Consider the following 55546-nt stretch of genomic DNA (forward strand, 5'->3'; position numbering starts at 1 on the left):
GTCGGCCGGAGGCACGGCCGACGGTCAGCGGGCCGGGACGACCACGCGACACCCACCCCGTGCGCACGGCCCGCTCGACAGGCGTCGTCACGGACGGTAAGCATGGGCGGGTGGTGAGCCGCCGAGACCAGATCAAACGCGTCGCTGCCGGGCTTTTCGTCGAGCGCGGGGTAGCGGGGACCAGCGTCCGGGATATCGCCGAGGGTGTCGGGATGTTGTCCGGGAGCCTCTACCATCATTTCCCTTCCAAGGATGCGATCGCATTCGCGATCCTCGACGATTTCCTGACCGACCTGAATGCCCGCTACCGATCCGTGCTTCCACACGTGAACGGGATGCGAGAAGAGTTGCGCGCCCTGGTCTATTCCTCGATCGAGATCGCCGAGGCACATCCATACGCGACCGAGATCTACCAGAACGAGAAGGCCTACCACGGACCGGACGCACCCGCGGAGATCGCGCACGCGGTCCGGGAAGCGCATACGTTCTGGATCGACGCCGCGACCCGCGCCAGTACCTGCGGGGAACTGCGCGCCGGGCTCGACCCGGTCGAGTTCGCGCGAATGCTGCGCGAGGGCGTGTGGTGGTCGATTCGCTACCACCGGGAACATCTGTCGCAGCGCCGCGACGAGGTAACCGACACCGTGGTGGCCGCGTTCGTCGACGGCGGCGCCGCGCCGGAGATCCGCGCGCCCGGCGCCCCGGCGGGCGACGCCGCGGCGATCACCGATCGGCTCGACCGTATCGAGCGCCGACTGGACGCCGCCCGGGCCGGTAGTATCGACATTCTCGTCACGTCCGCGGGCATCGTCGGCTCCGCGCCGGTCACCGAGCTCTCCGACACCATGTGGGCCGATATGCTCGCCACCAACCTGACCGGCACCTTCCACTGCCTCCGGGCGGCACTCCCCCATATGACCACCGGCTGGGGCCGGATCGTGGCCATCTCCTCGATGAGCGGCCGGCAGGGCACCCCGAGCCTCGCGCACTATTCGGCGTCGAAATGGGGCGTGATCGGGCTCGTCAAATCCGTGGCCCTCGAATACGCGGAAAGCGGTATCACCGCGAATGTCGTATGCCCCACCAATGTGGACACCCCGATGCTCCACAATCCGGCCCTGTACTCTCTGTTCGCCCCCGATCTCGACAATCCCTCCCGCCACGATGTCGAAGAGCGCTATGCGCGGATGAGCCCCATGCGGATCCCGTGGTGCCCGCCGGAAGCGGTGGCCGACGCCGTCGGCCACCTCGTCGGCGAGACCGGGCGCTACGTCACCGGAACGGTGATCGACGTGGGGTTGGGTGGAACTGCCCGGATGCCGTGAGACCTGCGGGTCCGCGAGGCGCACGCTCGGAAGGGCCTTGTTCCGGCGAAAGCGGAAAAATTCGGCGGACGCCTGTGCGGCGCGCGGGCGAATCCGGGTTGCTTCGGTAGCGTGCTCACCCGTCCGGTATCCGAGACCAATGAGGAGTAGCGGGTGCGAACGAGGAGTCGGTGGGTGGTGCGGAAGCGGCTGCGGAGAGTCGCTGCGGTTGTTGCGTCGATGGTCCTGGCCACCGGGGTGGGCGGGGCAGTGGTCAGTGCGGCCCCGATCGGCACTCCGGTGCTGCGGGCCCCGGCGGGTGGGTACGAGGAACTCTTCGTACCGTCCGGCATGGGACCGATCAAGGTTCAGGTGCAGTGGGCGGCGCGCGGTGGCAGTGCGGCGCTCTACGTTCTCGACGGCCTGCGCGCGCCGGCCGATCACAGTCAGTGGACCAGTGATACCGACGCCCTGCGGCAGTTCGCGGGTGACAATGTCACCCTGGTGTTCCCGGTCGGCGGCCGTTCCAGTTTCTACACCGACTGGTACCGGCCCAGCGGGACCAACGGCCAGGCGGAAACGTACAGGTGGGAGACCTTCCTCACCCGTGAATTGCCCAATTTCCTCGCCGGGTACGGGGTATCGCGGACCAACAAGGCCATTGTCGGCGCCTCCATGGGCGGCGGGGCCGCCCTGACATTGGCCGCGTACCACCGCGACCAGTTCAAGTTCGCCGGATCGTTCTCCGGATTCCTGAACCCGACCTTCCCCATGTGGAACGAGGCGGTTCGGGCCGCGATGTGGGACGAGGGCCGGTTCAATGTGGACGATATGTGGGGCCCGGTCGGTGACCCGGCCTGGAGCCGCAACGATCCGACCGTGCAGGCCGAACTCCTGCGCGGCCTGCCGATGTACATCTCGGCCGGCAACGGCAGCCCCGGGGCTCCCGATGTGCCGTTCGGGGTCGGCAACACGGTGAACGCCATGGGGCTGGAAGCGACCGCCGCGGTGGGCACGCAGATCTTCCGCGACAGGGTGGCGGCGCTGGGTATCCCGGCCCGTATCGATATCGTCGAGGGCACCCACACCTGGCCCTACTGGGGCCGGGCACTCGCCACCGCCCGCCCGATGATCCTGGACGTACTCGGGGCCCACTGACGGTACTCATCAGGCGTCCGCTATTCGGTCGGACGCCTGATGAGGGTCGCACTCCCCCGGCTCGACCACGAGCGGACTCCGACGCCGGCGCAGCACCGGGTCGGCGTCGCCCCGGCACAGCCCCCGCGAATCTCGCCGGGCCGGCGTCCTCCCGCCGAGAAGCGGAGCCGGAATCCGTGAGTAGACTTCGGGACTGCGCACGGTTTCGAGTGGAGTGGATTCCCGCACGGAGTTCGATCATGGAGACGTACACCGGCGATATCGTCGAAGAGCACGCCAGCCTCGAGTTACGTGTCTACGCCGAGCTGAACGACTTTCTACCCCCGCGGTCCCGGTTCTCGGCACTGCGGCGCCCGGTACGTCCCCATCAGACCGTGAAGGACATCGTCGAGGCGGCCGGTATCCCACACACGGAAATCGACCTTCTGCTGGTGAACGGGGAATCGGTGGGCTTCGGGCACCACCCCGGCCCGGGCGATCGGCTCGCCGTCTACCCGGTGTTCGAGAGCCTCGATATCGCCGCACTGACCCGGGTCCGCCCGCACCCGCTGCGTGAACCGCGCCTACTCGTCGACGTCAATCTCGGGGGCGCCGCTCGACTGCTACGACTGATGGGCCTCGACGTCCGCTGTGAATTCGAGGCCGATGACGCGCGACTCGCCGAGATCGCCATGAACGACCACCGCATCCTGCTCACCAGGGACCGCGGTCTGCTCGCCCGCCGTATCGTCACCCACGGCCTCTTCGTACGCGCCGACCTTCCGTTCGATCAGGTGGTGGAGGTGATCGACCGCCTCGACCTGTCCACCTGCCTGGCTCCGCTCACCCGCTGCCTCCGCTGCGGCGCACCTCTGGCCGGCGTAGCGAAGGCCGACGTGATCGACCGGCTACCTCTCCTCACCCGCCGCTATCACGACACCTTCCGCCGGTGCACCGGCTGCGCCCGGGTCTACTGGGCGGGCGCCCACCAGGACCGCCTCGACGAACTCGTCGACCGCATCATGTCGAAGATCCGGCGGACACCTCCACCGGAGGACGCCCGAGTTCCGGGCACCCTTCGGTGATCGACGACTTCCCCGGCCCGCTAGCCCGGCCCATGGCCGGTGTGCACCGGGCACTACCCGAGCGCCTACGCCGGACCCGTTTTCCGGTCGTCGATTCCGCCTTCGGCTCCACCCGGCGCGGCGTTTCGGCGGCACCATCAGAGCGGTCCGCCGACCGCCGCCGCCGGGACGCGGATCAGTCGTCGTCCGGTTCGATGGACAGCACCGTAGCGGTGCTCGGATCGACCGTCACCTCGTAGTCGGCGCCGTCACGGGTTCGGAGGTCGACCTCCAACTCGGGGGCACCGCTGGACAGGTCGACCTCGACGGACTCGACCGTCGCCCCCATCAGCGCCTGCAGCGCCGCCTCCAGCGACTGCTGATCCTCGGGCACGGGCTGCGCGGTCGCCGCGGCGGAACCTCCCCAGACGAGAATCACCGCGAGCGCTGCGCCTGCCCACAACCGGCGCATCCCGCCACTGTGGTGACCGATCGTGTATATCAATGAGTCCTCCTCGATATATCGGTAGCCGGATCCGCGATACTGCGGTTACCGCATATTACGTCGTTTGCGCTGGTAGGACGTGCTGCGCCTGCTGAATTACCCACTCTGGGACTGCCTACGCATCTTCCGCATCTCGGCGTGCAACCCGATCCGGGGGTAGCGGGCGCATGCCGGTGGCCGGTGGCCGAGGATGCGACAGCGGCGGGCGTCGCTTGTCCGAACACCGCTCCGGACCGAGCCGGAACCCGGTCACAGACCGAGCCCGGCATTGCGTTGGCGCCGCCGGCCCGGGGCGGCTTTCGGGGTCGTATCGACAGATGCGCGATATCCCGATATGTGGAGTGTTTGCAGTCGCATAGAGCAACGGTCCTATCATCGCCGAACTCGCCGCCGAAACTTGCCATACGGCAATGTTTCCGCAGAACAACCAGTTCTTATGAACTACTGGACAACGAATTACCCACGTTGGACACTAGAGCAATCGGCTATTGAAGGGGTGATTCAAATGGTCAGAACACACACCGTTGTCCCAGGGGAAACGTTGCCGGCCTTGGCATTGCGCTTCTACGGTGACGCAGGACTACACCGGCTGATCGCCACCGCCGGCGCGATCACCGACCCCGACACCATCGAGGTCGGGCACAAATTGATCATCCCCGACTTCACCAGGTACGAGGTTGCCGCCGGGGATACGTTGGCGGCTCTGGCATTACGGTTCTATGGCGACGCAGGACTACACCGACTGATCGCCGGCGCCAGCGATATCACCGACCCCGACACCATCGAGGCCGGGCAACAGTTGATCGTTCCCGACCTGACGAGATACAAGGTCCTCGCCGGAGACACGGTCTCGGAGTTGGCGTCACGCTTCTACGGCGACGCCTCGTTTTCCCCACTGATCGCCACCGTGAACGGCCTGGCCGATCCCGAGGTCATCGACGCCGGAGACGTCCTGGTGCTATTCGTCGGGCGCAGCGACGGATTCGGACTCACGATCGTGGACCGCAACGAGAGCGACCCGCGTATGTGGTACTACCGGTTCCAGACCAGCGCGATCGGCTGGAACCCCGGGGTCAACGTCCTGCTCCCCGACGATTACCTGACCAGCGGACGCACCTATCCGGTCCTCTACCTCTTGCATGGCGGCAGCGAGGACTTCCGCCAGTTCGACTTCCTGGGCATCCGCGAACTGACCGCCGGAAAGCCGATCATCGTCGTGATGCCCGACGGCGGGCGCGCGGGCTGGTATTCCAACCCGGTCAGCTCGTTCGTCGGCCCGCGCAACTGGGAGACATTCCACATCGCCCAGCTGCTGCCCTGGATCGAGGCGAATTTCCGCACCTATGCCGAGTACGACGGCCGTGCGGTCGCCGGTTTCTCGATGGGTGGCTTCGGCGCGTTGAAGTACACCGCGAAGTACTACGGCCACTTCGCCTCGGTCAGCAGCCATTCCGGCCCGGCGAGTTTACGTCGCGATTTCGGCCTGGTCGTCCATTGGGCGAACCTGTCCTCGGCGACCGTGGAATTGGGCGGCGGCACGGTCTACGGCGCGCCGTTCTGGAACCAGGCCAGGGTCAGCGCCGACAACCCGGTCGAGCGGATCGACAGCTATCGGAACAAGCGGATCTTCCTCGTCGCCGGCACCAGTCCGGACCCGGTCAACTGGTTCGACAGTGTGAACGAGACCCAGGTGCTCGCCGGCCAGCGGGAGTTCCGCGCACGCCTCACCGACGCCGGCATCCCGCACGAATGGCATGAGGTATCCGGCGGACACGTCTTCCGGCCCGAGATGTTCACCCTCGACCTCGACGGCATCCTCGCGCGGCTGCGACCGGCGGCTACCGTGTCATCCTCTAGTGCGATGCCGGGGGCTGCGTGAACAACGGTGTCGCTCGACAGGAGAGGCACCGGTCTCCGAGTATCCGAGGAGAAGGCGGCTGCCGATCCACGAGATGAGCGGGCCGGTAGGACGATGAGGCCGCCCCGCACACCTCAATGGTATGCGGGCGTTCTCCTCGTTCACCGCCCGATACCACCAGGCACCCACTGACGTTGCGCAGTGATTCGGCTCCACCGCTGCGATCGGGACGGCGGACCGTACCCTCGGTCTTCCGGCCAGGACACCGTCCACACTCCGCCTCGCTGCACTACTCACAGCACCGCACAACTGATACAGAGTGGTTCTCGGCCCGAGTGGCGGAACCCTATTGAGACGCCTGATCGTCATCTAACGTTGGGGGCAGGCGAGCGCGAGTGAAGGACGAGCTATGGGGGAACCGGCACGGGAATCGGCCCATCTGGACCTGTTCCGCTACCTGACCGCAGACGAACGCGACGAATACATCGCAATAATGTCCCATTTCACGTCCTCGCTGCTCGCCGACATGTCCGCCGCATCCGCTGCCGAACAGCTCACAGCGGCCGGTATCCCACTCGCGGCCGATACGGCCGAAAGTCGTTGCAAGCAGCTCGTGCGCTGGGGAAATCTGGTGCCTTCATTGCGGGATACCCGAGTCACCACTGTTGCGGACTACCTGCGAGCTCGTTCGCGGTACCAGGTCTCGAGCTTGGGCGGCCGCGTGCACCGCGGGGCGCTCGACATCATGTCGGCTGCCGACGGCGCGCGCGAGGTTGCGCGCGAACTGCTCGGGCAGATCGCCTACGCGCTCGCGGAAATCCCCCAGCTTCTGGACGCCGGTATCGACGATGAAGGCGGGGAACGCCTCGCGGGCATCGTCACGACCGTGTTCAACAATCAGCGGTTGTTCACCGATAGCGTCACCGATTTCTATGCATACCTGGCCGGCGTATTGACCCGGTTCGATCTCGGTGGTGAGGAGTATGCGCAGTTCAAGACGCTGCTGCTGGATTATGTCGATCTCATCAACGCTGATGTGAACAGGCATGCTCCGCTTATCGCCGAGGCGTTGACCCAGGTTCTCGCAGTCCTCGACTGGTTGCTTCCCGTCCTCGACGCGCTTCCGGGCTTGCACTTGGGCGACGATGTGGCGGTCGAACGCTCGGCGGGACGCGCGCGGTCGGATTGGGAGCAGCTGTATCAGTGGTATTCGGGTGAGGAATCGGGGCCAGGACAGCTGCGGGCGGCCGCCGGTCAGGCACTCGGGCAGCTGATCGCCAATGCGAAACGTATTCTCGATTCCTCGCGGACCGGGTATTCGCGCCGGGCGGATCTGCTGCGCCTGGCCGGGCGGCTCGACCGGGCGTCGGACACCGAAGCAAGTCGGCTGTTCGCCGCCGCATTCGGAACCTGGCCCGCCCGGCACCTCGGGTTGGGTCCCGAGGAGCCGGACCCACAGATCACGCCGACGACCTCGTGGACTGTGGCCGACCCCATCGATGTTCCGGTGTCCCTGCGGGAACGCGGCAATCGTGTCGCGAAGGGTCGCTCCTCGCGTGTGCCGGACACCGCCGCCGATCGTAGAATGGTCGAGGCCGCGGCTCGTGCGGAGGCACAGCGCCTCCGCGAAGCCGCGGCCGAACTCGCCGCGTGTGGCGATCTGGATGGGACTCGGCTGTCCCCCGCAGCGCGTGGCGTCCTCCTGGAACAGCTCGGTCGGCTACTGGCGACCGATCACGATACCGACGCCGTCATCGTCGATTACGATCTCGGCCTTGCGCTCGAAGCCACCCAGGGCGGCTGCACCCGGATCGATTCCCATGACGGGACGCTCACCGTCGAGGGCTACACCCTCGGTATTCGCTCGATCGACAGCTCGCTCGCCGCGCTCCCCGATGCCCTATGAGCCGCGACTCCGGACGCCGCTCCTTGGGTACCCGCTCACAGGATGCGGCCGGTCTGCGTGAGGCGGCCAGAGCGCTACTGGCGACACCGGTCATCACCGCAACTCGCCGTCCGGAGACCGTCGCCCTGGTCCGTCGTCATGTGACCGCGCTCCGCACGCTGTTCAGTACCCAACTCGGATACCACCTGATCGTGGAGTCCAGGTTCGCGCGACTCGTCAAACTGCCGCCCGAACCCAGCTCACCCGCCAGGACCCTCGCGCGACGCAGTGGGACTCCGCTCGGCGCACCGACCTACACCCTGGTCGCACTCGCGTGCGCGGCATTGCTGGCGCCAGGGGTCGGTGAGCAGATCCTCATCTCCCAGCTCGTCGCCCAGATCCGTTCCGACGCCGTGGAGCAAGGGATCAGCGTCCCGGACGACCTCCCACAGCGCCGACGGCTGGTAGCGGCGCTGTCCGTACTGATCGATTGGGGAGTGCTCACCGAGACCGACGGTACCGTCGGCCGCTGGGGCGACACCGGCACGGATGAAGCGCTGTTGACGATTTGCCGACCGCTGCTGCCACATCTGCTGGTCCGGTCGATCGGTCCCGGAGCAACCGATGACAGCATCCTGGCACCGGAAGCGGGGGCACCCAGGCGCCGCCTGCGCCGTCGGCTCGCCGAGGACCCGGTTGTACTGCGCCGCGACTTGAGTCCCGAAGAACTGGATGTGCTGTCGAGGGAGCGAACCGAACTCGGCCGGCTTCTCAACGACAATTTCGGGCTTGTCCTGGAGGTCCGTGCCGAGGGCGCTCTGGCCTACGATCCGGCCGAAGCGCTCAGCGATATCGAGTTCCCCGGTGCGGGCAGCGTAAAGCAGGCCGGTCTTCTGCTCGTCGGTGCCCTGGCGGATCGAGCGGTGCAGTCGCAGTCGCCCGAGCCGGAATTCCCCTGGGCAGTGGTTGAAGACCGACTGGGAGACCTGCTGAATCAAAATCGAAGGGTCTGGAAATCCGAATACGGCGACGCCCCCGAACGGCTGCGCGACGATGTCGTCACCCTTCTGGTATCGCTGCGGCTCATCGAAATCAGCGATACCGGGATCCGCTTGCTCGGGCCCGCCTTCCGCTACCGGCCCCGGGCGGTAGCGCAGCCCAGCCAGTTGACCTTGGATTCCTTCGATGAAGAAAGAGGCCGGTCGTGACCGCGGAATCCCTTAAACATTTCGATCAACGCTGGCGGCTGACCCGCGCCGGTGTGGTCAATGTCTGGCACTATCTCGACAACGAATTCATCATCTCCGGTGGCAGGCTGATTCTGCGCGGCGTTAACGGCTCCGGGAAGTCTCGTGCCCTGGAGATGCTGCTGCCCTTCCTGCTGGATGCCGAACGCAGGCGGATGGACGCCACCGGCTCACAGAAGGTGAGCCTCGACGAACTGATGCGCACCGGCGCTCGCGGCCAGACCAACCGAATCGGCTATCTGTGGTTGGAACTCGCCCGTCCCGGCGAACACCTGACGCTCGGCGCCCACATCAAATACAGCGCCTCGGCACACCGGTCCGAAGTCCGGTTCTTCACCACCGGGTTGCGGGTCGGTGACGAGCTACCGTTGCTCGGCGCCAACCGGGATCCGTTGCCCCGGGATCGGCTCACCGAACGAATCGGGCAGCAGAGTCTCACCGATGCCGATCAGCATCGTGAAGTCGTCCGCACCAAAGTGTTCGGGCTACACGGCGAGGCAGGTCGCGACAGGTTCACCGGTCTCGTGCAGCTCCTGCACACGCTGCGCTCTCCGGATGTGGGTAACAGGATCGACGAGGGCAAACTGCCGCAAATCCTGTCGGACGCGCTACCTCCGCTCAGTGAGCACACCCTCGAACAGGCCGGTGACCGTCTCGACGGCCTCACCGAGACCCGCGCGGCACAGGAGAAACTGGTCGAAACGCTCGGCCATGTCCAGCGCTTCCATGCTGTGTACAGCGCGTATGCCGCCGGAATCCTGGTCCAGAGCGCCACGCTGCTGCGAGATGCGGCCGGAGAACTCGAATTAACGCGCGAGGAATGCCGAAGTCTCACCGACCAGCTGAACAGGGCACGTAGCGACCATGCTGCCGCAACCGCCAGGGCAGCCGAGTTGGAGGGTGCCGTCGAGGAGTTGCGCACTTCCATCGATGGTCTGCGTAAGGCGCCATTGTTCAAGAAGGCCGAAGACCTCGCCCAGCAAGCCACTACCGTCGATGCCCTCCGGCGTTCTGCCGAGCAGGCGCTGGAGAACGCCCGCCGGGCCCGCGCCGACGAAACGGACGCCGCCGCGCGCACCGCGAACGTGGTGGCGGAGCTACAGACGACCGTGATCGTGGCTGCCGATCTGCTCGCGCAGGCGGTAGAGCGGCTTGCGGTGGAAGACATTTCCCGTGGCCGGCTACCGATCTCGATCGGGATGCGTATGGAACCGGACGACACCGTCATCGATCCCGTTCAGGATTCACTCGATCAGGCACCGGTCACCATCGAGCGACCTCGTTCGACGGTTGTCGAGATTCTCCCCGAGTCGCTGGACGACACCGCCGCCGCGGCGCACGACTGCGCACGGGCCGCCGAAGAGCGGGAGACGAAAGCCGGTCGACGCGAGGATGAAGCACGGCGGCTCGCCGGGCAACGCGCAGCAGTCGAGTCGCTGGAACGCGAGGCGGACGAAAAGCAGCAAGCCGCAGACGAAGCGGAAACCAGCTCTGCGGAGGCCGCCGGCGACCGTGACGAACTGGGGGTCGTTGTGAACCGGAGCTGGCGCGCCTGGTTGGATTCCGACACCACCGGAACTCTCCTTGGAGAAATCGATCGATCCCATTCCGCGATCGAGGCTCTGGACAGCGATATCGAAATCCTGTGCGGTGACGATCCCGGTACCGATCTTCTACTCGACGACCTCGATCGGCTGGCCGCCCGATTGGCCACGCCGGTCATTGATCGGCTGGCCACCGATATCTCCCGGATCAACCATGAGATCAGGACCGAAAAGGACACTGCCGCCGAATTGACCGCCCGGCAACGCGCGCTGGAGGCCGAACAGGACCCGGAACCTCCGGCCGCACCCTGGCAGGCGCCGACCAGCGGTGTCCCGCTGTGGCGGGTAATCGATTTCCGGCCCGGCGTGCCGGATGCCGACCGGGCCGGTATCGAGGGCGCCCTCCTGGCTTCCGGCCTGTTGACTGCGACGCTGGACGGAAATGGCGACTTGCGCTCCGCGGACGGCGAAGCCCTGCTGCGCGCGGCGGCCGTTTCGGTCGGTTCGCCGTTGTCCGAGGCGCTGGGACCCGATCCTTCCGCAGCAGAACACGCTACAGCGGTCCAGCGCGTATTGGCGAGCATCGGTTGGCAGGATCCGCACGCCACGACCTCGGTCGGCCCCGACGGCACCTGGCGGAACGGCGCACTGCTGGGTCGCCATATGCCGACCTCGGCGCGGCACATCGGCGCGACCGCCCGTGCGGCGGCACGCCGCGAACATCTCGCTACCATCAAGACCCGGTTGGGGCGAATCGCGGAAAGCATCACCGCGCACCAGGATCGTTTGCGGGGTCTCGCTTCGCACCGCACAGCGCTCGACGCCCATCTGCGGACAGCACCGGCCTCACGCGCGCTCGTCGAACGGCGTGTGACCGCCCGCACCCAGCGGAAGCAGGCAGAAAACGCCGCGGCCCGAGCCCTGGATACCGCACGGCGCGCCGAATCCGCACGCTCCGACTGGAGCCGCCACGACAGAGAGCATCGTGATCTCTGCAACGCTATGGCACTTCCGTCGAATGCAGACGATCTCCGTGCGGTGCAGACGCGGTGCGCCCGAGCCCGAGCCGTGTGCCTGGAATTCGAGCAGTCCTGTGGATCGGTGGTCGGCGCGGCGGAACGGGCGAGGGAAGCACGGCAGGATTATCTGAGCAAACTCGAACGCCGCACCGACGACGAAGCCGCCGCCGAAGCCGCCAGACAAGACTGGTACAGGGACGCGACGGAACTCGCCGCTCTACACGAGGCGCTCGACCTGCCACTCCGGGAGCTGACCGAGCAAATCGAGGCCAGCGAAGCCGAGCTGAAGCGCACAATCCGGCAGCGGCAAGAAGCCGATCAAAGGGCACAGAGCAGGAAAACCGAAGCGGAGACGACAAAGGTGCGCCTGGAGACCGTGAACTACAGAGAAAGGTCCGGCACCGAGCACCTACGACAGGCCGGCGACCTCTTCAACAACCGCATGCACGTGCCCGGTCTGCGGGCATCGGCCACTCCGCACCCGCTGAAACCGCTCCAGGACGTCACCGACCCGGCCGCTGCCCGGCGCACCGCCGAGGAGGTGCTCCGTGCGCTGCGCAGCACCAAAACCCACGACGTGAACCGTCTGCTCACCGCGCTCACCAAATTCGGTGCCGACACCTCCGGCCATCTCGAGGTACTGCACCACATCGCACACGGAGTACATCTCATCCGCCTCGAAGGCATCGAAAACCGTCACGACCTTCCCGCGGTTCTCGCCTATCTGGAGAACCGGGTCGAAGTAGGCCGCCACGCACTCACCGAACGGGAGCGGGAGATCTTCACCGAATTCGTCCTCGGAAATGTCACCGACGAACTCCGCCGCCGCGTGCAGCAGGCCCGGCAGCTCGTACAAGCGATGAGTACCAGCCTCGCCGGCACCCGGACCAGCCACGGCATCGGCGTCCGGATCGGCTGGGAGCTCGACAGCGGCGACTCGGAACTCCAACGCCTGATGCAGCTTGTGGGTATTGCCGGCCAGGTTCGTTCCGAGCAGGACAGCGAGGAACTCGTCGGACTGGTCCGTGCACGCGTGGAACGCCTACATACCGCCGACGCGTCCAGCGGATACACCGCTCATCTGCGCGAAGCCCTGGACTACCGTTCGTGGCATTCCGTCGAGGTCACGATCCTCGGTCCGGATCCGGGGCAAGTTCGGCGCATATCGCGGCGCGCCAAAATTTCCCAGGGCGAAACGCGGTTCGTCTCGTACGTGACCCTTTTCGCTGCCGCCGACGGCTACCTCTCCGGTCTCCCTGATGCCGAACGCGCGCTGCGGCTGGTACTGCTCGACGACGCGTTCGCCAAGGTGGACCAACGGGCCATAGGCGAACTCATGGGTCTGCTGGTGCGCTTGGATATCGATTTCGTCATGACCGGCCATGCCCTGTGGGGGACTGTGCCGGAAGTCCCGGCCTTGGACATCTATGAAATCCGCCGTGTCGGCGACAGCAGCGTGGTGCCCACCCGGATCCACTGGGACGGCCGCAACCGCAACTACCTGGTTTCGGTGCCGCCTCGATGACACTGCCCGCGCCTTTGCTGGAGTACCTCTCCGCGCCGAGTCTGCTCGGCGTGTGGGCAACACTGCGGAACCGACTCGAACGCACAGGTCATGCAATCTCGGGAACAGTCCGTGTCGACCTGGATGCCGATGCCGCGGACCGCCTGTCCGGACTGCTGGGTCGCACCGTCTTGGCGGGGACCCGCACCCTATCGGTGAGCGATCTGGATGCCGCGCTGCTGCGCAGTTCCGCAGGCCGGGGCCTGGTCCCCGTCCTGGCCGAACTCACCGGCGGTCCCCTCCGGGACCGCCCCTCGGAACGTCTGGGACGCCGGCAGGTGGTCAGCGCCCTGTGGGCGGACGTCGAACAGACGATCCACGATCGTGGACTCTCGTCGACCCCGTGGGTCCGTCCCTGGATCGAATGGCTGCACAGCACCGGCCTGCTGATCAGGTCCGCGGCGACGGCCCGGCGGGAATTCGACACAGCCGCCCACGCGCTCGCCCTCGCCCTGCTGTCCGACTCACCCCACCGCATCCTCGGCGAACTGGCGACCGCGGTCGCCGGCAACGCCCACGCACTGGACAAGGACACTCTCGCGGGTCGCCTGGCCCTCCGGGCGCTATGTTTCGCATTCGACCACCCGGAACCCACCACCGCACGCGACCGGATCAACCTGTGGCGGCTCGCCGGTATCACCGTGGACACCATCTCGAGCACGGTCCTCACCTGGGGACTGCGGCCTCCCGGCGCGGACGCCTGGTCGGTCATGATGCGGATGCGGGCGGACCTCGGCCTGGTCACCCACCTGACCCTCGCCGAACTGTTGGCCACCGATGCCTTGCTGACCACGCCCGGCACCACCGTGGCGGCCTGTGAAAATCCCCAGGTCCTCCAACGCGCAGCCGAGGCGGGCGTGTGTCGGTCTCTCATCTGTTTCAGTGGGAACCCGTCATCAGCGGGATCGGTCCTGGCCGAGCGGGTGAATTTGCAGTACCACGGCGACTTCGACTGGCCGGGTATCGGCATCGCGGCCCGCCTGCACGCGACCGGGGCCGGGCTGTGGCGGATGAAGGCGACCGATTACCTCGAAGCAGCGAACTCGGGAACAACACCGCTTCTGCTCACCGGCTCGCCCGTCGCCACACCTTGGGACCCGGAACTGTCGCTCGCGATGAACCGCACAGGTGTCGCGGTCCATGAAGAGTCGGTGATCAACACCCTGATCGACGACTTGCAGTGAGCCGGCCAGCTGCGCGCTCAGTCGAGTTCCGACCATGAGCGCCGGGGCCTCGAGGCGATCCGTACCCGCCTCCCCGATACCGCCCCGTGGGCCGCATGGTCGAACTTCACCTTCACCGCGCAGACCGGGCACGTCCGAGAGGTGGACCTGCACCTCAGCATCCACCTCCAGACCTCCGCGTCGACTACGCCGCCTGCCGCACCGCCGCCCACCGCTTCCTCCACGAATGGCGCACCCACCACCACCCCGACGCCGCCACCATCCTCCCCGGCCACCCCACCGGTCTCCCCCGCCTCCCCAACGAGCGCCTCTATCTACCATGACGCCCAGGCCGCCGACCTCGCCAACTCTGCCGGACCTGTCCGCGATGCCCATTCGTCGAGAGCACCGGCGCGCACGTCTCTCTTCGGTCCCGGATCTCGGAAGATGGCCAATACGTGGCGACCGCCGGAAGTGCCCTTACCGAAAGTTGTTCGGCGGATGGCGCTTCCGCTGCAGGGGCGCGGCGTGTAGCTGATAATCAGAAGGACGCCCGACCCTGCCTCGGGACGGAGCATCAACAGCACTACATGCCAGACCGTCGATGTCCTCGGACAGGCGCACATCCGTCAATGCTCCCAGGGGGGATCTGATGACCGACCTTCCGAGAAGTATCGTTTGCTCCGTCCAGGAGCAGATTGTTCGATACAACCTGATTCCAGAGGACGCGAAGGTCGCCGTCGCCTTCTCGGGAGGTAAGGACTCCCTGCTGCTGTGTCTCGTTCTTCGGGACCTGGGGTTCGCCTTCACCGCGGTATCGGTGGACATGGGATACGAGAGCGGATGGGGAGACCGGGTACGACGGCTCGCTGTTGCGAACGGATTCACCGTTGAACTGCTCACCATGCGATCCGAAGAACGTAGCGGCAGCACCGTTGTACCTCTCGAGATCGGCCGGCGCATCGATCTACTCGACCGGCTCGCAGCAGATCGGACGCCGGAAGCCCCCACCCCGTGCACCCACTGCTACAGCGTCAAAGCGCTGGCACTGCATACGTTCGCGACCGAACGGGGTATCTCCATCGTCGCTTTCGGCCACCATATGACCGATGCATCCGCTTCACTACTCAAAGAGGCGCTGCTTCACATAGATCGGCGGGCTTTGAGGCACGAGAACTTTCGCCGCGCACATTTCGAAGAACTCGTTGAACGCCTCCGTCGTGAGGCATTGGCGTACCGGCCTGGTATCGACTCACCCCTCGTCGAGCGGATCGAGTCACTCGTCCACCACCATGAAGTCGATACCGATGAGCCTCCGATACAGTGCCTGCTGGACAAGGCCGACTGTGCGGTGCAGGTGATCCGCCCGATGCATGCGGTCGCAGAGAACGATATACGCCGCATCGTCTCCGATCTGGGCATTCGGCCAGAAGGGTCCGGATGCGGGCATGGGGCGACAGCGGCCACGCAGACGCCCCGAGAGATGGTGCACTACCGCGTGCTGGATCAGCCCGACATCGGCCCGTTCCTCTATCGCATGCGCGAACTGGTCGGTGTAGGTATCGGTAAAGATGGCCGCCACCTGGTGAACGCCAGAGCGCGGCGTGCAGAGATGCTCGGACCCACGTACAAGCCAACCGGCGGGTACGAAAAACTCTAGTGAGGAAAAGCCTCGTAATGGCAATGGTAACGATATGCGGAAGCGGCAAGCGCCGCGACGAAATTTTCGCTGCAGCTGCCGATCTCCGCAGTAAGGGATTGGTGATCCTTGCACCCCCATTGCACAGAATAAATCAACTCTTCGACGGGCAACCCGATGAAAGCTGGGAGCTCGCCTGGAAAGGCGCCACATTCGCGCATTTGAACCGGATAGAAAAGGCGGACATCGTCTTCATCGTGAATCCCGACGGCTATATGGGGCCGAGTACTACCTTGGAATTGGGATACGCCGTGGCATTGAGAAAGTATATCATTGCGATGCAGCCGGATTCGATGGAGATGGCCAGGACGATTTTGCTCGACGCGGTCATCGGCACCCAGGACATTGCCTCTGCATGCAAATATGTCGCGGACGTGGCCGGAGAAGGCCGGCGCTGGTGAGCTTCTCGGAACCCGACGTAGCGCAGCAGATAGCCGACTCCTGGGCGCGGGCCAGAGGCATAGTCGCACCCCCGGAGGATTTCTGGGCGTGCTGCCAGGTGCTCGCCGACGGCGGCCTACTGATCGGGCAGCAACAGGATCTTGCTGCCATATCTCTCGGACCGTTCAAGCTCGCCACCTCGAAGTTCGCGACACCGGCACGAGAGTTCATCGAGGTGTTGATACCGGGCGTTATCGGCAGCCTGCCCGCCGGCGCGACAGCAGCAGGTGCCGCGGCGGGCCTGCTCACCGCGGCGGCGACCTGCCTGATCAAGCTCCTGAACGAAGGTGTCATCTTCCGCAGTACGCCCGCTGACGTACTGCGCTGGACTGTTCTCGTGTTCATCAAGAACTGTAACGACAACGGAGTGGAACCCACTCGCGCCGAGGTACTCGCATATTTCCGCTCATCGGGTTCACCGGCCGGCCGGGTCCATGAAGAGGTCGATACGGCTGTGACATGGTTGCTCGACGGTGACTTTCGAGCCGGCCTCGGATCGGCCCCGCCACCGTTGGTCCGCGAAGTCGGCGGACGCCTGCGGAGCAGAGTGTAGGCAGGTATGTCGGCGAGCCTGGAAGAGGCCACCTATTCGGTACAGGCGCCGGACGGCAGAGTGGTCGGCACGTGTTTCCGAGTTCCGATTCTGGATTCGACGTGTCCCGGTTCCTATCTCTTGTCCGTAGCCCACGCGGTCCGGTTGGGTTCGCGTATCCGGCCACAGTTGTCGATTACGAATTCTTTCGGCAATTCCGACGTGCGGGTGGTGGCGAGCGGCGAATCCGGCGCCACCGATATCAGCTTACTGTACTGCGACTCACATCTGGGCAGCCCGGTCCGGTGCCGGGATTCGGGACCGGCCCCCGAGGTATGGATACGCGGCGCCGCTTCAGGGGTCGACACCTCGCTGGTCACCATGCGTGCGCGGTGTGCCGGTACCGAATATCTCGATACTCGTTCCTATCTCGACCTGATCATCTCCGATCTCGGAATGCTCGAGCATACTTCCGATACACCGAGTCACGAAGTCAGTACCGCCTATCAAGCCCTACGCGGACTTTCCGGTGCGCCGGCGGCGACAGTTACAGAGGGAATGCCATTCGTTTGCGGTATGGTCACCCGGCGGAATACCGCCGGAATAGCAAACCACATATACGCCCTTCGAATCTCGGATATCGCCGCATTCCTACGCAGCAAAGGATATGTTCTCCAGATCAGCCGCAGGCCGGTGGGACCCGATAGTTCACTGACCATGCTCACAGGGAGATTGATATCCAGGCTGTCGTCGGAACCGGGCGGCATAAATCATTTATGGGAAGACACTTCCGAGTTGTTCTACTCGGGCGTAGCAATGGACGAACTGCTGCGAGAGATCCTGGCCCATCCCGGCCGGTACGCACTGACCGATGCGATCCAGCTGGCGGGCGTCCGATATCTTCTCGCCCGCCTCCTCGCCAAACGTGGCGAGAGTTCCGCGGCAACCTCGATGCTGGCGGAAGCACGCCGGACACTCCCTTCATCGACCGGTGACCGCTCCCAACTATCAGCAGCAATAGACCTACGTCTCACTGTCCAGTTATTGTCGGCACACGGACCGGATGCGCGCCACGAGCACCTCGCAGCCGCGGTTGGAGCTTTCGAGAGCGTCGATTCGGTTCCCGAGAACTATCGGGCCTACGAAGTCGCCTCGGTGCTCGGCGGTGAGGCCACGAGGGTCAGTTGTTCGGCACCGTTCCTCGACGGCGACGCTTCCACACGGCGATACTTCACTCGATTGCGCGATCGGCACAGCAGTCTTGTGGCAGACTATCCGCTCGATCTCACCGACAAGCAGGAAGTCGTCGGCATCGGGCTACAAGCTCTCACTCACCTCTTCGATGTCGAAGATGCGGCACAAGGGTCGGCGCGGGCCGATGTACTCGCCGCAGTAGCGACCTCAGGAAAAGTAGCGGCGATACAGCGCGGAAACGGGATCTTCATGGGGCAAATGCGAATATTGGAAGCGATAGCGTTCCGGTACCGCGAGGATGCGGAGAACGCGTACCACCTCATCGCCACGACTGCGATCGCCCTCGCAGGTTCAGATGTCGGTCTGCAGCACGAAGGCATCAGGGCGTACCTGACCTACCTGGACCGGTACGACCCCGCGTCTGCGCGACTGCTCAGAGCAGTACATGGTTTGGGCGTAGAGAACTCACTGGCCGCACTGCGACATGATCGGATCGCCTTTACCACCACCGACCGGGATTCGGCCGAACATGCGCTCCAGCGTCTGCGGCGCGCCGACGCCATGGAGGCGAACCTGCTATCACTCCTCGACGAGATCGGTTGACGATTGCCGCGATCGAGACGCAAATCTGTTGTGAACCACAACTACTCGAGGTCAAGCCGGCACACATTGGCCTAGTGTGCTGCGGAACAGAACACGTGATGCCGAATCATCGGCGAGAACTGGACGAAGGAGCGAAAGTGACCAGGGGTGCATGTGGGGGCCGGGTATATCTCGCGGGTCCGTTTACATCGGCGCTTGCCCAGCCGGCCGAAGCCGTCCACGGGAAGGAGGCCGGCGCGGTCACTCCGACGATCCCGGCCGCATCACCCTGGCGGCGGTCACTACAGCGCGCCGAGGATGTATTGCTGTCGATGGGCTGGCAGGTCTTCCTGCCGCACCGCGACGTGAGCGAGTGGGGCGCTCGGGATGTGCCCTCCGAGGTCGTGGTGCGCGAGTGTCTGGACGCCGTACTCGACTGCGACCTGGTGATCGCGCTACTCGGAGAGAGCTTCGGCACTCATGTGGAAGTAGGGGCAGCACTGGGCCATGGCATCCCCGTCATCGTGGTGACAAGCGCCGATGCACGAGAGTCCTACTTTGCGACCGGTATCGGGCCGTCGCTTTTCGCCGCAAGCCTCCAGATCGAAACAGTCGAAGAGTTGCCTGGAATGCTCAGTGGTCCGGATTTCGCCGCCACCGTCGCCGAGGCACGCTCGCGTGCTGCGTCGGGCACCGGTTCTCTCATCCGGTCGTAAGCGAATCGCTGGTCGTCACAGCAGTCCGCCGCACACCGATGACCGTTCCGGGACCACCTATCTACCTGCTCCTAGAACCGTAGAGCGCAGCGTCTGCCGATCGACACCGTCTCCCGGTCGTCGATGCGGGTACGGTTGCCGAGCCACCACGCTCTCGGAACCGCACACCCCGGGGCGGCTCAGCGCACGAGTGCTGCCCGATCAGGTAATGAGTGCAGCGCAGGCCCAGCAGACGCTGTTGCGGGTCCTTGCCGACGAGACCGGTTCGCGGGCCTCTGCGGAGAACTCGAGTTCGCACCGGCCGATATCAATCGAACGGTATTATGTCGGTCTCGTCCAATGTGACAACTCCGAGTGTTTCACCGTCGGCGGCAACAAATTCGACCTCGTACGACACCTCCCGAGGCTCGGACCCGTAGACGGCCACCACCGCACCGACACTTTGAGCGGGTATTTCCTCGTCACCCGAGTCAGGCCAGAACTCCCGGGTTTCCGGGGACACTGCGTGCACCAGCTTTACCGCATCACCTTCGCTGTACACTTCACTCACCTCGCGTGTGGGAAGTGAACACCCTCGGCTGGTCCGGTCTGCGCCCGCTCCAACAGGAGGCGATCGCACCGATACTCGACGGCGAGGACGCGATCCTGCCGGCGCCCACTGCGGGCGGGAAGACCGAAGCCGCCTGGTTCCCACTGCTCACCGCAATGGCGCACCAGCAGTGGACAGGACTCTCGGTGCTGTACCTGTGCCCGCTGAAAACGCTTCTCAACAGCCTCGTACACAGGCTCGACGGCTATTCCCAGTGGGTCGGCCGGCGCGCGGCCCTCTGGCACGGCGACGTCACGCATTCCCGCCGTGACCGCATCCGGCGCGATCCACCCGATATCCTCCTCACCACCCCGAATCACTCGAAGCAATGCTCATCGGCACGAAAACCGAGCACGACCATATGCTCGGCACCGCCCGTTCGGTCGTCGTCGACGAGGTACACGCATTCGCCGGGGATGATCGCGGATGGCATCTGCTGGCGGTACCGGAACGGCTGCAACACCTCACCGGGCGGCCCATCCAGCGAGTCGGGCTGTCGGCCACTGTCGGTAACCCCCAGGAGTTGCTCACGTGGTTGCAGGGCTCCGGGAAGAGCGTCCGGCCCGGACGGGTCGTCGCGCCCGGCCTTCCACCCGCCGCACCGGAGCCACCCGCAACTGCCTGTTCCTCGCCACCACAGAGGACGCGCTACTCCAGGCCGCGGGTCTGCTGCTGTTGTGGGGGCGCGGCTGGGTCGAGCCGATCACCGCCCCTGCACAACCCCGCCATCTCGTCGCACAGCAACTCTCGCGGTGACACTGCAATACGGCACCCTCGGTGACCAGACCTGGATCGGGGAATGGAACGGGCTCTCCCCGTTCGACCGATCCGCTGCCCCCATCTTGCGTCACCTCACCACCGAGGGTTACCTCGACGAAGACGGTGGACTACTGCATATCGGGCCCGCTGCCGAGAAACGCTTCGGCACCCGCCACTTCCTCGAGCTCACCGCCGCGTTCACCGCACCACCCCAGTTCACGTGCGCTTCCTCGAGCGGTGATCTCGCACGCGTGATCTGCACGATCGTGCCGGTGGCTGCGACGATCGGTCCGCCGGCGGGGGCGAAGGCGCCACCGGCCCACCCGCCGATTGCCGGAGTCGAGCGCCGCGGAAGGGGTTCTGGCACGATCGAATCCATCGCCGCCCTGGTGCCGAGCCAGGGCGGCAGCACCATCACGACGAGAGGACCGGCCCGGAATCGTGGGTATGGGCAACGAGTTCAGCGAGCACACCGCGCACGACCGCAAGGCCGAGATCGTCGACGTCTTCACCGACGCCTTCGGCGAGATGATCGCCGCCGACCCGGACGCGTTCCGTAAGAAATTCCGCAAGATGGCGGATAACCCGTTCGCCTTCTACCGCGGGTCCGCCTGCCTGTTCTACAACGATATGGCCGCCACCGAGGATCGATGGGCCGATGAACGCACCGGCCGGATCTGGATCCAGGCCGATCTGCATGCGGAGAATTTCGGCACCTATATGGATTCCGCCGGACAATTCGTCTTCGACGTCAACGATTTCGACGAAGCGTATCTCGGCGCGTTCACCTGGGATATCAAACGTTTCTGCGCCAGCGTCGCGCTGCTGGCCCGCCGCAAGGCCGTCTCCGATGCCGATATCGAGGCATTGACAGCGACGTATGTGCGCTCCTATGTGCGCATGGTGCGCGCCTTTCACGACGGCACCCAGAACGAGCAGGATTTCAAGCTGCATCTGCGGAACACCACGGGCCCCGTGCACGATGTGTTGCTCGACGCCCGGATGAACACCCGCACTGCCCTCTTGGCGAGCACCACGATGGTCGAGAACTACGAACGCCGATTCCGGCCGGGCAAGGATGTCCGCTGTGTGGAGGAGGAGGAACGCACCCTGGTGCTGGATGCCTTCACCCGATACCTCGAGACGATCCCGGAGCACAAGCGGTTCCGGAGCATCACCTACCAGGTGAAAGATATCGTCGGCCGCAAAGGATTCGGGATCGGGTCGGCGGGGCTGCCCGCGTACAACATCCTTGTGGAGGGGCAGACCGAGGCGCTGGAGAACGATGTGATCCTGTCCATGAAACAGGGGAATATCGCCGCGCCCAGCCGGATCGTGCAAGACGAGCGGATCCGGGACTATTTCCGGCACCACGGACACCGCACCGCCGTGTCCCAGCGCGCCCTCCAGGCCCACGCCGACCCCTGGCTCGGCTACACCGAGATCGGCGGGGACGGTTATATCGTCTCCGAACTCTCCCCTTACGTGAGCGATCTCGACTGGTCCGATCTCACCGAGCCGGAGGAAATGCAGCCGGTCATCGAATATCTCGGCCAGGCGACCGCGGGTATGCACTGCGTCTCCGACGCCGACTCCGATCAGACATTGGTCGATTTCCAGAGCGAGGAGGCGATCATGGCGGCCATCGGCTCCGACGAGGACGAATTCGTGCGCGATATGGTGGATTTCGGCCAGTCCTACGCTCTTCGTACGCGTACCGACCACGAGCTTTTCGTCGATGCATTCCGTAACGGCGAGATCCCCGGGCTGGAGCGATCGACACCGATCCTCTGACAACCGCCGCGGTGACGAGTGTGGGACCGGCCTGTCCACCGCCTGCCAACCTTCGGACATCACCGCGAATATTCGGTCTTCGCCCACCTCGGCCCCGCGTACATCCGGTACAGATCGAACCTTTCTGCACCTACTCACCTGGTGGACGAAACAACGCCACAGTCAGAACGACCAGGCCGATCGACAACAACGTCAGGGCCAGATCAGCGCCGGTCACCGCAGGCTTCCGAAGTCGTTCAGCGGCCAGCGGTACCCGCGCGGGTAGACGCACATGGGAGTGATGAGCGCAGCCAGATCAGTGATCACGTGCCGCACCGAATCGGCGTGTTCGAACCCGGGGACGATCACTGCGGAGGCATTGTGCTCGTAGACGTGCTGCGCGATCACCAGTGCCGAAACCAGCGGCCCGGCCACGCGCTGTTCCTGGAGGCGTGCCGGGACGCAGGCGTCGAACTGCGCACCGAGCAACGCGTCGTCGCGTACGCCCAGGGCGATGGAAAGGCCCGTGCGACAACTCGAGCCGGTACGGTCCACGAGGCCGATATCGTGATCGCGGCCGACGGGTTGCATTCCGTCGCGCGGACCCTGTTCACCGACGATCGGCCGGTGTCCTCGGCCTATGTCGCCTACCGCGGGACCGTGCCGATCGCGGAAGTGGACCGGCCGGGGGACCTCGCCGAAGTGGTCGTCTATGTCGGTCCGCGCTGCCATTTCGTCCACTACGGGCTGCGGGGCGGCGATCTGCTCAATCAGGTGGCGGTGTTCGAATCCCCGAAGGCCGTGGCCGGGCTCGACGACTGGGGCACTCCCGACGAACTCGACACCGCCTTCGCCGCGACCTGCGATTTCGTCCAGGATCGGCTACCGCATATGTGGCGGGACAAGTGGTGGCGGATGTACGACCGCGACCCGATCGACACCTGGGTCGACGGACGGATCGCGCTACTCGGCGACGCCGCCCACCCGCCGCTGCAGTACATGGCGCAGGGCGCGATCATGGCGATCGAGGACGGGTGGGTGCTCGCCGAACACGTCCGGCGCCTGCGGGACGCCGCCGGGGTCGTCGACTGGGCGGGGGCGCTCGCGGCGTACGAGGCGGTCCGGCCGGAACACTGCCGCCGGGTGGTGCTGACGGCCCGGGCGTGGGGGGAACTCTGGCATCTCGACGGGATCCGGCGCGCGCAGCGCAATACGCTGCTGCGGGAGCGCGCGGTCGGCGACTACTCGTTCACCGACTGGGTCTACGGTCCGACCGCACTGTTCCCCGCGGACGAGCCCCCGATGTTCGAGCCGATACCACTCGCCTCGGCCGACCACCTCGGCGCCGGTTCGGCGGACTCGATTTCACGGTAGCCCGCCGAGCCACCTTCGGACCTGAAATAAGCACCCCTACTGCTCTGCGAACCCGGACGGTCACGAGCCGGCACCTCGGTCGCCGCGTCGGGCGCTGGACTGCCTACGGCAGAAGCACTTCCGCATACGCCATCCCGTCTCCAAAAGATGTTATTTTGCCACCGATCTGGCGTGACTTTCCGATGCGGGGGGGAATGGACAGTAAAGGGCCGGCGGCCTTTCGCGAGCTCACCGAGCGCCTGGCCGAGGATCTGAGGCGCTGGGCTGCACGCCGACGACAGATCGGCCACCATTTCGCCGAATCACCATTAAAAGCGTCGGTAAGTCTGCAGGAGGCCGGCCGGGAGGGCGAGAAGCTACTCAACAACGTTGTAACGAAGGCGACGCGACCTGACCGGGTCGGCTCGAATACCACGGGGACCGATCCCCGGCTCGCCTTCCGCAGGATCGACCGGAAGCTACTCGCCGAATACAACGACCTGTATGATCTCGGGCGCGCAGGGGGCAGTGACCCCTCGCTCCAACCTGAGGTCGTCCGGCGCAACCACGAGTTCTTCGCGCGACACCCCGAAGCCGGCACGCCGGGTGGTGTACGCCACCAACTCGGCCATTACAACGCGCTCCATCGCATAATGCAGACACTGGCGGGCGAATACGGCATCGGCGTCCCGGAACTGCGAAGAGGGATGAAGGCCGAACTGACCGACCTGTTCGACGGCAGATCGGTGGGGATTCGCATCACCCCCGAATCACTCGAGGATCTGCTCCGGCATGGGCGCTATCTGCCGAATCCGGAGCGCACCGCGGGACGGAAACGCAACGAAGACTCCTGGTTCGGGTACCCGGAAGATCTGCCGCCGGACCAGCGTCCGGTATACGGCTACGTCATGATCGATGGTGAACGGGCTGCCGGCCCGCCGGAAACCGATATGCTCTCGAACTACGGGCGGTGCGAGATCGTCCTGAATGCTGAAGTGCGGGGGCGTACCACGGCCTGTATCGGCGATTCCGACTATTACTCGTCGGGATCATGGGGCGGCGGTCCCCGAACCGCTCCCTCGCCCCTCACCGACCCGGAACCGGAGTCCTTCGGTCTGGTCGAGTTGTCCGATAAAAACACGCAGAACGAACCATTACGTGGCCTCGACCGAGACTACAGTGGCGAATCGTTCCGGCAGCGGCAATTCGCCGAAGCCCAAGTCCACGGCGGGGTGACGCTGGCCGATATCGATCACGTCAATCTCCCGGAACCTCCCGACCATACGTTACGGGAGGCCTTCGATCTCGCGGGAATACCGTGGCGCGTGGTCGACACCCGAACCGACGGGCTCATATGACCTCCGTCGCCCCGCTGCAGTCAGCACGCCGGCATCTCATACCCGGCCGATCGCGCCGGTATCAATTCACCTGGCGGCCGCGGCCGCTCCAGTATGGTGCGCGCAGTTTGAACTTCTGGAGTTTTCCGGTCGCGGTCCGGGCCAGCTCGCGCCGGAACTCGACCGAGGTCGGCGCCTTGTAGCCGGCCAGCCGCTGTTTGCACCAGGCGATCAATTCCGCTTCGGTCGCGTTGCTCGCTTCGGCGTCCGGGGTCAGTACGACCAGCGCTTTGATGGTCTCCCCCCATTTCTCGCTCGGTACCGCGATCACCGCCACCTCCGCCACGGCGGGATGGGAGAACAGGCAGTCCTCGACTTCGATCGAGGACACGTTCTCGCCGCCGGTGATGATCACGTCCTTCTTGCGGTCGGCGATGGTCAGGTAGCCGTCGTCGCCGAGAGCGCCGCCGTCGCCGGTGTGGAACCATCCGCCGGCCAGCGCCGCCGCGCTCTCCTCGGGGCGATCCCAGTAGCCTTCCATCACCACATTGGACCGGGCCAGCACCTCTCCCGAACCCTCCTCGGGCTCCTCGGCCCGCAACCGGACGCCCAGGGCCGGGGCCCCGGCGCGGGTCAGCTTCGCGGCCCTGGTCTCGGGGTCGAGGTCGTCCCATTCCGCCCGCGCGCGGTTGACGGTCAGCAGCGGTGAGGTTTCGGTCAACCCGTAGATCTGGATGAACTCCCAGCCGAGTTCCTCTTCGACGCGGGCGACGATTTTGGTCGGCGGCGGCGCCCCGGCCATGATGATCCGCACCCGGTCGCGTCCGGGGATCTCACCCGCCCAGGTCTGGGCGGCGTCGAGCACCGCGGCGGCGACCGCGGGCGCCGCGCACATCACCGTGACGCCGTGGTCGCGCACCCGGCGCAGGATCTCGGCGCCGTCGATCTTGCGCAGGACGATGTGCCGGGCGCCGACTCCGGTCATCGCGAACGGCATGCCCCAGCCGTTCGCGTGGAACATCGGCAGGGTGTGCAGATATACGTCGCGGTCGCTGATCGTGGCGTGCAGGCCGAAGGTGACAGCATTGACCCAGATACTGCGATGGGTGATCTGCACGCCCTTCGGGCGGGCGGTGGTGCCGGAGGTGTAGTTGATGGTGGCGGTGGCGGATTCATCGGGTTCCCACGGCCGCGGTACCGCCCCCGGCGCGGCGTAGAGGTCGGTATCGGCGCCCAGTACGAACTTGTGCTCGCAGTCGACCTCGCCGAGCGAGTCCGCGAGTTCCGGGTCCACGTACAGGGCGCGGGCCCCGGAATCCTCGAGGATGTAGCGCACCTCGTCCGGGCGCAGGCGGAAGTTGATCGGGACCAGCACCCGGCCCCATCCGCTCACCCCGAAGAACGAGGTCAGCAGCCGGCTCGAATTGTGGCTGACCACCGCGACCCGGTCCCCGGCCCCGATACCCAGTTCGTCGAGGCGGGCCGCCTGCCTGCGGGCGAGGTCGGCAACCTGGGAGTAGGTCGGTGAGCCCTGGCCGGGCGCGGGCTGGGCGGGTTCGTCGACGATACCGATCCGGTCGCCGTACACGGTTTCGGCGCGATCGAGGAAATCGGAGACACTGAACGGGACGAACATGGTCCTCCTACGGATCCTGCGTGCGCCGGGAGGCGATTCTGCGGTCCTTCCGGCGTTCCGACGATTGTCTCGCTGAACCGGTCGCGGCGGGCCGGAATTCTTACGGCGGTCCATTCGCAGGACGGCACTGCGCCGGTTTCCTTACCCGCAACCGTCCGGGCACACCTGTCCGGCAGGTCCGGCGCCGGGGTCGACCACCGCCGGCGGGGCACTCGCGACCAGGAAGTACCGACCGACGAATTCCGCGGTGGAACTCAGTGGTCTCGTCGCGCGAGTGCGTGGCGCGCCTCCTCGTGGAGCACATCGAGCAGGTCCTGCTCCAGCGCGACGAACTCCGGTGTCGTGATCATCGACAGCTCGCGTGGCCGCGGCAGATCGACGCGCACATCTCGGCGTACGGTGGCCGGGCGCGCCGACAGGACGATCACGCGATCGGACAGGTACACCGCTTCCCGGATGTCGTGGGTGATCATCAGGACCATCCACCGGTACCGCTGCCAGACATCCTGGAGCCACGACTGCATCTCGGTGCGGGTCAGCGAGTCCAGTGCGCCGAACGGCTCGTCCAGCAGCAGTAGTTCGCGCTCCTGGACCACGGTCCGCAGCAGTGCCGCCCGCTGCCGCATTCCGCCGGAGAGCTGGAACGGCCGGGCGTCCTCGAATCCGGACAACCCGAAGACCGGGAACAGTTCGCGGGCCCGGCGCCGGGCCTCCGGTTTCGGGACGCCGTGCACCTGGAGGCCCAGGACGGTGTTGTCCAGGACTGTGCGCCACGGAAACAGCAGATCCTTCTGCGGCATATAGGCGCAGTGCGGTGCCGTCGGTTCCCCGTCGCTCGTGCCGAAACGGATACTGCCCGAGTCGGGGGTCTCCAGGCCGGCCAGCATATTGAACACGGTGCTCTTACCGCAGCCGCTCGGGCCGATGACGGAGACGAACTCACCCGGTTGCGCGGTGAACGACACACCGCCGAGGACCTGCCGGTCGGGGCGGCCCCGGCCGGGCTGCGGAAACGATTTGGTGAGGCCCTCGACGACGATCCGGTGCCCGCGCGCGTCAGTCATGCCGACTCCTGTTCTCCGCGCGGGACCACGGTGCGACAAGCCGTTCGATCACGAAGGTCAGTAGGTACAGCGCGATACTGAGCAGCGCGGTCACGAGTACCGCCGCCAGCACCAGGTCGGTGCGGAAGGAGTTCTTCTGCAGGCTCATATAGATGCCGAGGCCCTCGCTGGCGCCCACGTATTCGGCGAAGACCGCGCCGACGACCGCATAGGTGATCCCGATCCGCAAGGCGGTGAAGAATCGCGGCACCGCGGACGGCAACCGCACGTAACGGAACACCTGCACACGGGACGCCCCCATACTGCGCAGCAACGCGCCCGCCTCGCGGTCGGCCGCGGCGAATCCCTCGATCAACCCGATCGCCATCGGGAAGAAGGTGACGAGTGCGACGACGAGCACTTTCGGGAGCAACCCGAAACCGAACCAGATGATCATCAACGGTGCTATCGCGATGATCGGCAGCGTCTGGGAGGCGACGAACAACGGCACGAACGCGCGCCGCAGCCAGGGCGAGAAGTCGACCACCACGGCCAGCAGCCAGGCCAGGCACAGCGATACCGCGAAGCCGGCCAGTGTCACCTGGAGGGTGGCGGCGGCATGGACCCCGATCTCGTCGCGGTGCGCCCACCCCTGCGCCACGACCCGCACCGGGGACGGCAACAGTTGCGGGCGGATACCGCTGACCTCGACATAGACCTGCCACAGCACGACGAGTAGCGCCACCGTCACGACGGACGGGAGTGCCCAGCGGATCCCGGCCGATCGGCCCGGCGCGGTCCGGGCGGCCGGATTCGTCCCGGGCGGGGCCTCTCGCTCGGAGTCGTCAGGGGGCGGCGAGGTAATCATTGGTGAAGTAGGTCGACCAGTCCGGTTCCTCGGTCAGCGGGGCGCCGTCGGGACCGGTCAGCAGACCCTTCTCGTACAGGAAACCGGAATTCGCGGCCCACTGCTCGCGGGTCTGGGCGCCCACCCGGCCGTCGGGGCCCTTCATGAATTGCTCGGCCAGCATCCGCTGACTCTCCAAGACCAGGCCCTCGTCGTTGAATGCGCCGGGGTTGGCGGCGAGAAGGTCCGCGGCGGCGGCGTCCGGGTGGTCCGCGGCGAGCTGGTAACCGCGCTGCAGGGCCTGCACGAATTTTCGCGCGCGGTCGGGGTTTGCGGCCAGCCAGTCCTGGTTGGCGTCGACCACGATGGCGTACGCGTCCGGGAAACCGAAGTCGGTGTAGCGGAAGTACCGCATCGGGGTGCCGTGGTGCTCGGCTTCGATACCCTCCCAGCCGAGGTAGGAGACGGTGAAGTCGGCGCGGCCCGAGTAGACGGCCTCGTAGGCCGAGGTGCCCAGGGTGACGGTCGTGAATTCGCCGCGGCCGCCGTCGTTGCGGATCACCTGCTGGAGCGCTTCCACCTCACCGGGGTCACCGAAACCGGCATAGGTTTTGCCGTCCAGGTCCTTGGGGCGGGTGATATCGGTGCGGTCGGCCTTCACCCCGATCCCGGTCGCCCAGTGTTGCAGCGGTGCGAGCACGGACAGCGCATGCGCCCCCGACGCCCGCGCGAACGTCGACGAATTATGGGTGCTGATACCGAATTCGGCGTTACCGGCGTCGATGACCGTATCGACCGCGGTGTTGTTGTACGGCAGGATCTGCACATCCAGGCCGGCGTCGGCGAAGTAGCCGCGCTGCTGCGCGACGAACAGCCCGGTGTGGTTGGTGTTCGGCGTCCAGTCCAGGGCGAAACGGATGGTCTCGCCGTCGCCGGACCCCGCGGTGCAGGCGGTGAGCGCGGACAGTGCCGCCACGGTGGCGACCGCGACCGCGAGGACGCGGCGCAGGCGGCCGCTCATGCGGCGGGCCAGGGCTGGGGATGCAGGGCGGTGTCCCAGAACATCAGCTCGTATCGGGTGGCCACGGTGAACGCTGTCGCCATCGCCGCACGGTCCCGCTCGCCGGCCGCCGCGGCCGCCGCGTCGACGAACGACCGGGCCGCGGCCGCGGACTCCTGGAACTCCGGGGCGCCGTAGGTGGACACCCACTGGGCGTACGGGTGGCCGGGGTCGGCCGCGAGGACTTCCGCCGCACTCGCGGCCAGGTCACGGCCGACCTCGGCATAGATCCAGAAACACGGCAGCGCGGCTGCCGCGCCCACGGCGTAGGACTCGGTCGCGGCCGTGGCGATGAGGTAGGAGACGTATCCCAGGCAGGCGGTGGACGGTTCCGGCTCGCCCTCCCGCGCGGGGAGCCGGCTGTCCTCGAGCAGGTCGTGGTGCAGTTTCGCCTCGACGGCGACCGCTGTGGCGGCCGAACCCGCCCAGAACTGCGCGGCCTGCGCGTCGGGAGACTTGGCCGAGAGAAGGGCCAGCACCTTCGAATAACCGGCGAGATACAGCGAATCCTGCTCCACGTAGGTGCGGAACACCTCGAGCGGGAGGGTGCCGTCGCCGAGCCGGCGCAGGAATTCGAGCTCATCGATGGCACCGCGCAGATCTTTCGTCCGATCCCAGAGGTGTTCGGTGAATCTGCCGGATTCGGTGGTGCGCGCGCGTGAAGCCAAGACATTCCTTCGTCAGCATTACCTGGACAGGTTCTCGGGTATGTTCTCAGCCCCGCATTCGCGGAGCACCCCGTGTCAGAACGAATTCGACCATAACAGGTGAGCGGCGTGCGGTGGGCGGGAGGTCGTATGAGGTCCGGTCCACGGAAGTGGCCGCTCGACCGGCGGAATCACGCGGACGTGCCCGAACCGGACGGGCCGTGACCCATATGCGTCAGCGACCGTGACATTTCCGCGACCCTTTCGTAATCTAACAGTGATCTTGTCGCCGAGCGTTACGAGTAGCCACCATTATGCCTGGTCAACACCGCAAACCGGCCCGAGCCCGAAAGATCGCTCCGCTGGCCGGAAGCGCGATCGCGGCGACGGCGGTGATCGCACTGTCCGTAACGGCGCGCCCCGGCCCGGATACGCAACCCGCCGCGGCCGCGGTCGAAGCGGCGGCCGTGCCCACCGCCGACCGCGACAAAACTACGGAGACGCCGACGCACGCGGCGGACGCGCCGATACCGGTGGCCGGCATCGGCCGGGCTCCGGAGACGACGCCGGCCCCGCCCGGTACACCGGCACCGGCGGCCCCGAGGAAGCGACCTCCGGAGCCCGCCCGCTACGCGAAACGGCATGCGCCGCCCCCGCCTCCTGCCATCGCGTGCTCGACCGAACTCGCCGGTGCGCGTCCGCAGGTGGCGCAGGTGGGCAACCTGATCGACAAGACGTTCGGCGTCGGCGATATCGGGGGCGCCAACGGCCGCTACGACGGCGATCACGGAGCGGGTCTGGCACTCGACTTCATGACCTACGATCCGGCCCGCGGCGACGCGATCGCCGACTTCGTGCTGGCCAACAAAGAGCGCTTCGGCGTGACCTATGTGATCTGGCAGCAGCGGTACAACGACGGCAGCGGCTGGTCCTATATGGAGGATCGCGGCGATCCCACCGCCAATCACTACGACCACGTACACGTCTCGTTCGACTCGACCGCCGATATCCACGTGACCTGCTGACGCACTTCCGCGTTTCGGGTTAGTGGCGGGCGGGGTGGGTATCGCGCCACCGCACACACCCGACCGTCGAGGCGAAACAAGGAGGACGACGATGGTCGCAACCGACGCGGATCGAGTCCGGGCGGCATTGTCCGCCGCTGATTTTCCGGCCGAGAAACCGGAACTGGTGCACTGCGCGACCCGGGCGCACGCCGATAACGACACGGTGCGCGCGCTGAAGGCGATCCCCCCGGAGACCTACGGCAATCTGCAGGAAGTTCTGCAGTCGGTGAACCTCGAGCCGCGGCGGTCGCCGGCGGACCGGGCCGCCCAACGGCGCACCCACCACCATCCGGGCCTGGCGGAGCAGGAGATAGAGGTCCCGCCCAACCCGATCGTCGAGGAACTCGGATACAACCGCGACAGCTGACCGGATGCCGGCGTGGCATGGCGGCATGATCCGCGGGAACCTGGGTAGCCGCCGCAGATGACCACGACACATCCCCTCGCCCTCGTGACCGGCGCCTCGAGCGGTATCGGCCTGGAACTCGCCACCGTGTTCGCCGACCGCGGCTATGACGTGGTCATGGCCGCGGAGGACGCGGAGATCGAGGCCGCGGCCGACACCGTCCGCCGCCCCGGGATCGAGGTGCGGGCGGTCCAGGCCGATCTGCGCACGCCGGAAGGTGTGGAACAGGTGTATTCCGCGGCGACCCAGGACGAACGGCCGCTCGACGCGGTGGCGCTCAACGCCGGGGTCGGTCGCGGGGGCAACTTCGCCGAGACCGACCTCGACGACGAACTCGACCTCATCGCGCTCAATGTGCGCTCGACCGTGCACCTGGCCAAGCTGACGCTGGGCGATATGGTGCGGCGTGACACCGGTGGACTGCTGTTCACCTCCTCGGTCGCGGCGATGATGCCCGGCGCCGGACAGGCGGTGTATCACGCGTCGAAATCGTTCATCCAGTCCTTCGCCGAGGCGCTGCGCGAGGAAGTGCGTGATACCGGGGTGACCGTGACCGCGCTGATGCCGGGACCGACCGATACGGACTTCTTCCGCCGCGCCGGTCTCCTCGACACCCCCATGGGGCGCGGCCCCAAAGAGGATCCGGCACGGGTGGCGCGACAAGGGGTGGACGCACTGCTCCAGGACAAGCAGAAGGTCGTCGGTGGATCGCTGGGGACCCGTGCGATGGCCACGGTTGCGCATGTCCTGCCGGATTCGGTGAAGGTCACCGCGAGCCGGGTGATGAATGCCGCGCTCCCCCACCGCTCCTGACCTGCTCCCCGGATCGGAGAGGGCCCACGACAAAGTGCTCGATTGTGGCCGGCATCGGTCCCACTGTTCCCGGGGCGATGAGATGGCAGGGTAGCCCGGGCGGACCCCGAGTCCTGCCGCTGAGCGGACGCAAGAGGGGCGAACGCGGCTCACTCGATATTCAGCGACCGGAGACGCCCTGCTCCATCGCGACCGACGCGCCGAGCCCGACGATCAGCGCCCCGCCCGCACCCCCGACTGCTTCCAGCCTCTTCGGCGACCGCGCGAACCAGTTGCGCGCCGCGGAGGCGAGCAACGCCCAGGCGCTGTCGCATATCAGCGCGATCACCAGGAATATCGAGCCCAGCACCAGCAGCTGCAGTGGCAGCGAACCCGAGGCCTGATCGGCGAAATGGGGTAGCACCGCGGCGAAGAATACGATCGCCTTCGGGTTGGTGACGCCGACGACCACGCTCTGCCGGAACACCCGGCGCCCACTCGCCGGCGCCACGGGCGCACCCAGCACCTCGCGCAGCGCCTTCCGCTCCCGGATGGCCTGGACCCCGAGATGGATCAGGTACAGCGCACCCGCCACCTTGACGATCGCCATGGCGGTGGCCGAGGCCGTCAGCACCGTGCCCAATCCCACCGCGACGAACAACAGGGCGATCTGGACACCCAGCGAGTGACCCAGGACCGAGACCAACGCCGCGCGGCGCCCGAGGGTGAGTGCGCGCCCGATGGTGAACAGCACGCCGGGCCCGGGAACCACGACGATGAGGGTGGCGGCGGCCACGAAGGCCAGCAGATTGGCGGCGGGAACCATCAGCGAATTCTATGCGCGGACGGCGGGTTCGGTGCCCCGGAATCGGTGGGCCGGCGCGCGATGACCGGGCAGATCCGTTCCGCTCACCTGCCGGAGGGGTTCTCCGGAAGGAGCGGACCGAGCGGGCCGAGGTCGATATTGAGGTCTTCGGGGGTGAGGCCGAAATGCTCGCGCAGCTCGTCCATTCGCTGCTCGAGCAGCATCAGGGTGGTGCCGATGCGCTCGACCTGCTCCTCGCTCAGATCGCCGGCATCGACCCGCCGCAGGGCCTGCCGTTCCATCAACTGACGCAGCAGTTCCACCAGGGTGAGCACGAGCGTGACCAGGCCGCGTTCCACCGATTCGGGATCGGTGTCGATACGTGGTGAGATACCGTCGAATTCGGTCATCAGGGTGGCTCCTGCGTGGGCCCGTACAGTGTGCTGACCGAAGAGATCAGCGCCCGCAACGAGATCTGGACCAGGTCGACATCGGCGATGGCGAGCTTGATATCGCCGGTGACGACGACCCCACCCGCCAGCACCCGGTCCAGCAGGTCGACCAGTGCGATGCGGCGCTCGCTGTCGACGCTGTTCACCGCGGCTCGCGTTCCACACCCGCGAACGAATACGGAGGCCACGGGCCGGTGAGTTCGAGCCGGATACCGGGGAATTCGGCAGCGAGCGCGTCGACGGCCGCGGCGAAATCCCCGGCGCGTTCGTCGTCGACCAGGTAGGTCCCGTTGAGCACCATCCAATCACTGCGACCACTCAGCGCGGGATCGGTGGTCGGCTGCCGGCGACCGGCCGCGGCGCGACGGCTCAACCGGATATGGACGGCCTCCGCACGCTGGGCCGCATCATGTTCCACGGTCTCCTGGGCGGACAGCTGAGCGCGGCGACGGGCCAGATAGGCGGCGCCCGCGCCTTTCGCGGTATCTTCGGCGCGGGCCTCGGCCACGGCCGCGGTCAGTGCGGCGCGATCTCCGTAGACCTTCACGCCCCATTCGGTGCGACCGCTGACCAGGACCAGCGCCGCCTCCAGATCCGCCTGCCGGTCCCGGAGCAGCTCCCGCACCCGCTCGTCGTCGAGAAAGACGGTCGCCAGCCGCAACGGCGCCGACGGGGCCCGGCGCACCGCGGCGGAAACCACCACATCGTGGGCGCGGGCGGTGGCGGCCAGCCAGTCCAGATCTTCCAGGTTCCGGCTCAGCGGCTGCGCCCCGAACACGTCGAGCGGTACCGAACCCACCAGCGCGGCGAGCGGCTCGGAGATCACGACCCGGACCGGTTCACCGGCCACTCCGGTGAGCCCGTCGAACCCCGCGGCGGCATCCGCGGCCGCCGTCACCGCATACAGCCAGACACCGGTCCCACCGGTCACGGCGGATCGCTCTCCCGCGATTCGCGCCGCTCTTCGACGGCTTCGCGCCGGTTTCGGCCGGCTTCGAGTTCGGCGATCCGATCCCGTAACTCGCGGTTCTCCAGTTCGAGGTCACGATCCTGCCGCTCCAGCGTGCGAGCCTTGCTGTTGAGCCACGGGTCGGTCTCCCACCAGTCGATACCCACGGCCTTGGCGGTCTCCAGGGACGCGACCACCAGTCGCAGTTTGATGGTGAGCAATTCGATATCGAGCAGGTTCACCTGGATATCGCCCGCGATGACCAGCCCTTTGTCGAGGACCCGTTCGAGAATATCGGCGAGGTTGGTCGATTGGTGCCCGCCACCGTAGGGCTGCGGCTCATAGGACCCACCACTTCCGACCACCGTCATCGCCGGCCTCTTCCGCCGATCTCGGTGCTACCGCGCGCGTAGCGGGCGGTTCTGCGGTAGGCCAGCAGATTCCCGTCGAAGTCGATCTCCACTTCGTAGAGCGCGAGCATATCCGCCGACGAGGGGATGCGATGGTCCTCGAGCACCTCGATCTCCACCAGTCTGCCGTCGTCGAGCGGCTCCATCGAGGTCACTCCCTCCACCGATTTCGACGTCAGCTCCCGCAGGTGTTCGATCGCCGCCGCCGCGGCCTCCCTGGCGGTGAGCGGGTGGTCCGGCTCCGGATCGACATCCGCGGCGTCGTCGGTGGTCGACCTGCGGCTCATAGTGGCTGTCTCCGCTCACCGGCAGGCGGGAGGCCCCCGCCAGGACGCCGGATCCGGGAGAGAACCTCCCGCAACGCCCGGTCCCGCTCGTCCTCGGAGATGTCGCCCGCCGCGGCGGCTTCCTCGATCTCCTCGATATCGCGCCGGACGGCGGCCGGACTGCGCCACTGCTGATCGACCTGCTCCTGGATCACTTCACCCAGCCAGATCACCCCGCGGACCGGAGCCAGCGGCAACAGGACGATCGACGACAGCAGTCCCATTTCGTCACCCCGGGGCTTCGCCGACGGTGACGAAATCATAGGGCGCCATCGGGCCGAGCAGGTTCAGCCGGACCCGTCCGTCCCATTCCTCGCCGAGTTCGGTCAGCGCGTGCAGCAGATCGTCCTCCCGGGACAGGTCGAGCAGCACGGCGAGGTGCACCGCCTCCTCTTCGTGTGTGGGCTGACGTTCCCGCACGGTCGGATCGAGATCGCTCAGGACGGCCGCCACCCGGCGGGTGTCCGCGTCGCGTTTGGCCTCGATCTCTCGATTGATGATCTCGCCCAGCTCGATTCGCGCGTTCCGGGTGGCGTCTTCGGGTTTGTCGCGGATCTCCGCGCGCAATCGTGCCGCGTCGGCGTTCTCGTCCAGGATCTCCTGGAGCACCGTGTTCTCGGTGTAGCGTCCTCGGATCACGTACTGGGCGCGGCCTTCCAGATCGTCCAGCGCGCTGCGGAACTGGTCGTGGTTGGGAGCGAGCAGCTCCTTCTCCACCGCTTCGGTATCGGTGACGACACCGCCGAACTGCAGCGGCAGCACCGGGGCGACAGCGGCCGTCCCGTCCAGCAGGCGCGCGTGCGCGGTGAGATCGTCGGGCATGCCCAGCGGGCGGTCGAGCGTTACCTCACTGACCAGTGCGGCGATATCGCCGTGCCGTACGACGGCGATCTCGGCGGGTGGGTCACCGACACCCTGGGCGTGCGGTTCCGGCTCCACATCGGCGGTCACGATGCCGTAGACGTACACCCCGGTCCGCTGGTCGGGATCGCTTTCGGTGGTGGTGCTCGCGGTGGACATCAGCGCTCCCCTCGTTTGGAGGCCCGGGAGGTCTGGCGCTGGTCCTGCACGTCCCCGAGAAAGTCCTGCACCTTCTTCCCTGCCGCTTCGATGGCGCCTTTCGTCTTGTGCTCGGCCGCGCCTTCGGTGACATCGCCCACCAGGTCGGTGAGTCCCTTGGGCTCGTTACTGGAGATCTCCAGACGGTTGACGGCCTCGGCGAAACGCAGATATGTGTCGACGCTGGCGACCACCACGCGGGCATCGATGGTCACCAGTTCGATACCGACCAGGGAGACCCGGACGAACGCGTCGACGACCAGTCCTTTGTCGAGGATGGTGTCGACGACCTCGGCCAGTCCGGATGAATTCGGACGGGCGACTGCGCCACTACCGCCGCCACCCGCGGGTTCTATGGTCATGTCCTCGCTCCTCGCGGTGTGCGGGAACGGCGCGGTGCGGCGGCACGGCGGTCGGTACGCGCGCGACGCGACGGCCGGGCCTCGCGGTCCTCGTCTTCCGTGCTGTCCTCGGCCTCTTCGTCGTCGGGGCCGCCCTCCTCGTCTCCGCGCTCTTCGTCCTCGTCCGCTTCTTCTTCGTCTTCCTCTTCGTCCTCTTCGTCCTCGTCCGTGGGTTCCTCATCCGCGGCGCCTTCGTCCTCCGCGCCCTCGCCTTCTCCCTCCGTGTCCTCGCCCTCGGCCTCCTCCTGCTCCCGACGTCGCGCGGTCTCGTCGTCCTCGACGACCTCGCCGTCGCGGATCTCCCCGTGCCAGCCCACGATGTCGTCGGGGCGCAACACCGCCTCGGTCATGACGTAGCGCTCGAAATGCTTGAGTTCCAGACGGCAGCGGCGCCCGGCCGCGCGCCAGATATTGGCGGTCTTCTCGAACACGCCCTGCGGATGATATTCCAGAACCACCAGAACCCGGGTGAAGTGCGGGCCCAGTTCATGGAAGGTGACCGCGCCGTCGATATAGCCTTTGGCCCCTTTGGATCGCCAGATGATCCGCTCGAACGGCACCTGTTCGAGAATCGTGGACTCCCAGATCCGCCGCGACCAGAACACGCGCCCGGTCCAGGAGAGTTTCTCATCGGCGACCTGTTCGACCTGTTCGACCTTCTTCATGAACCTCGGGAATTCGGCGAACTGGGTCCACTGGTCGTAGACGAGTTCGACTTCGGCACCGATATCGATGTGCTCGACGATATTGGCCAGTTTGAGTTTCTTCCCCTTGCCGCCCTTGCCGCCTCCGCCGGTGATTGCGTCCTTGGCGGAGGACACTGTGTCCTTGACCGACTTCCCGAGTTTGCTCATTCCCGCGCTCATGACCGCTCGCATCGGGGAAGCGCCCTCGGAGAGCTTCTCGACTCCCGTCAGCGCCGCGAGCAGATTGCCGCCACCCTGGCCTTCGGCATATTCGTTCAGCCGACCGGCCGCACCCGATACTCCGCCGGACAGACCGGACACGGCACGTTGGGCGAGGGTTCCGGCGAGATTCTGCACCGACTGCCGGAGCAGATCGCCGGGACTTCCCTGTTCCGCGGTCGTCCGGGCCGTCGAACCGGCCGATTTCGCCGCCCCGGTCGCCCGGTCGGCGGTACCGGTGGCCGCTTTGCCGACGCCCGAGACGGTATCACGCAGTACTTTTGCCATACCTGATCACCGCCTCGTCCGCCGCACGGGCGCTTTGTCGGTAGCGGCTCCGGCGCGCCGTCCACGCGACGCGGTCGTGCCGCTCTCGCCGGAGTCGGCCGACCGGGTCGACGTGCGAGTACCGGACCGGGAGGACTTGGTCGCGGTCGTCCGGCGGGCACGCGGCCGGGGTGCGGGTTCTTCGGCTTCTTCTTCGTCCGGAGATTCCTCGGGCTCTTCGTCGGCCGTCTCGTCCGCCTCACTCGACTCGGGCTCGCTGTCCTCCTCCGTCGCGGCGGCCCGCCGACGGCCGCCGCCGTCCTCCTCCTCGTCCTCGGTCGGCACGGGTGATTGCAGCCGCTCGTTCAGCGCGTCGAGGCGGTTGCTCGCCGCCGTCACTGCCGCCGACCGCACCGCCCCCAGCAGCTCGCCCCGCACGGTATCGGTGATCTTGGTCAGCTCCTTGGTGCCACCCAGCGTCGATGTGCCGCGTTCGAGTAGCTCACCCGCGAGCCCCGTGGATCGTTTGGACATCGCCGCGCCCGCCAGTCCCATCGCCCAGCGCATTTTGCGGGTACGACCCAGGAAATATCCGATTCCCACCCCTAACGCAATTCTTGCTCCGCCTTTCATGCTCACTCCTCGCCGTCTCGGGTACCGCTACACCTCACGACGGAAGCGGCCGAGACCAGAGACCCCAGAAATGGGACAGACCACGGTTACGGTGGATGATATCCAGCGTATTCCGGGTTACCCGCGTCGTCGATAGGCGTACAGGGCAAGAAACGAACACGGCGGTGAATCGGCGAGACCCCGTAGCGACCCTTTTCGCCGGCGCACGGCTCGGGTGGTCACGCACGACCGGCCCCGAGCCGCAGTACCGTGCGCCACGCCGAGGGGAACGTGTACTCGTGTAGCGCGCGGAGTTGCGGGTCCCGCTCGCGAGTCCTCGGGGAGAATTTCGCTCGAAGCCACGCCGGGCGGCGGACCGCCGGCGGTTCAGTTACGGATCAAGGTGATCGGCAGGCCGTCCTTGGGGAACGGGAGCGAATGGTAGTCCATCGGCGGCACGTAGCCGGGATCGACGGTCCAGTGGTATTCACGCAACAACCTGTGCATGATCGCCTTCACCTCCAGACCTCCGAAATACATTCCGATGCATTTGTGTACACCGCCGCCGAACGGTTCCCACGCGAAACGGTGCGATTTGTCCTCGCGGCGTTCGGGGCCGAACCGGTCGGGGTCGAAGGACAGCGGATCGGTCCAGTAGTCCTCCATGAGATGGGTGAACTGGATACCCACGATGACATCGGTACCGGCAGGGATACGAACGCCTTCGACCACGGTGTCCTTCACCGCGTACCGGACCAGCACCGGGACCGGAGCCCGCAGGCGCAGCGCCTCCCGCATCACCAGATCGATCGAGACCAGCTTGTCCAGCTCGGCCATCGAGGGCGCCGGCCCGAGCGCGAGCGCTTCGGCCCGGCAACGCTCCTGCCAGTCCGGATGCTGCCCGAGATACTGCAGGATGGTGGAAGTGGTGATGGTGGAGGTGTCGTGGGCCGCCATCATCAGGAAGATCATATGGTTGACCACGTCGTCGTCACCGAACCGCTCGCCGTCCTCGTTCTCGACGTGGCAGAGCACCGAGAAGATATCGTCGGTCTGCCGGGCGCGTTTGGCGGGCAGGTAGTGGCGGAGGAAGTCCTCGAGCACTTTACGGCCGCGATAGGCCCGGCCCCACCGGGTGAACGGCGCGTTGATCCGGACGATCCCGGCCGCGGCCTGCACACAGGCGATGAACGCCCTGTTGATCCGGTCCATTTCGGCCTGCCCGGTGTCCTGCACGCCGCCCATGAACAAATCTGCGGCGATATCCAGGGTGAGTTGCTTGAGTTTCCAGTACGACGGGAACTCGGTGCCTTCCTCCCACGCCGCCACACCCTGTTCGATGGCCGGGTGCAGGCGCTGCGTATAGGCCTCGAGGCGGGTTCTCGTGAAGGCCTCCTGCATGATCCGCCGGTGCGCCAGGTGTTCCTCGAAATCGATGAGCATGAGACCGCGGTGGAAGAACGGGCCCACGAGTTCGGACCAGGCCGGCTCATTGGCGAACGCCTTGTCCTTGTTCTGTAGTGCCGCGCCGCAGGCATCGGGCCCGAGCAGCATCACCGCGTTCTTACCGAGCGCGCGGAACGGTGCGACCGGGCCGTAGCGCTCCCAGCGGCCGCGGCACAGCGCGACCGGATCCTTGGCGTACTCCAGCACCTGCCCGAGCAGGGGTAATCCGCGGTCGTCGCGGTGCTGGACCGGGATCGGCCGCGTAGCCGCCGGCCCCGTCGTAGCGGCTTCCTCGCGTGGCTCCAGGGCCTCGGCCTTCATCTACTCACCTCGGTGCTGGTGTGGCGGTGGTCACGCCCAGCCTGATTCAGGAAGGACGTCCTGTCAACCTTGATTTGCCGTTTCCTGTGGCATGCTGAGGACGTGGCCGTGCAGTCGGGGGTCTACCGGGGCGTCAGCGCGGCCGATCGCGCCGCCGAACGCCGCGCCCGGCTACTCGAAGCGGGTCTGACCGTCTGGGCAGACCCGGAGACGCGGACCACGATGACCGCCGTCTGCGCCGCGGCGGGACTGAGCGAGCGCTACTTCTACGAAAGCTTCCGCGGGCTCGACGCCTTGCTCGAAGCGGTGATGGACGGGATCGCGGCGGAGATCGAGGAGATCAGCCGCCGGGCCGCCGAGCACGCCGGCGCGGACCCGGCCGCGCGTGCCCGGGCCTCGATCCGCGCATTCGTCCAACTGCTGCTCGACGATCCACGCAAAGGCCGGGTCGCCATCGTGGAGTCGGTCGCTGTCCCGAAACTGCGCCGGCGCCGCACCGAACTCCTGCGCCACCTCGCCCATCAGTCGGCGCTGGAGGCGCGGGAATTCTTCGGCCCGCGCGACCGCAGCGAGAACGCCGACGAAACCGCCGGCCTGCTCTTCGTCGGCGGTATGGCCGAACTTGTCACCGCCTGGCTCGACGGCACCCTGCGGGCGTCCCCGGATGAGATCGTCGATGCGGCCGCGCGCGCCCTGGTCGGCCTCTACCGCTGAGGTCGGTGCGCACGCCGATTCGCTCGATGTCCGTGCGGCGGGCCTCGTGTGAACGCTCGGGCAGGCGTGTTCCGGCGGCGCAGCGAACCGACGTCGGCGACAGGCTCCCGGCGATCCGGTACGAGCGCCTCAGCCCACCGGGGTCCGGCGGCCGGTCACCTCGGCAGAGCGGCGGCGCGCACCGAGGTACGGCAGGGCGAACTGGTAAAGCCCGGAGAAGAAGAGCAGGGCGAGCGGAATCAGCGGCAGATAGGAGACCCACACGATGGGCTCCGGCAGCGACAGCGCGACGATAGTCGCCAGCACGGTCAGTGTGAAGGCGAAGGCGGACCAGCGGTGCAGTCGCCGGACGCGGTACGCGGCCGACCGGCCCGGCGATCCCGCGTCCGCCCGCCGCGCGAAGTCCGCGGCCGCGCCACCGCGCCGGGCCGCGACAAGAGGTCGCACGAACAGATAGACGCCGGACAGGAACAGGAAGGCCAGTGGCGGAAGCGGTAGATAGGACACCCACTCCGGACCCTGCAAGGCCAGGACGACCACGGTGATCACCAGGGTCGCCGTGAAGATCGGAACCAGCGCGCGGTGCGTCCGCCGGATCGGCCCGTTCCAGCTCATTGTGTCCTCCTCGGAAGAAATTCGCGGTCCGGCGCTCTGCCGTGCGAATGTCGGTGCGGACGACGTTAATGGCGGCGCTATGACCAGCGCTTCTCGATTCCTGATCACTTGCCCCTGCCCGGGCCGGTCAGCGGCGATCGAGTACCACCGCGGCAGACCAGCGCCCGCGCAACGCCTGCTCGACACCGCGACAACCCTGTTCGCCCGGTACGGAATCCGTGCGGTGGGCGCACGATCGCCGCGGAACTCGTACCGCCCGGCTGAGCGGAACGCCTCCCGCGAACCGGACCATCACCGCGGCAGCGAAGGGGGAGGCGATGCCGCGGTAGCAGACCGCCCCGGCCGACCGGGACGCCTCCGAAAAGTCCTGACCGCTACCGCGACAGCAGTGTTCGAGGCGATACCACGGCGGCAGACCGCCGCCCGGCATCGGCATCGCGCGCCCGGCCGAGCCGAGCGGCCCGCGCCGAACGCCGGAACGGCCGGATTCGCGCGCGGACCGTGTGCTTGGCTGTCGGATATGAGGTGGAAATCGGTTCGAGTGGGTATCGCGGCGTCGGCCTGGGCGGCCACCCTCGCGGGAGCCGCCGGGGTGGGTCTGCACTTCAGTCGCTCGAGTTCCCGCCTGCTGGTGCTCGCGGCCTCGGGCGCGCCGTATCTGATGGGTTCCGCGCTCGTCGGGGTGGCGGTCTTCGCCGCCGGGCGGCGCTGGGGCGGTGCGGGGTTGGCCGGGGTGGTCGCCGCCGCCGGAATCTGGACGCAGGCCCCCCTCTACACCGGCGGTCAGGGTGACGACCACGGCCGCACGGTGACCGTGATGCAGGCCAATCTCCTCTTCGACGGCGCGGATCCGCGGGCGCTGGTCGACGAGGTACGCGCCCGGAAGGTCGAGATACTCACCGTCGACGAACTCACCCCCGCGGCGGTCGCGGCACTCGGCCGGGCCGGACTCGACGCGGCATTGCCCCATCGCTACCTCTCCCCCGGCCGGACCGCGGCCGGAACCGGGATCTGGAGCACCCCCCCGCTCTCCGACACCGTCGAGTACGACGGGTTCGTGCTGAACCAGCTCTCGGCGACCGCGGCGATCCCGGAGATCGGGCCGGTGGCGGTGTACGCGTTCCATCCGGTACCGCCGGTGTACGGGACACAGGTGTGGGCGGACGAGTTGTCGCGGCTGCGCGCGATCCTCGGACAGGCGCCCGCGGACCGGCCGGTGGTCGTCGGCGGTGACTTCAACGCGACCTACGACCATGCGCAGTACCGCGCGCTGTCATCCGGCCGGTTCGCCGACGCCGCCGTACAGGCGGGGGCCGGGCACCTGGTCACCTACCCGACCGATAAGCGGTGGCCGCCGCTCGTCGGCATCGACCACATTCTGACCGCGGGCGGACGCGCGGTGGCGGTCGAAACTGTGGGCCTGCCCGGCGCGGATCACCGGGCCCTGGTAGCCCGGATCCAGCTGTCGAGGGGAGACATACCGGCCACCGGCTCCGAGGGTCACCGATGAGCTACCGGCGAACAGTTGCGCCCGCCCATCGCTCGCGAGCAGTTCCGGGCGTCGCCCGGGCTGCTGCCGGCCCGGCGGTTACAACGGCCACGGACTCGTGCTCCCGCGGTGTGCGGCGCCGAGTTCGCTTCGCACAGATTCGAATCATGACAGGACGGTCACGACGCGACGCCGGGATCGCGGCAGCCGGTACCCGCTCGGACCGCTGCTAGCATCCGCTGTGCCATCGCCGACCGATCCGCACCGGTCGCCCGTGGCGGGACAGCCCGTGACGGCAAGCCACAGAGGTGGAGACCATTCGATGACTACTCGTGCCGAAGTGTTCACTACCGCCGCCGAACTGGCGGCGACGCTCGCGTCCGGAACCGAGGTGACGCTGCTGGATGTGCGGTGGCGGCTGGACCGCCCCGACGGGCGCGCCGACTACCGCGCCGGCCACCTGCCCGGCGCCGTCTACGTCGACCTGGACAGCGAACTGTCCGACCACTCGGTGACCGGCCGCGGTCGCCACCCGCTACCCGACGGTGCCGCACTGCAACGGAGTCTGCGGGCCTGGGGCGTCCGCGACGGCATCCCGGTGGTGGTCTACGACGACTGGAATCGCGCCGGTTCGGCGCGCGCCTGGTGGGTGCTCACCGCCGCCGGACTGCCGCAGGTCCGCATCCTCGACGGCGGTCTGCCGGCCTGGCGGGAGTTCGGCGGTGCCCTCGAGAGCGGCCAGGTGATCCCGGCGCCCGGCGACGCCACCGTAAACCGGCCGGACCTCTACACCGGTGCGCGCGATGTCGTGACGGCGGAGGAATTGGCCGATATCGCCGCACAGGGATCGCTCGTCGATGTCCGGGCCCCGGAGCGGTACCGGGGCGAGAACGAACCGGTCGATCCCGTGGCCGGCCATATCCCGGGGGCACGCAATGTTCCCGCGACGGCACTGCTCGACGAGTCCGGCCGTTTTCTCCCGGACGAGGAAATCCTCGCCCGGTATCCGGCCGGCGATCCGGCGCGGCCGCCGGCCGTCTACTGCGGTTCGGGCGTGACAGCCGCGATCGCTGTCGCGGCACTCACCGCTGCTGGGCGGGACGCGAGCCTGTTTCCCGGTTCCTGGTCGCAGTGGAGCGCGGATCCGTCCAATCCCGTAGAGATCGGCGACCCATCGATTCCGGAGGTCTGAGCCCACCGATCGGGGGTCATGGTCGCGGCTCCGGCGCACCGCACCAGCGCTCACGACACCGAGCACCGTCGTGGCGACCTCGGCGCCTCCGCGAAGACGTTGCGCGCCCGGCCGGCCCAGGCGGCAGCGAAGGCCGGCACGAGGCGCGGTCGATGCCCGGCGTGGAAACCGGTGCGTCAACACGAGAGCCGATGAGCGCTCCGGGCCGCCACGGGTCTACCGCACGGATTCGATGCCGGCGGCGGTGAGATGATCCCGGAGCACGGTGGCGCCGGATTCGGCGAGCCAGTCACCGAAGGTACGCAGGCCGGGGTGGATCACGCGGAGAGCTTCGATATCGGCGTGCCAGCGGTGACCGTCGCGCCAGCCCGTGCGCACCGCGGCGATCTCGGTGCCGAGCGCCGCGGCCTCGTCGTCGGTGAGCTGCTCGTACCGCACCGCGATTCCGGTGGCCTCGCTGATCGCGGCGGCGGCCGCGACCGGGGTCGGCTGGTCTCCCGCGAGTTCCAGTGTGCGTCCGGCGAAACGGGCCGGGTCGGTGAAGGCGAGGAGAGCGAATTCGGCGATATCCTCCACCGCGATGATCTGCATCGGCTCGTGGGGCGGGAACAGATGCCGATGCACACCACGGGATATGCCGTCGATACCGGCCACCGCGACTCCGAGATAGTTGGTCATGAATCGGACCGGTCGCAGCACCGTCGGCACGGCGACTCGGTCGAGGAGATACTCCTCGATCGCCCGCTTCCCGGCCCCGCCCGGCCACGGCGCCGAGGTCGAGGTCGAGGCGACCGTGCTGAACACGACCTGCTCGACCCCCGCCGCCACTGCCGCATCGATCAGCGCCCGGCCACGTGCCGCCTCGAGTTCGGTATCGACGCCGGACGGCCCCAACGCGACGGGCGGTATGCCGAATACGCCGGCGACGCCTTCCAGTGCGCGCGCCAGGCCGGACAGGTCGTCGAAATCTCCGCGCACCAGCCGGGCGCCCGCGGCGGTCAGCGCGAGCGCGGCCGGGGCCTCGGTATCACGGACCAGGGCATGCACCGGCCGGCCCGCGGCCAGCAGGCGCCGCGCGGTGGCGCCGCCCTGCCGACCGGTGGCACCGGTGACGAGAATCGGAGAATCGGAATCGGTACGCACGGCGTCCCCTCCCTTGCAGGTGGATACTGACATGATCCGGAATACTTCGCCCGTTTCCCTCTCCCGGACAAGGAATACGTGACATGACGGCACCACCGGCTCCCAATAGTGAACGCGCCGACGCCCGGCGCAATCGAGAGCTCGTCCTGCAGACCGCCGTGCGCGTGTTCACCGAGGACGGGCCGGAGGTGTCGATCGGCCGGATCGCCCAGCGCGCGGGCGTGGGCGCCGGGACGGTGTACCGGCATTTCCCCAGTAAGGAAATTCTGATCGAGGCGGTACTCGCCGAACATGTCGCGAGTCTCGCCCGGGCGGCCGACCGGTGGGCAGAATCGGCCGCGCCCGGCGACGCGCTGTTCGGTTTCCTGCTCGAGGTGATCGAGAAAACCGCGGGCCGCAAACAGGTCTGCGATGCGCTGACCGCTGATCAGAGCTGGCCGCATGCCCTGCTCACCACCGCGGCGCAACAGTTCGACGAGGCGCTGCGACGCCTGTTGCACCACGCGCAACGGGCCGGTGCGGTGGACGCCGAGATACAGGTTGCCGATCTGACCGCGCTGACCGTCGGCGGCGCCGCGATCCGGTCCGCGCACCGCAGCCGGGCGCGCGGCGCCCGGCTCGTCCGGCAATTGCTCGACGTCGTGCGGACCACGATCGTCACGGAAGGAGCCGAGTTCCGTGACAGTACGGTGCCGCGTCGTCACGAAACGGGTCGCGTCCGCCATTGCGCGGAATGCGGTACCCGCTTGCGGGATCGGACCACCGGCCGGCCCGCCCGCTACTGCGGGCCGACCTGTCGGCAGCGCGGATACCGTCGGCGCGCGGGCAATTGAGCCCGCCCGTCCAGACATCGAATCGGCAGCACGGGCGGGCGGCGTGCCACGAAAATCGTCGGTGCGCGTTGCCAGGGCGACACCATGGCCGAAACGCCACTGATCAGGTCGCGCGGACTGTGCACTGTGCTCCCCGAGACCTCCGCCTACCGCACCGTCGCCCCGAAGACACTGGTGGCCCGGCTGGACGAAACCGGTCCCGGGTAGCGGCCGGCGCCCGGGCCACCGCGCCCGGCTGGTGTCGCGTTACAGGCTCAGGCCCGCCACGGTGAGCCGCAGGAGCCGATCTGTCTCCGCGGCCGGGTCGGAAAGCGCGCGGTGGCCAGGGCGATACCGACGACCTGGGGTGATGAGTTCACCGGCGGTGGTGCCGGCAGCCAGCAGATATCCGCCCGCTCGCCGGGGCCTGACCCGCACGCGGACCGGCGACGACGACGCCCCACGCGGCCCGCGTCAGTACGAACGCCAGTTGCGCATCGGCGGCACGTCACCGAATGCCGAAACGTGGTCGGCGACCCAGTCGGCGTAGGTACGCGCCGGCCGGCCGAGGACTTCGCCGATCTCGCCGGTCACCACGGCATTTCCGCCGGCCCGGGCGAAAGCCTGACCGGCCGGCGCCCCGTCCGCGAATTCCGTGGTGGCCCCGGCGGCGAGCATATGTTCCCGGGCGGCACTCTCGGCGATGTCGACCACCTCGACCGGGCGTCCGAGCGCGGCGGCGAGTGTGGCGGCCTGGTCGTGTGTGGTGAGCAGTTCCGGGCCCGTGAGCGTGTAGACACGACCGGTATGAGCGGAGGAGAGCAGCGCTTCGGTGGCAACGGCGGCCACATCGCGCGGGTCTACCACTTCCCTGCGCGCCGGAGCCGGTGAGGTTCGAGACCGGGAGCCCGGCGCGGAGCGCACTCGCCCAGGCGAGGGTGTTCGAGGCGAACGCACTGGGTCGCAGGACGGTCCAGTCCACGCCGCTGTCGCGAACAGCTTCCTCCCCGGGCAGATGCCAGGCCCCGACCCGCCCGAGTTCGGGGTCCCCCGTGCCGATTGCGGACAACTTCACGATACGGCGGGCTCCGGCGTCCCGGGCCGCCCGGATCAGCGCTGCGTTCCCCCGAAGGCAGTATCGAGCACACCGGCGACAACCTCACCGGCGAGGGTGAAGGCGACGACGAGGTGATCCATGTCGATCTGGCGGCCACCCCGCCGACGATCACCAATATCTTCTTTCCCGTGTCCATCCACGACGCCGATGCCCGGCAGCAGTCGTTCGGCCAGGTGCGCAATGCGTTCATCCGGGTGGTGGACCGGGCCAACGGGGCGGAGCTGGCGCGCTACGACCTGTCCGAGGACGCTTCCACCGAAACCGCCATGGTGTTCGGCGAGCTGTACCGCCATGGTGCCGAGTGGAAGTTCCGCGCCATCGGGCAGGGTTACGCCTCCGGACTCGCCGGAATCGCCCGCGACTACGGCGTCAACGTCTGACACCCGCGACACCATTCCACGGTTCACCGGTAACCGTCCCCTGAGCAAAGCGAGTTCATGAAACGCGCGTCGCGCAAGCATCGGCACCCCGGCGCGCGCCGGGGCGAGGAGCCTCCCCGACACCGGACCGGGACGCGCTCATGCTGACCGCACTCGACATCGCCCTCGGCCTCGTCGTCGTCTTGCTCATCACGGCGGTGACAGGCTATTTCGCCGCCCAGGAATTCGCGTTCATGGCCGTGGACCGGTCCCGCTTGAAAGCCGGTGCCGCGGCGGGCGGCCGGGCCGCCGGCCGGGCGCTGCGGGTCACCCGGCGTCCGTCGTTCATGCTCTCGGGCGCCCAGCTCGGGATCACGGTGACGGGGCTGCTGGTCGGCTATGTCGCCGAACCGCTCATCGGCCGGGGGCTCGGGGATCTGCTGGGCGGTGCCGGGGTGCCGGCCGCCGTGGGGATCGGTATCGGGGCGGTGCCGGCCATCGCGTTCGCCACCGTGGTGCAGATGCTGTTCGGGAACTGGTACCGAAGAACCTCGCCATCGCCCGGCCCGAGACGGTCGCCCGCCGGCTCGCGGCCTCGACGACGCTGCACCTGAAGGTGTTCGGATGGCTGATCCGGCTGTTCGACCAGTCGTCGAACCTGCTGCTGCGCGCCCTGCGCATCGAACCGGTGCACGATGTCGAGCATGGTTCGCGAGGGCGCCCGGTCCTGCACGTACGCGACAGCGGCTCATCAGGGTCACCGCAGGAAGGTAACGGCCGCGCGGCGCGGGGCAGCAGACCGCGCGCCGGGCGTTCCTCCGGCGTCGCCGTCGGTGGTCCGGTCCCGACGGCGACGAGGCGGGGACCTGCGTCCGGGCTCAGGGGGTCGGCGCGACGAACTCCGGCTGGTCGAGTACGCGCAGCCAGCTGCCGTCGGGCTGGCGCCGGACGACCTGCGCACGCGCACCGGTCCCGTCCTTCGGCGGCGTCGAGGTGAGTGCGAGGTCGCCGCTGATCAGCGTCGGCAGCGGTTCTTCCGGCTCGAAGCGGGGTCCGGCGGCCAGCACCTTCTCCCACAGCGCGCGGATCGCCGCCCGCCCGACGGTCCGGCTGCCCGGCGGGTAGGCCAGGACAGCGTCCTCTTCGTAGAGTTCGGCGACTCCCGCCGCGTCACCGGCATTGGAGCGTTCGACGAACAGGCGCGTGATGTCTTCGGGCCGCAGCGCCTTCTCGTACTCGGGCATCGATTTCCTCCTGTGGTTTTCGACTTCGACGTGTTCCAGCCTGCCCGGAGGGTCAGCAGAAGTCCAACAGATGGTTATTATGAAAGCTAGAATTATCAGTTATGGAACTGAGGCAGCTGGAATACTTCGTCGCGGTCGCGGAGGAGCAGAATTTCACCCGGGCGGCGCAGCGGGTGCACATCAGCCAGTCCGGTGTCAGCGCCCAGATCCGCGCACTGGAGAAAGAACTCGGCGCCGAACTGTTCAACCGCTCGGCACGCACCGCCACCCTGACCGTCGCGGGAAAGGCCGCCCTCGAACACGCCCGGACCGCCCTCAATGCCGCCGAAGCGGTCACCCAGGCGGTCGGTGAGGTCACCGACCTGATCCGGGGCACACTCACCGTGGGTATGGTCGTCGGCTGCACCGTCACACCGCTGTTCGACGCACTCGCCGAGTTCCACCGCGCACATCCCGGTGTCGAGATCTCGCTGCTCGAGGACAACTCCGACCGACTCGCCGAAGCCGTGCGGGCCGGTGCGCTCGACGTGGCTCTCATCGGTACGGCGACCGCCGAACCCGACGGACTGGAAGCGCTCACTCTCATTCGGGAACAGCTCGTCGCGGCGGTCCCCACCGCCCATCCGCTGGCGGCACGGCGGCGGATCACCCTTGCCGAGCTGTGCGCCCACCCCCTCGTGTGCATGCCCCCGGGTACCGGTGTGCGCACCGTGTTCGACCGCGCCTGCGCGACCCAGAACCTCCACCCGGTGGTCGCGCTCCAGGCCGGCGCGGCCGACGCCATCGCCGATCTCGCCGCGCGCGGACTCGCGGTCGCCGTCCTCAGCGATTCCATGGCCGCGGCCCACCGCGACCGGCTAGTCACCCTCACCCTCGAGGGCGCCGAGACACCCGCGTTCCTGGCTCTGATCTGGAAGGACACCGGCCGCCCCGTGGTACGTGAACTGCTCGTCCACAGTCGGCGGGCGTTCCATCGGGCCGGGCTCGGCGAGGGCCCCGATGGCCCTCGGTAGCGGTATCACCGCGGGTGGCTTCGGCAGGAACGACCGATGCGCCGAGCGCGCGGACCACCGCGTGTCGACCGACTACGACGCCACCCCCGCACGAATCCGAGATGATCTGCGCCGGAAGACGGTTCACCGATTTTCCGTACCGGGACCGGAGGACCGCGGACCGGCTACGCATCGGTTTCGCTCGAGGCGGTTCTGCCGTCGGTGATATGCGGTGTGCCGGATGGACTCGGCTGCGGTCGCGGCGGCGACCGGCGTAGCGACAGCGCTGATCGCCTTGGTCGCCGCGGTACTGGTCGTATGGCAGGTGGTCGAGATGCGGAAAACCACCTATGCCAGTGCGTTCAAAGCCGTCTACGACAGCTCCAGGACGAATTCACTGCGCCAGAACCGTCGCTATGCGCCACCTGCGGGCCCGGGAATTCGCGTCGTGGTCGGACGAGGACATCCAGCGCGCCGAAAGAGTGTGTCACAGCTACGACTGCGTGGGCATCAGGTGCCGGAGCGGGTTCATACCGCCCGATGTCGTGGCCGACTCCTGGGGCGATTCCCTGCGGACGTGCTGCAACGTAGTGCAGCCCCTCGTGGAGAAGTACCGTGCGGACCGCAACGCACCGGAGCTGTGGGACGACTTCCAGTGGCTGGCCCGGCGAGCCGTGGAGATCAGGCGCCCGGTATCCGCCGGCCGCTGACGATGCGGCGACCGGCGGATCCGTGCTCGGGCTCAGGGAACGACGACGGGCTCGGTGAGCGGCGGCGGGTCGTCGGCCCAGCGGTGGCCGGTCTCGCGTGGGGTCACGCCGTGCTCCGCCCATGCCGCCAGCAGCAAGGCGACCTTGCTGTGCATGATGGTGCGGAGCCGGTCGAACGAGTTCTCCGGCGTATCGTCGACCTGACCGAGAAGCAACCACCACGCCCAGGCCACGGCCCCGGCGTTCGCGACGAAGTCCGGCAGCACCGGGACACCGCGGGCGGCGAGCATCGCCTCCGCTTCCGGGGTGGTGGCCGCGTTCGCGGCCTCGACGATGATCCGCGCCCGGACATCGAAGGAGTTGTCCGGCGTGATCGCATAGGAGATCGCGGCCGGGACCAGGATGTCGACATCGGCGGCCAGGATCGTGGTCCGCGGCAGCTGCTCGACCCCCGCCGGCAACCGGGAGCGGTCGATCTCGCCGTACCCGTTGCGCAGGGCCAGCAGCGCCGGGATGTCCAGCCCGTCGGGGCAGTGCAGGGTCCCGGTGGCGTCGGCCACGGTGGTGACCTTCATCCCGGCCTCGTACAGGTAGTAGGCCGCCGCCCCGCCCATGGTGCCCACACCCTGGATCGCGACCGTGGTCTCGGCGGGCACCTGGCCCCACCAGACCGCGGTGGCGAGGCAGGCGTGCGCGACACCGTAGCCACCGATCACATCGCCCAGCATGAACCCGCCCTCGACCGCCGCATTCAGGCCGCGGCGGACCCGTTCCAGAGTCGCGGCGGGATCGGCGGCCCGACGGATCGCGGCATGGTAGCTCTGCCCCAGGCCGAGCCTTTCGAAGACCTCGTCGATCAGATGCTGCGGAACCCCCAGATCCTCGGCGGTCACCCAGTGCGAATCGATCCACGGACGCATGGCCTCGCAGAACCGTTCCAGTACTTCGACGGCGCGCGGATCCTTGGGATCGAAATCGATCCCGCCCTTGGCCCCGCCGATGGGCAGATCGAACGTCGCGGTCTTGTTGGCCATACCCCGGGCCAGATCCTCGACTTCGCTCACCGTACAACCGGCCCGCATCCGGGTGCCGCCGGTGGCCAGGCCACCGCGCAGGGTGTGCACCACAAGGTAACCGACCGCGCCCGTCTGCGAATCCGTCCAGTGCAAGCGCATATACGGCTCGGAACGACGGACCGCGGGGGGGAGGGCCACTTCCGCCGGGACGGCCGGAACTGTCTGCGCGGTAATCTGCGCGGTGCCCCCCGCCGGGTCCTGCATCGTCGTCACGACGAACCACCTCCTCTTCGTGTTCGTGCCGGATACACCATCACCCACGGAGAAGCGCCGGGTGCGTAATCCCCTGTGCGGACCACGTCGTCCCCGGCCGATGGCTCGATTCCGGTGTCACCAGCCTGCATTCGCAGCTGCGCGTTCGTCTATTTACGGTTCGTTCACGGCGGTGTTCAGCGTTGCTGCACAACGTTTAGGCTCGAAACCATGGACCTGTCGCTGGCCCGTCTGCGAATGTTGCGTGAATTGCATCGACGCGGCACGGTCACGGCGGCCGCGACCGCACTGCACTACACCGCCTCGGCGGTGTCCCAGCAGCTCGCCCAGCTGGAGCGCGATGTCGGCACCCGGCTGTTCGAGCGGCGGGGGCGCCGGCTGCAACTCACCGATCTCGGGGTGCTGCTGGCCGAGCACGCGGAGGAGATCCTCGCATCGGTCGAGCGGGCGACCCAGGCCCTGGAGGACGCCGGCGAGACGGTGACGGCGAAACTCACCGCTGGTGTGTGGGCGTCGGTGGCCTCCGGCCTGCTGCCCGATGCGCTCACCGCCCTCGCGCGCACCCACCCCGGTATCTCCGTGCGGACGCGAGAACTCGTTCCGGAGGCCACCGCCGCCGCGGTGCGCGACGGGGCACTGGATCTGTCGTTCGTCCTCGAATATTCCAATTACCCGATGACCTGGGACAGCGGCCTGGAGCGCGCCGTCATCGCGGTCGAGCGGATCTACGCCGCGGTCCCGTCCGGAGCCGTGCCGTCGGCCAGCGTGACCCTGGCCGACCTCGCCGAGCATCCGTGGATCCTCGCGCCCGCCCGGTCGCATTTCGGACATGCGGCCCGGCTGGCGTTCCAATCCGTCGGGCTCGAACCACGGATCGATCACGAAGTGGAGGAGCAGGCGACGGCCATGGCGATGGTGGCGGCCGGGCTGGGTGTGACACTGGTGTCGGATCTGGGTCTGGCATTGCGTCCGCCGGGGGTGGACATAGTCGCCCTGGGCGATGTGCTCACCCGGACCGTATCGCTGGCCTACCGCACCAACACGGCCCGGCGTGCCGCACTGCTGCTCGTCGTCGACGCGGTCCGCGCGACCGCCGCGGAGAAGGGCGTGGGCGCCGAGCCCGCGCTGCCCACCTCGGCGAAGGCGGAACCCTTCCCGTCCCCGGCGGATACATTGCGGACGGCCGATCGGCGCCCCGAACAGAACTGACCGGCCCAGACCCGCGCGACTCGCCTGCCGCATTCCGGTGAGTCGGGTCACAGCCGCGGGGTACGCTCGCACGCGTCGGCGTGGCGGTGACACCTGGAGGTCGGCAATGGATGTTCTGCTCGGAATCGGGACGCGTAAGGGTGTGTTCCTGGCGCGCAGTACCGACGGCCGGTCGAGCTGGGAGGTGAGCCCGCCTCGGTTCGCCGTGGCGGATGTGAAAGCACTGGCGATCGATACGCGGCGGACGACGCCGCGCGTGCTCGCCGGAGTACTGGACAGCCATTTCGGCCCGACCATGGTGACCAGCGACGATCTCGGCCGGACGTGGAGCGAACCGGACGACGCGCCGCTGGCGTTCCCGTCGGATACCGGGGCGGCATTGCGGGGCGTATGGCAGATCGCGCCCGCGACCGCGGCCGAGCCGGAAGTGGTGTACGCGGGCACCGAACCGTCGGCGTTGTTCCGCTCGTCCGACGCGGGGCGGACGTTCGAACTGATCCGCGGCCTGTGGGATCACCCGCACCGCACCGAATGGATGCCGGGTGGCGGCGGTCTGGCGTTGCATACGATCATCCCGCATCCGGCGGATGCGGAACGCATCACGGTCGCCATATCGACCGGCGGCGTCTATCAGACCGCCGACGGCGGTAGGTCCTGGAGACCCACCAACAAAGGGGTCACCGCCGATTTCATGCCCGGTGAGCTACCGGAGTGGGGGCAGTGCGTGCACAAGGTCGCCATGGACGCCGGCACACCGAGCACGATGTATCTGCAGAACCACGGCGGAGTCTTCCGCACCACCGACGACGGCACGAGCTGGCAGTCGATCGACAGCGGCCTACCGAGCTCGAACTTCGGCTTCCCGATCGTCGCGCACCCGCGGCGCCCCGGGGTGATCTATACCTTCCCGCTGGTCGCCGATATGGAGCGGTTCCGCTTTCCCCCGAACGCCGAATGCGCCGTCTACCGCAGCGCCGACGGTGGCGAGACCTGGTCGGCGCAGACCAGGGGGCTCCCGCGGGAACCGTTCTGGGCCGCGGTCATGCGCGATGCCATGTGCGCCGACGACGCCGATCCGGCCGGGATCTATTTCGGCACCCGCAACGGCGAGGTCTACTGCAGTCCCGACGAGGGTGAGCACTGGCAGCTGGTGGCCGGCAAACTGCCCGACGTCCTGTGCGTACGCGCCCGAGTGGTCGGCTGACGCCGTGGCACAGGTGCGCCTGCCGTCTGCGTTGCGGCCCTACGTCGGCGGCGACCGAGAACTCGCCGTCGACGGCGCGACGCTGCGCACTGTGCTGGACGTGCTGCGCGAGCGGTCGCCCGCGCTGGAGCGCCGCCTCCGCGACGAGAGCGGCGAATTACGCCGTTACGTGAACTTCTACGTCGATGGCGACGAATGCCGGACGCTGCGGGGTTTGGACACACCACTCGACGCCGGCACCGAGGTCATGATCATTCCGTCGGTCGCCGGTGGGTGATCGCCGCGGCCGCAACGCTACTCGGCAGCGCGGCCGGCCGCGACCGCACGCGCCGATTCCACCCGCAGCCTGCGGAATTCGGCGGCCAGCGCGTCCAGGGTGTAGTGGGCGTTGAGACCGCTCGGATTGGGCAGCACCCAGACCTCGGTGGCGCCGATCGTCTCGTCCTGGCGCCCGACGGTCGTCCGCGGCCGCCCGAACGCGGTGCGATAGGCGCCCAGGCCCAGCACCGCGAGGATCCGCGGCCGGTTCCGCCGCACCCGCTCGACGAGCGCGGCGCCGCCGTCGCGCAGTTCCTCCTTCGTCAACTCGTCGGCCTTCGCGCTCGTCCGGGAGACGACATTGGTGATGCCCAGCCCCAGCGCCGGCAGTTCGTCCTGTTCGTCGGGGCGGAACAGGCGCGGCGTGAAACCCGATCGGAACAGCGCGGGCCAGAAGCGATTTCCCGGCCGAGCGAAATGGTG

56 protein-coding genes, 4 pseudogenes and 1 riboswitch (1 of these 61 cut by a window edge) are annotated in these 55546 nt (G+C 67.5%); of the genes and pseudogenes, 33 read left to right on the plus strand and 27 right to left on the minus strand.

From position 1 onward, the window contains the following. Positions 1–110: 110 nt before the first annotated feature. The 3 genes from ACLML9_RS05410 to ACLML9_RS05420 all read left to right on the plus strand — a co-directional run bounded on the left by ACLML9_RS05410 (position 111) and on the right by ACLML9_RS05420 (position 3526). Positions 111–1325 carry an SDR family NAD(P)-dependent oxidoreductase gene (locus tag ACLML9_RS05410; protein ID WP_411944438.1) on the plus strand — a complete coding sequence of 405 codons (1215 nt, stop codon included), beginning with the start codon at positions 111–113 and terminating at the stop codon, positions 1323–1325. A gap of 219 nt (positions 1326–1544) precedes the next feature. After that, positions 1545–2462, plus strand: a complete 918-nt coding sequence (locus tag ACLML9_RS05415; protein WP_411944489.1) for an alpha/beta hydrolase — start codon at positions 1545–1547, stop codon at positions 2460–2462. A 239-nt stretch (positions 2463–2701) separates the two neighbouring features. Then, positions 2702–3526: a Mut7-C RNAse domain-containing protein gene (locus tag ACLML9_RS05420; protein WP_411944439.1), complete on the plus strand. Its 825-nt coding sequence runs from the start codon at positions 2702–2704 to the stop codon at positions 3524–3526. Positions 3527–3701: 175 nt separating this feature from the next. On the opposite strand, the gene ACLML9_RS05425 is transcribed toward ACLML9_RS05420, so the two are convergent. Next, positions 3702–4010 (minus strand): PepSY domain-containing protein, encoded by a 309-nt coding sequence (locus ACLML9_RS05425; RefSeq protein WP_411944440.1) that lies wholly within the window; start codon positions 4008–4010, stop codon positions 3702–3704. 505 nt (positions 4011–4515) lie between these two features. On the opposite strand from ACLML9_RS05425, the gene ACLML9_RS05430 reads away from it, so the two are divergent. The 10 genes from ACLML9_RS05430 (at position 4516) to ACLML9_RS05475 (ending at position 19454) form a co-directional block, all read left to right on the plus strand. Then, positions 4516–5889, plus strand: a complete 1374-nt coding sequence (locus tag ACLML9_RS05430) for an alpha/beta hydrolase-fold protein (protein ID WP_411944441.1) — start codon at positions 4516–4518, stop codon at positions 5887–5889. Between the two features lie 388 nt (positions 5890–6277). After that, positions 6278–7774, plus strand: coding sequence for a DUF2397 domain-containing protein (locus tag ACLML9_RS05435; protein ID WP_411944442.1), 1497 nt, complete (start codon positions 6278–6280; stop codon positions 7772–7774). Next, positions 7771–8961 (plus strand): TIGR02678 family protein, encoded by a 1191-nt coding sequence (locus tag ACLML9_RS05440; protein ID WP_411944443.1) that lies wholly within the window; start codon positions 7771–7773, stop codon positions 8959–8961. Before ACLML9_RS05435 ends, ACLML9_RS05440 begins: the two co-directional genes overlap by 4 nt. Then, entirely contained in the window at positions 8958–13088 is a 4131-nt protein-coding gene (locus ACLML9_RS05445) for a TIGR02680 family protein (protein WP_411944444.1), read from the plus strand. The genes ACLML9_RS05440 and ACLML9_RS05445 overlap by 4 nt, the downstream gene beginning before the upstream one ends. Further along, entirely contained in the window at positions 13085–14311 is a 1227-nt protein-coding gene (locus ACLML9_RS05450) for a TIGR02679 family protein (protein WP_411944445.1), read from the plus strand. Before ACLML9_RS05445 ends, ACLML9_RS05450 begins: the two co-directional genes overlap by 4 nt. Positions 14312–14942: 631 nt before the next feature. Further along, complete coding sequence (locus ACLML9_RS05455; RefSeq protein ID WP_411944446.1) at positions 14943–15950, plus strand: hypothetical protein; 1008 nt, start codon at positions 14943–14945, stop codon at positions 15948–15950. 17 nt (positions 15951–15967) lie between these two features. Beyond that, the gene (locus ACLML9_RS05460) at positions 15968–16390 is read left to right on the plus strand and encodes a nucleoside 2-deoxyribosyltransferase (RefSeq protein ID WP_411944447.1); all 423 of its coding nucleotides are present in this window, start codon (positions 15968–15970) and stop codon (positions 16388–16390) included. Then, the gene (locus tag ACLML9_RS05465; RefSeq protein WP_411944448.1) at positions 16387–16983 is read left to right on the plus strand and encodes a hypothetical protein; all 597 of its coding nucleotides are present in this window, start codon (positions 16387–16389) and stop codon (positions 16981–16983) included. Before ACLML9_RS05460 ends, ACLML9_RS05465 begins: the two co-directional genes overlap by 4 nt. Before the next feature lie 168 nt (positions 16984–17151). Continuing rightward, positions 17152–18759 carry a hypothetical protein gene (locus tag ACLML9_RS05470; protein WP_411944449.1) on the plus strand — a complete coding sequence of 536 codons (1608 nt, stop codon included), beginning with the start codon at positions 17152–17154 and terminating at the stop codon, positions 18757–18759. Then, a complete protein-coding gene (locus ACLML9_RS05475) occupies positions 18756–19454 on the plus strand; it encodes a nucleoside 2-deoxyribosyltransferase (RefSeq protein WP_411944450.1) in 699 nt (232 codons plus the stop codon). Before ACLML9_RS05470 ends, ACLML9_RS05475 begins: the two co-directional genes overlap by 4 nt. Before the next feature lie 307 nt (positions 19455–19761). Here the strand turns inward: ACLML9_RS05475 and ACLML9_RS05480 are convergent, their stop codons facing one another. Further along, the gene (locus ACLML9_RS05480) at positions 19762–20004 is read right to left on the minus strand and encodes a DUF4926 domain-containing protein (RefSeq protein WP_411944451.1); all 243 of its coding nucleotides are present in this window, start codon (positions 20002–20004) and stop codon (positions 19762–19764) included. A gap of 14 nt (positions 20005–20018) precedes the next feature. Between ACLML9_RS05480 and ACLML9_RS05485 the strand changes: the two are divergent. The 3 genes and pseudogenes from ACLML9_RS05485 to ACLML9_RS05495 all read left to right on the plus strand — a co-directional run. Next, positions 20019–20506: pseudogene (locus tag ACLML9_RS05485) on the plus strand (DEAD/DEAH box helicase); the annotation flags it as partial. Positions 20507–20574: 68 nt separating this feature from the next. Further along, a complete protein-coding gene (locus ACLML9_RS05490) occupies positions 20575–20799 on the plus strand; it encodes a hypothetical protein (RefSeq protein ID WP_411944492.1) in 225 nt (74 codons plus the stop codon). 450 nt (positions 20800–21249) lie between these two features. After that, entirely contained in the window at positions 21250–22596 is a 1347-nt protein-coding gene (locus ACLML9_RS05495; protein ID WP_411944452.1) for a DUF2252 domain-containing protein, read from the plus strand. Between the two features lie 213 nt (positions 22597–22809). On the opposite strand, the gene ACLML9_RS05500 is transcribed toward ACLML9_RS05495, so the two are convergent. Continuing rightward, entirely contained in the window at positions 22810–23130 is a 321-nt protein-coding gene (locus ACLML9_RS05500) for a hypothetical protein (RefSeq protein WP_411944453.1), read from the minus strand. Here ACLML9_RS05500 and ACLML9_RS05505 point away from each other — a divergent pair. Together ACLML9_RS05505 and ACLML9_RS05510 are read left to right on the plus strand one after the other, a co-directional pair. Beyond that, on the plus strand, positions 23050–23949 hold the full coding sequence (locus tag ACLML9_RS05505; RefSeq protein ID WP_411944490.1) for an FAD-dependent monooxygenase: 900 nt from the start codon (positions 23050–23052) through the stop codon (positions 23947–23949). The two genes, ACLML9_RS05500 and ACLML9_RS05505, sit on opposite strands and share 81 nt — an antisense overlap. A 155-nt stretch (positions 23950–24104) precedes the next feature. Beyond that, a complete protein-coding gene (locus ACLML9_RS05510; RefSeq protein WP_411944454.1) occupies positions 24105–25286 on the plus strand; it encodes a hypothetical protein in 1182 nt (393 codons plus the stop codon). Positions 25287–25347: 61 nt separating this feature from the next. On the opposite strand, the gene ACLML9_RS05515 is transcribed toward ACLML9_RS05510, so the two are convergent. The 5 genes from ACLML9_RS05515 to ACLML9_RS05535 form a co-directional block, all read right to left on the minus strand. Beyond that, complete coding sequence (locus tag ACLML9_RS05515; protein ID WP_411944455.1) at positions 25348–26901, minus strand: AMP-binding protein; 1554 nt, start codon at positions 26899–26901, stop codon at positions 25348–25350. 254 nt (positions 26902–27155) lie between these two features. Further along, positions 27156–27965: an ABC transporter ATP-binding protein gene (locus tag ACLML9_RS05520; RefSeq protein WP_411944456.1), complete on the minus strand. Its 810-nt coding sequence runs from the start codon at positions 27963–27965 to the stop codon at positions 27156–27158. Further along, complete coding sequence (locus ACLML9_RS05525; protein WP_411944457.1) at positions 27958–28812, minus strand: ABC transporter permease; 855 nt, start codon at positions 28810–28812, stop codon at positions 27958–27960. Before ACLML9_RS05525 ends, ACLML9_RS05520 begins: the two co-directional genes overlap by 8 nt. Then, a complete protein-coding gene (locus tag ACLML9_RS05530; protein ID WP_411944458.1) occupies positions 28790–29812 on the minus strand; it encodes an ABC transporter substrate-binding protein in 1023 nt (340 codons plus the stop codon). Before ACLML9_RS05530 ends, ACLML9_RS05525 begins: the two co-directional genes overlap by 23 nt. Continuing rightward, the gene (locus tag ACLML9_RS05535; RefSeq protein ID WP_411944459.1) at positions 29809–30519 is read right to left on the minus strand and encodes a TenA family protein; all 711 of its coding nucleotides are present in this window, start codon (positions 30517–30519) and stop codon (positions 29809–29811) included. Before ACLML9_RS05535 ends, ACLML9_RS05530 begins: the two co-directional genes overlap by 4 nt. Further along, positions 30507–30602: riboswitch (TPP riboswitch) on the minus strand. Its footprint overlaps the gene before it by 13 nt. 210 nt (positions 30603–30812) lie before the next feature. On the opposite strand from ACLML9_RS05535, the gene ACLML9_RS05540 reads away from it, so the two are divergent. From ACLML9_RS05540 to ACLML9_RS05550, 3 genes are all read left to right on the plus strand, one after another. Beyond that, positions 30813–31523 (plus strand): hypothetical protein, encoded by a 711-nt coding sequence (locus ACLML9_RS05540; protein WP_411944460.1) that lies wholly within the window; start codon positions 30813–30815, stop codon positions 31521–31523. Between the two features lie 91 nt (positions 31524–31614). Next, positions 31615–31932 carry a DUF2795 domain-containing protein gene (locus ACLML9_RS05545; protein WP_030520249.1) on the plus strand — a complete coding sequence of 106 codons (318 nt, stop codon included), beginning with the start codon at positions 31615–31617 and terminating at the stop codon, positions 31930–31932. Between the two features lie 57 nt (positions 31933–31989). After that, a complete protein-coding gene (locus tag ACLML9_RS05550; RefSeq protein ID WP_411944461.1) occupies positions 31990–32784 on the plus strand; it encodes an SDR family NAD(P)-dependent oxidoreductase in 795 nt (264 codons plus the stop codon). 160 nt (positions 32785–32944) lie between these two features. On the opposite strand, the gene ACLML9_RS05555 is transcribed toward ACLML9_RS05550, so the two are convergent. The 12 genes from ACLML9_RS05555 to ACLML9_RS05610 all read right to left on the minus strand — a co-directional run bounded on the left by ACLML9_RS05555 (position 32945) and on the right by ACLML9_RS05610 (position 40716). Continuing rightward, positions 32945–33589 carry a LysE family translocator gene (locus ACLML9_RS05555; protein ID WP_411944462.1) on the minus strand — a complete coding sequence of 215 codons (645 nt, stop codon included), beginning with the start codon at positions 33587–33589 and terminating at the stop codon, positions 32945–32947. Positions 33590–33672: 83 nt separating this feature from the next. After that, on the minus strand, positions 33673–33978 hold the full coding sequence (locus ACLML9_RS05560; protein WP_265805669.1) for a gas vesicle protein K: 306 nt from the start codon (positions 33976–33978) through the stop codon (positions 33673–33675). Then, positions 33978–34166: a gas vesicle protein gene (locus ACLML9_RS05565; protein WP_411944463.1), complete on the minus strand. Its 189-nt coding sequence runs from the start codon at positions 34164–34166 to the stop codon at positions 33978–33980. The genes ACLML9_RS05560 and ACLML9_RS05565 overlap by 1 nt, the downstream gene beginning before the upstream one ends. Continuing rightward, positions 34163–34951 (minus strand): GvpL/GvpF family gas vesicle protein, encoded by a 789-nt coding sequence (locus tag ACLML9_RS05570; RefSeq protein ID WP_411944464.1) that lies wholly within the window; start codon positions 34949–34951, stop codon positions 34163–34165. Before ACLML9_RS05570 ends, ACLML9_RS05565 begins: the two co-directional genes overlap by 4 nt. After that, positions 34948–35340 (minus strand): gas vesicle protein GvpJ, encoded by a 393-nt coding sequence (gvpJ, locus tag ACLML9_RS05575; RefSeq protein ID WP_411944465.1) that lies wholly within the window; start codon positions 35338–35340, stop codon positions 34948–34950. Before gvpJ (ACLML9_RS05575) ends, ACLML9_RS05570 begins: the two co-directional genes overlap by 4 nt. Further along, positions 35337–35666: a gas vesicle protein GvpO gene (gvpO, locus tag ACLML9_RS05580; RefSeq protein WP_030520255.1), complete on the minus strand. Its 330-nt coding sequence runs from the start codon at positions 35664–35666 to the stop codon at positions 35337–35339. Before gvpO ends, gvpJ (ACLML9_RS05575) begins: the two co-directional genes overlap by 4 nt. Continuing rightward, positions 35663–35929, minus strand: coding sequence for a gas vesicle protein GvpG (locus ACLML9_RS05585; RefSeq protein ID WP_411944466.1), 267 nt, complete (start codon positions 35927–35929; stop codon positions 35663–35665). The genes gvpO and ACLML9_RS05585 overlap by 4 nt, the downstream gene beginning before the upstream one ends. A gap of 4 nt (positions 35930–35933) precedes the next feature. Continuing rightward, positions 35934–36725 (minus strand): GvpL/GvpF family gas vesicle protein, encoded by a 792-nt coding sequence (locus ACLML9_RS05590; protein ID WP_411944467.1) that lies wholly within the window; start codon positions 36723–36725, stop codon positions 35934–35936. Next, positions 36725–37126 (minus strand): gas vesicle protein GvpJ, encoded by a 402-nt coding sequence (gvpJ, locus tag ACLML9_RS05595; protein WP_063058313.1) that lies wholly within the window; start codon positions 37124–37126, stop codon positions 36725–36727. The genes ACLML9_RS05590 and gvpJ (ACLML9_RS05595) overlap by 1 nt, the downstream gene beginning before the upstream one ends. Further along, positions 37123–38358: an SRPBCC family protein gene (locus tag ACLML9_RS05600; RefSeq protein ID WP_411944468.1), complete on the minus strand. Its 1236-nt coding sequence runs from the start codon at positions 38356–38358 to the stop codon at positions 37123–37125. The genes gvpJ (ACLML9_RS05595) and ACLML9_RS05600 overlap by 4 nt, the downstream gene beginning before the upstream one ends. 6 nt (positions 38359–38364) lie before the next feature. Further along, the gene (locus tag ACLML9_RS05605; RefSeq protein WP_411944469.1) at positions 38365–38970 is read right to left on the minus strand and encodes a hypothetical protein; all 606 of its coding nucleotides are present in this window, start codon (positions 38968–38970) and stop codon (positions 38365–38367) included. A gap of 366 nt (positions 38971–39336) precedes the next feature. Next, positions 39337–40716, minus strand: a complete 1380-nt coding sequence (locus ACLML9_RS05610) for a cytochrome P450 (RefSeq protein ID WP_411944470.1) — start codon at positions 40714–40716, stop codon at positions 39337–39339. 102 nt (positions 40717–40818) lie between these two features. On the opposite strand from ACLML9_RS05610, the gene ACLML9_RS05615 reads away from it, so the two are divergent. Then, entirely contained in the window at positions 40819–41430 is a 612-nt protein-coding gene (locus ACLML9_RS05615) for a TetR/AcrR family transcriptional regulator (RefSeq protein ID WP_411944471.1), read from the plus strand. Between the two features lie 129 nt (positions 41431–41559). Here the strand turns inward: ACLML9_RS05615 and ACLML9_RS05620 are convergent, their stop codons facing one another. After that, positions 41560–42045, minus strand: coding sequence for a hypothetical protein (locus ACLML9_RS05620; RefSeq protein WP_411944472.1), 486 nt, complete (start codon positions 42043–42045; stop codon positions 41560–41562). Positions 42046–42565: 520 nt separating this feature from the next. On the opposite strand from ACLML9_RS05620, the gene ACLML9_RS05625 reads away from it, so the two are divergent. Together ACLML9_RS05625 and ACLML9_RS05630 are read left to right on the plus strand one after the other, a co-directional pair. Continuing rightward, positions 42566–43555: an endonuclease/exonuclease/phosphatase family protein gene (locus ACLML9_RS05625; RefSeq protein WP_411944473.1), complete on the plus strand. Its 990-nt coding sequence runs from the start codon at positions 42566–42568 to the stop codon at positions 43553–43555. A 301-nt stretch (positions 43556–43856) separates the two neighbouring features. After that, positions 43857–44726, plus strand: a complete 870-nt coding sequence (locus ACLML9_RS05630) for a sulfurtransferase (protein WP_411944474.1) — start codon at positions 43857–43859, stop codon at positions 44724–44726. Between the two features lie 216 nt (positions 44727–44942). On the opposite strand, the gene ACLML9_RS05635 is transcribed toward ACLML9_RS05630, so the two are convergent. Beyond that, positions 44943–45869, minus strand: a complete 927-nt coding sequence (locus ACLML9_RS05635; RefSeq protein ID WP_411944475.1) for an NmrA family NAD(P)-binding protein — start codon at positions 45867–45869, stop codon at positions 44943–44945. A gap of 83 nt (positions 45870–45952) precedes the next feature. On the opposite strand from ACLML9_RS05635, the gene ACLML9_RS05640 reads away from it, so the two are divergent. Both ACLML9_RS05640 and ACLML9_RS05645 read left to right on the plus strand, forming a co-directional pair. Continuing rightward, entirely contained in the window at positions 45953–46702 is a 750-nt protein-coding gene (locus ACLML9_RS05640; protein ID WP_411944476.1) for a TetR/AcrR family transcriptional regulator, read from the plus strand. 84 nt (positions 46703–46786) lie between these two features. Then, entirely contained in the window at positions 46787–46909 is a 123-nt protein-coding gene (locus tag ACLML9_RS05645) for a hypothetical protein (RefSeq protein ID WP_411944477.1), read from the plus strand. Positions 46910–47155: 246 nt separating this feature from the next. Here the strand turns inward: ACLML9_RS05645 and ACLML9_RS05650 are convergent, their stop codons facing one another. Together ACLML9_RS05650 and ACLML9_RS05655 are read right to left on the minus strand one after the other, a co-directional pair. Continuing rightward, positions 47156–47548: a hypothetical protein gene (locus tag ACLML9_RS05650; RefSeq protein ID WP_411944493.1), complete on the minus strand. Its 393-nt coding sequence runs from the start codon at positions 47546–47548 to the stop codon at positions 47156–47158. Between the two features lie 133 nt (positions 47549–47681). Beyond that, positions 47682–47756, minus strand: a pseudogene (locus ACLML9_RS05655) (hypothetical protein); the annotation flags it as partial. A 41-nt stretch (positions 47757–47797) separates the two neighbouring features. On the opposite strand from ACLML9_RS05655, the pseudogene ACLML9_RS05660 reads away from it, so the two are divergent. Continuing rightward, a pseudogene (locus tag ACLML9_RS05660) lies at positions 47798–48178 on the plus strand (TerD family protein); the annotation flags it as partial. Positions 48179–48318: 140 nt separating this feature from the next. Continuing rightward, a pseudogene (locus tag ACLML9_RS05665) lies at positions 48319–48905 on the plus strand (CNNM domain-containing protein); the annotation flags it as partial. Positions 48906–49035: 130 nt separating this feature from the next. Here the strand turns inward: ACLML9_RS05665 and ACLML9_RS05670 are convergent. Further along, on the minus strand, positions 49036–49401 hold the full coding sequence (locus ACLML9_RS05670; RefSeq protein WP_411944478.1) for a YybH family protein: 366 nt from the start codon (positions 49399–49401) through the stop codon (positions 49036–49038). 101 nt (positions 49402–49502) lie between these two features. Between ACLML9_RS05670 and ACLML9_RS05675 the strand changes: the two genes are divergently transcribed. Both ACLML9_RS05675 and ACLML9_RS05680 read left to right on the plus strand, forming a co-directional pair. Then, complete coding sequence (locus ACLML9_RS05675; RefSeq protein WP_411944479.1) at positions 49503–50414, plus strand: LysR family transcriptional regulator; 912 nt, start codon at positions 49503–49505, stop codon at positions 50412–50414. Positions 50415–50809: 395 nt separating this feature from the next. Next, entirely contained in the window at positions 50810–51103 is a 294-nt protein-coding gene (locus ACLML9_RS05680) for a hypothetical protein (protein ID WP_411944480.1), read from the plus strand. 32 nt (positions 51104–51135) lie between these two features. Here ACLML9_RS05680 and ACLML9_RS05685 read toward each other — a convergent pair whose 3' ends face one another. Then, positions 51136–52383, minus strand: a complete 1248-nt coding sequence (locus tag ACLML9_RS05685) for a Glu/Leu/Phe/Val dehydrogenase dimerization domain-containing protein (RefSeq protein ID WP_411944491.1) — start codon at positions 52381–52383, stop codon at positions 51136–51138. A gap of 219 nt (positions 52384–52602) precedes the next feature. Here ACLML9_RS05685 and ACLML9_RS05690 point away from each other — a divergent pair, with 219 nt between their 5' ends. The 3 genes from ACLML9_RS05690 (at position 52603) to ACLML9_RS05700 (ending at position 55082) form a co-directional block, all read left to right on the plus strand. Further along, positions 52603–53601 (plus strand): LysR substrate-binding domain-containing protein, encoded by a 999-nt coding sequence (locus tag ACLML9_RS05690; RefSeq protein WP_411944481.1) that lies wholly within the window; start codon positions 52603–52605, stop codon positions 53599–53601. A 106-nt stretch (positions 53602–53707) separates the two neighbouring features. Then, positions 53708–54805, plus strand: a complete 1098-nt coding sequence (locus ACLML9_RS05695; RefSeq protein WP_411944482.1) for a WD40/YVTN/BNR-like repeat-containing protein — start codon at positions 53708–53710, stop codon at positions 54803–54805. Positions 54806–54809: 4 nt separating this feature from the next. Next, entirely contained in the window at positions 54810–55082 is a 273-nt protein-coding gene (locus tag ACLML9_RS05700) for a ubiquitin-like small modifier protein 1 (RefSeq protein WP_063128621.1), read from the plus strand. 17 nt (positions 55083–55099) lie between these two features. On the opposite strand, the gene mug is transcribed toward ACLML9_RS05700, so the two are convergent. Then, positions 55100–55546, minus strand: the 3' portion of a protein-coding gene (gene mug / locus ACLML9_RS05705; protein WP_411944483.1) for a G/U mismatch-specific DNA glycosylase. 141 nt of this gene lie beyond the right edge of the window; 447 of the gene's 588 nt are visible here — the last part of the coding sequence; its start codon lies off the right edge, out of view; its stop codon occupies positions 55100–55102.

It is taken from the genome of Nocardia sp. NPDC002869 (genome assembly GCF_046764065.1).
Taxonomy (GTDB): domain Bacteria; phylum Actinomycetota; class Actinomycetes; order Mycobacteriales; family Mycobacteriaceae; genus Nocardia; species Nocardia rhamnosiphila.

What these genes read in the sequence shown, in the direction of transcription:
- ACLML9_RS05415 (WP_411944489.1), top strand. Translation starts at nt 1,545, where the DNA reads ATGGTCCTGGCCACCGGGGTGGGCGGGGCAGTGGTCAGTGCGGCCCCG.
- ACLML9_RS05420 (WP_411944439.1), top strand. Translation starts at nt 2,702, where the DNA reads ATGGAGACGTACACCGGCGATATCGTCGAAGAGCACGCCAGCCTCGAG.
- ACLML9_RS05430 (WP_411944441.1), top strand. Translation starts at nt 4,516, where the DNA reads ATGGTCAGAACACACACCGTTGTCCCAGGGGAAACGTTGCCGGCCTTG.
- ACLML9_RS05435 (WP_411944442.1), top strand. Translation starts at nt 6,278, where the DNA reads ATGGGGGAACCGGCACGGGAATCGGCCCATCTGGACCTGTTCCGCTAC.
- ACLML9_RS05440 (WP_411944443.1), top strand. Translation starts at nt 7,771, where the DNA reads ATGAGCCGCGACTCCGGACGCCGCTCCTTGGGTACCCGCTCACAGGAT.
- ACLML9_RS05450 (WP_411944445.1), top strand. Translation starts at nt 13,085, where the DNA reads ATGACACTGCCCGCGCCTTTGCTGGAGTACCTCTCCGCGCCGAGTCTG.
- ACLML9_RS05455 (WP_411944446.1), top strand. Translation starts at nt 14,943, where the DNA reads ATGACCGACCTTCCGAGAAGTATCGTTTGCTCCGTCCAGGAGCAGATT.
- ACLML9_RS05460 (WP_411944447.1), top strand. Translation starts at nt 15,968, where the DNA reads ATGGCAATGGTAACGATATGCGGAAGCGGCAAGCGCCGCGACGAAATT.
- ACLML9_RS05495 (WP_411944452.1), top strand. Translation starts at nt 21,250, where the DNA reads ATGGGCAACGAGTTCAGCGAGCACACCGCGCACGACCGCAAGGCCGAG.
- ACLML9_RS05515 (WP_411944455.1), bottom strand. Translation starts at nt 26,901, where the DNA reads ATGTTCGTCCCGTTCAGTGTCTCCGATTTCCTCGATCGCGCCGAAACC.
- ACLML9_RS05520 (WP_411944456.1), bottom strand. Translation starts at nt 27,965, where the DNA reads ATGACTGACGCGCGCGGGCACCGGATCGTCGTCGAGGGCCTCACCAAA.
- ACLML9_RS05525 (WP_411944457.1), bottom strand. Translation starts at nt 28,812, where the DNA reads ATGATTACCTCGCCGCCCCCTGACGACTCCGAGCGAGAGGCCCCGCCC.
- ACLML9_RS05530 (WP_411944458.1), bottom strand. Translation starts at nt 29,812, where the DNA reads ATGAGCGGCCGCCTGCGCCGCGTCCTCGCGGTCGCGGTCGCCACCGTG.
- ACLML9_RS05540 (WP_411944460.1), top strand. Translation starts at nt 30,813, where the DNA reads ATGCCTGGTCAACACCGCAAACCGGCCCGAGCCCGAAAGATCGCTCCG.
- ACLML9_RS05545 (WP_030520249.1), top strand. Translation starts at nt 31,615, where the DNA reads ATGGTCGCAACCGACGCGGATCGAGTCCGGGCGGCATTGTCCGCCGCT.
- ACLML9_RS05550 (WP_411944461.1), top strand. Translation starts at nt 31,990, where the DNA reads ATGACCACGACACATCCCCTCGCCCTCGTGACCGGCGCCTCGAGCGGT.
- ACLML9_RS05555 (WP_411944462.1), bottom strand. Translation starts at nt 33,589, where the DNA reads ATGGTTCCCGCCGCCAATCTGCTGGCCTTCGTGGCCGCCGCCACCCTC.
- ACLML9_RS05560 (WP_265805669.1), bottom strand. Translation starts at nt 33,978, where the DNA reads ATGACCGAATTCGACGGTATCTCACCACGTATCGACACCGATCCCGAA.
- gvpJ (WP_411944465.1), bottom strand. Translation starts at nt 35,340, where the DNA reads ATGACGGTGGTCGGAAGTGGTGGGTCCTATGAGCCGCAGCCCTACGGT.
- gvpO (WP_030520255.1), bottom strand. Translation starts at nt 35,666, where the DNA reads ATGAGCCGCAGGTCGACCACCGACGACGCCGCGGATGTCGATCCGGAG.
- ACLML9_RS05585 (WP_411944466.1), bottom strand. Translation starts at nt 35,929, where the DNA reads ATGGGACTGCTGTCGTCGATCGTCCTGTTGCCGCTGGCTCCGGTCCGC.
- ACLML9_RS05590 (WP_411944467.1), bottom strand. Translation starts at nt 36,725, where the DNA reads ATGTCCACCGCGAGCACCACCACCGAAAGCGATCCCGACCAGCGGACC.
- gvpJ (WP_063058313.1), bottom strand. Translation starts at nt 37,126, where the DNA reads ATGACCATAGAACCCGCGGGTGGCGGCGGTAGTGGCGCAGTCGCCCGT.
- ACLML9_RS05600 (WP_411944468.1), bottom strand. Translation starts at nt 38,358, where the DNA reads ATGGCAAAAGTACTGCGTGATACCGTCTCGGGCGTCGGCAAAGCGGCC.
- ACLML9_RS05605 (WP_411944469.1), bottom strand. Translation starts at nt 38,970, where the DNA reads ATGAAAGGCGGAGCAAGAATTGCGTTAGGGGTGGGAATCGGATATTTC.
- ACLML9_RS05610 (WP_411944470.1), bottom strand. Translation starts at nt 40,716, where the DNA reads ATGAAGGCCGAGGCCCTGGAGCCACGCGAGGAAGCCGCTACGACGGGG.
- ACLML9_RS05620 (WP_411944472.1), bottom strand. Translation starts at nt 42,045, where the DNA reads ATGAGCTGGAACGGGCCGATCCGGCGGACGCACCGCGCGCTGGTTCCG.
- ACLML9_RS05625 (WP_411944473.1), top strand. Translation starts at nt 42,566, where the DNA reads ATGAGGTGGAAATCGGTTCGAGTGGGTATCGCGGCGTCGGCCTGGGCG.
- ACLML9_RS05630 (WP_411944474.1), top strand. Translation starts at nt 43,857, where the DNA reads ATGACTACTCGTGCCGAAGTGTTCACTACCGCCGCCGAACTGGCGGCG.
- ACLML9_RS05640 (WP_411944476.1), top strand. Translation starts at nt 45,953, where the DNA reads ATGACGGCACCACCGGCTCCCAATAGTGAACGCGCCGACGCCCGGCGC.
- ACLML9_RS05645 (WP_411944477.1), top strand. Translation starts at nt 46,787, where the DNA reads ATGGCCGAAACGCCACTGATCAGGTCGCGCGGACTGTGCACTGTGCTC.
- ACLML9_RS05670 (WP_411944478.1), bottom strand. Translation starts at nt 49,401, where the DNA reads ATGCCCGAGTACGAGAAGGCGCTGCGGCCCGAAGACATCACGCGCCTG.
- ACLML9_RS05675 (WP_411944479.1), top strand. Translation starts at nt 49,503, where the DNA reads ATGGAACTGAGGCAGCTGGAATACTTCGTCGCGGTCGCGGAGGAGCAG.
- ACLML9_RS05680 (WP_411944480.1), top strand. Translation starts at nt 50,810, where the DNA reads ATGCGCCACCTGCGGGCCCGGGAATTCGCGTCGTGGTCGGACGAGGAC.
- ACLML9_RS05685 (WP_411944491.1), bottom strand. Translation starts at nt 52,383, where the DNA reads ATGCAGGACCCGGCGGGGGGCACCGCGCAGATTACCGCGCAGACAGTT.
- ACLML9_RS05690 (WP_411944481.1), top strand. Translation starts at nt 52,603, where the DNA reads ATGGACCTGTCGCTGGCCCGTCTGCGAATGTTGCGTGAATTGCATCGA.
- ACLML9_RS05695 (WP_411944482.1), top strand. Translation starts at nt 53,708, where the DNA reads ATGGATGTTCTGCTCGGAATCGGGACGCGTAAGGGTGTGTTCCTGGCG.